Below are 53,392 nucleotides of genomic sequence, written 5' to 3' on the forward strand. Positions count from 1 at the left end.
CGCCAGCCTGCGCGCCGATGCCTTTGCCGGGCTGACCGGCGCGACGCTGGTGCTGCCGCAGGGGGTGGCCTTTGCCGCCATCGCGGGCCTGCCGCCGGAATACGGGTTCTATACCGCCATGATCACCCCTGTCGTCGCCGCGCTGACCGGGTCCAGCTGGCACGCGGTCTCCGGCCCCACCACCGCCATCTCGGCGCTGGTCTTCGGGGCGCTGGCGGGCAGCCTGGCGCCGGGATCGCCGCAGTTCATCTCGGCCGCCATCGCGCTGGCGCTGATGGTCGGCGTGATCCAGCTGGCCCTGGGGCTGGCGCGGATGGGCGTTCTGGTCGATTTCGTCTCGCATTCGGTGATGACCGGCTTTGTCACCGGGGCCGCGATCCTGATTGCGCTCAGCCAGCTCGACAAGGCGCTGGGGATCGACCTGCCCCGCCCCGAAGCGCTGGGGGAATTCACCCTGGCCCTGGCCGAACGCCTGCCCGAGACCGACTGGCGCGCGCTGCTGGTCGCGGGCACAGCACTTGGCATCGGGCTGGGCGTGCGGAAACTGAACCCGGCGCTGCCGAACTACCTGATCGCGCTCTTTGCCGGCACGATCCTCGGTCTCCTGCTGGGCGGAGAGGCGGCGGGCCTCGCCACCATCGGCACCATCGAGGGTGTCCTGCCCGGCTTCGCCCTGCCCGACGTCACCTTGCAGACCCTCCGCGACCACGGCTCCGCCGCCTTCGCCATCGCGCTTGTCGGCTTGTTGGAGGCGATGTCCGTATCGCGCGCCATCGCGCTGAAATCCGGCCAGGCCATCGACGGCAACCGCGAGTTCGTGGCGCAGGGCCTGTCCAACATCGCCGGCAGCCTGTTTCGCTGCTACCCCGGCTCGGCCTCCTTCACCCGCTCGGGCGTCAACTATGACAGCGGCGCGCAGACGCCTCTGTCGGCAATCTTCGCCGCGCTCTTCCTGTTCCTGATCCTGCTGCTGGTGGCGCCGTGGTTCGCCTATGTGCCCATCCCCGCGATGGCGGGTGTGATCCTGCTGGTCGCCATCCGGCTGGTGAACCTGGCCGAGATCCGCCACATCCTGACCACCTCGCCCGAGGAAACCGCCATCGCCGCCGTCACCTTCGGCGCGGCACTGCTCATCGACCTCGAATTCGCCATCTATGCCGGGGTGCTGCTGTCGCTGGCCCTGTTCCTGAAAAAGACCTCGCAGCCCTTTGTCGGCGTCGGCGCCCCCGATCCCGACACCCCCACCCGCATGTTCAAGAACGCCGCCGAGAACAACCTTGCGGAATGCCCGCAACTGCTGATCTCGCGGCTCGACGGGCCGCTCTACTTCGGCTCGGTCGAACATGTCCGCCGCGCCTTTCGCCGGTTCGAGATCGACCGCCCGGGCCAGAAACACATGATCTTCATCGTCAAGGGCATCGGAGAGATCGACATGCCCGGCGCCGACCTGCTGATCGAGGAGGCCGCCCGCCGCCACCGCAACGGCGGCTCGTTCCACCTGCAGACCAAGACCCCGCGCACGATCTCGAAACTGGCGCGGTTCAAGGTGATGAAGGCACTGACCCGCGAACGCATCCACCTGTCGAAACGCGATGCCATCGCCGAGGTCTTTCCCCTGCTCGACCCGCAGGTCTGCGCCACCTGCCCCGTCCGGATCTTTGCCGAATGCCCGCGCGCGCCGGACGTGGCGGAATAGCCCCGCAAGACGCGTTTTCCATGCCGGCACGATCTTGACCGCCCGCGCGGGATCGCATACCAAGGCCCCCGCCGAGCGGGCGTTGTGTAATGGTAAGACCTCAGCCTTCCAAGCTGATGATACGGGTTCGATTCCCGTCGCCCGCTCCAATTCTTCCCCTTTCGCAGCCCGCCCCGCGTCAAGACGGCGCTTGACGCGCGCGCCCCGCATGGCAAAACGCCCCCTGCGCGACACGGAAGGAGACCTCATGGCGGCCAAGACCAAGCCGGGCACCGGCGAGCAGGAGCGCGAGAAGTCTCGCAAGCTGGGGTCTCTCCGCGCGCTCTGGCCCTTCATGCGGCCCTATCGGGTGCTGATGCTGGCCGCGCTGGCGGCGCTGGTCGCCACCGCGACCATCTCGCTGATCCTGCCGCTGGCCGTGCGCCGCGTGGTGGACAATTTCAACACCCAGGACGGCGCCCTGCTGGACAAGTATTTCGGCGCCGCACTGGGGATCGCCGCGGCCCTCGCCGTCGGCACGGCGCTGCGCTACGCGCTGGTTACGCGGCTGGGCGAACGGGTGGTGGCCGACATCCGCAAAGCGGTCTTCGACAAGGTGATCGGCCTCTCGCCCGCCTTCTACGAAAAGATCATGACCGGAGAGGTCCTGTCACGGATCACCACCGACACCACGCTGATCCTTTCCGTGATCGGCTCGTCCATTTCCATCGCCCTGCGCAACACGCTGCTGTTCCTGGGCGGGCTGGTGCTGATGCTGTTCACCTCGGCCAAGCTGACCGGGCTAGTCCTGCTGATCGTGCCGGTGATCGTGGTGCCGATCCTGGTGCTGGGCCGTCGCGTGCGCAAGCTGAGCCGCGAAAACCAGGACTGGATCGCCGCCTCCTCCGGCAATGCCTCGGAATCGCTGGGCGCGGTGCAGACAGTGCAGGCCTATACCCACGAGGTCCAGTCGCGCGGCGCCTTTGCCGACGTGACAGAGAAAAGCTTTGACGCCGCGCGCAAGCGCATCACCACCCGCGCCGCGATGACGATGATCGTCATCTTCCTCGTCTTCACCGGCATCGTCGGCGTGCTCTGGATCGGCGCCTGGGACGTACGCGCCGGGGGCATGAGCGCGGGCACGCTGATCCAGTTCGTGATCTACTCGGTCATGGTGGCCGGCGCCGTCGGCGCCCTGTCCGAGGTCTTCGGAGAACTCCAGCGCGCCGCCGGCGCCACCGAACGCCTTGTCGAACTGCTGCAGGCAGAGGACACGGTCAGCGATCCCGTCACCCCCCTGCCCGCACCCGATCCCGCACGCGGAGAGATCACCTTCGATCACGTCAGTTTCGCCTATCCCGCGCGCCCCGGCGTCTCGGCGCTGGACGCGGTCGACCTGAGCATTGCGCCGGGCGAAACCGTGGCGCTTGTCGGCCCCTCGGGCGCGGGCAAGACCACCATCATTCAGCTCTTGCAGCGGTTCTACGACCCGGCAGAGGGGCGCATCCTGCTGGACGGCGTGGCGCTGACCGACATGGCCCGCCACGATTTCCGCCGCCAGCTGGCGCTGGTGCCGCAGGACCCGGTGATCTTTGCCGCCTCGGCCAAGGACAACATCCGATTTGGCCGCCCCGATGCCAGCGATGCCGAGGTCGTCGCCGCAGCCAAGGCGGCGGCGGCGCATGAGTTCCTCTCCGCCCTGCCGGACGGTTACAATACCTGGCTGGGCGAACGCGGCGTGATGCTTTCGGGCGGCCAGAAACAGCGCGTCGCCATCGCCCGCGCCATCCTGCGCGACGCGCCGGTGCTGCTGCTGGACGAGGCGACCAGCGCGCTGGATGCCGAAAGCGAACGCGCGGTGCAGCAGGCGGTGGACCTGCTGGCCGAGGGGCGCACGACGATCATCGTCGCGCACCGTCTGGCCACCGTGAAAAAGGCCGACCGAATCGTCGTCATGGACCAGGGTCGCATCGTTGCCACCGGCACCCATGATGCGCTGGTCTCGGAAGGCGGGCTATACGCGCGCCTCGCCCGGCTGCAATTCACCGACGGCCTGGCGGCGGAATAGGGCTCACCCCGCCGCCTCCTCTGCCACCCACTCGCGGAACAGCCGCACCTTTGGCAGGTCCCATTTGTCCGCCATGCCCAGCAGGCAGATCCCGCCCAGCGGCGACCCGCTGACCATCTCGGGAAAAGGCAGCACCAGCGTCCCGGCCTCCAGCTCGTCGCGGCACAACACCATGTCCGCCATGACCACACCGGCCCCCATCACCGCCGCCCGGGTGGCGAGGTCGAGGTTGGCAAAATCATGCCCCTGCGCCGGATCGACGCCTGCCACGGGATAGGTTGCCAGCCAGTCGGTCCAGTCCCCGTGCCGCGGTGTCTCGTGCAGCAGATCTGCCCGCGCAAGGTCCTCGGGCCTTTCCAGCGGATGGTTGGCCAGGTAGGCAGGTGAACAGGCCGGGGACATGCGCACATCGAACAGGTTCTGGACGGCGATGTTCGGCGCCCGGGTGGGCTGGTTCTCGATCGAGAACCCAAGGTCATACTCCAGCCCGTCGAACTTCATGTCACAGTGAAAATCCGTGGTCAGCCGCACCCGGATCTCCGGGTGACACTGGCGGAACCCGTCCAGACGCGGCAGCAGCCAGCGGATCGAGGTGGCGGGCGGACAGATGATATGCAGGTCCGAGGCATCCGAGGCGATCCGCTCTGCCTCGGCGGCGATACGGGCAAAGCTCTCGGTCAGCACCGGCAAGAACCGCCGCCCCGCCTCGGACAGGCTGACCCCCTGCGCATGGCGCCGGAACAGCGGCACGCCCAGATGATCCTCCAGCAGCTTGACATGCCGGCTGACGGCCCCCCGCGTGACATGCAGTTCCTCCGCCGCGCCGATGAACCCCTCGTGACGGGCGGCGGCCTCAAAGGCGCGCAGGGCGTTGAGCGGGGGCAGTTTCGGCATGGGCGGGACCAAGGATCAGATAACCTGACCCATGATAGGAGAAAGCCTGGTTTGCGCACAAGCAGGCAAAACACCAGACTGGGATCAAGTATACAGGCCACGAAGCAGGCTCCATCATGCAGACCACGACCAGCCTCCGCCCCGTTTCCCTGCCCGCAGGGGACTCCCACTGGATCAGAAAAACAGCACGTTTCCTGACCCAATGGCGCCGGGATCGCCAGATGCGCCGCGACCTTGCCCGCATCGCGGAAACCGCCCCGCACCTTCTGGCGGACGCGGGATTTGCCCCCGGCAGGACCCCCAAAAGCTGGCACAGGGACGGCCTGCACATCACGATCCGCCAGGCACCGGGGCAGCCCCCGCAGGTCACCGTCACCACGGACACGCCCAAGTGACGAAAAAGGCCGCCCCCGGACGGGGACGGCCCTGCACGTGGCGCGAGGCGCCGCTTACTTCATGGTGATGCGGCCATCGGTATAGGGCTGGTACGGCCCTTCCTTGGCCAGGTACTCGGCGGTCACATCGGCCAGGTCGGGGCCGAAGTCATAGGCGTTCTGCGCGTCCTTGAACATCGCGTAGCCGTCGCCGCCATTGCGGACGTAGTTGTTCGACACCGCGCCATAGAGCTTGTCCATCTCGACCGGCGCACCGCCGACCATGACATCGGAAATCCGGCTGCCCGGCTCTGCCGAGGGATCGACGGTAAAGGTCATGCCCGCCACCTGCGGGAAGCGGCCCGCGCCTTCCTCGATCTGGCTGACACCGTTTTCCAGCGCCTCGACCAGGGTCGCGCCGGTGATCTGGAAGGTCGACAGCGTGTTCTGGAACGGCAGCACGGTCAGCACCTCGCCCATCGTCACCTCACCCGCGTCGATCGAGGCGCGCAACCCGCCGCTGTTGGCGATGGCCACGTCGATGCCCTGGTCCTTGACCCGGTCCAGCATGGCATCCGCCACCAGGTTGCCCATCGAACATTCCATCGCCCGGCAGACGTCTCGGTTGCCCTCGATGGCCTCGGCAGCCTCGGCCACCACCTTGTTGCGGATCTCGTCCAGCGGCTTGGCCGCCTCGGCGATGCGCGCCTTGACGTCACCATCCTCGGCCACGGCGGCGTCGATCAACAGCGGCCCGCCCGAGGCAGAGATCACCTCGCCCGCGTCGTTGAAGGTCACGTTCAGCTCGCCCAGGTACTTGCCGTAGGCATAGGCCTGCACGATCTGCACGCCGTTCACCACGGTCGGATAGGCCCCCGCCGCGCCGTCCATCTCGCCCAGCAGGGTGTTGGAATGGCCGCCCACGATCACGTCGACGCCGGTGGTGTTCGCGGCGACCGTCTGGTCGACGCCATAGCCCGAATGCGACAGGACGATGATCTTGTTCACGCCCATCTCGGTCAGCTTGTCGACCTCACCCTGCACCGCGTCCGACGGATCGGTAAAGATGATGTTGTCGCCGGGGCTGGCCAGCTCATCCGTATCCTGCGGCGTCAGCCCGATCAGGCCCAGCTTTTCGCCGCCGCGCTCGATCACGGTGGATTTCATCAGCGCGTCCGCCAGCAGCGGCTCGCCCGAGACATCGGCGTTCGACATCAGCACCGGGAACTCGACCGCATCCATGAAGCCGCGCAGCACCTCGGGGCCGTCGTCGAATTCGTGGTTGCCCACGGTCATCGCGTCGTAGCCCATCAGGTTCATCATCTCGGCGGCCAGCTTGCCCTTGTAGTAGGTGTAGAACAGCGTGCCCTGGAACTGGTCGCCACCGTCCACCAGGATATGGTTGTTGGTGCGTGCCTTGGCCTCGTTGATCGCGGTGATCAGCCGGGCCGAGCCACCAAAGCACTTGCCCTCGTCGTTGTCCTCGGACGAACAGCCCGAATCGTACTTGCTGATCGGCTCGAACCGGGCGTGGAAATCGTTGGTGTGCAGGATGGTCAGGGAATAGTCGGCCTGCGCGGCACTTGCCATCAGGGCAAGCGCGGCAGCACCGCTCATCAGTGTACGCGTCATGGGAAACCTCTCCGTCAGGTTTTTTTGTTGAATGCCCAAAGCCTGCCCCGGCGCGAGGCCGGAGTCAAAGCCTGACGTATGGGTAGCCCGCGCCCGGTGACAGGGGCATGACGCCCCTGCATTGAATTGCCGCGCGGCCCTTGCCGACTGGCCGCTTGACCCTTGCCGGGGGGCGCGGCATCACTGCCTCCATGCTGATATACAAGATCCTCCGGGCCGACGAATGGGCGGCGCTGCGGGCACAGGGCGAAACCGCCGGTGCGCCCATCGACGTGGCCGACGGCTATGTGCATTTTTCCACCGCCGACCAGGCGCGCGGCACCGCGGCCAAGCATTTTGCGGGCGAAGAGGGGCTGGTCCTGCTGGCGCTCGAGGCCGACGCCCTCGGCGAGGCCCTGAAATGGGAGGTCTCGCGCGGCGACGCGCTGTTCCCGCATCTCTACGCGCCCCTGCGCCTTGCGGACGTGCAATGGCACAAACCGCTGCCGCTGGGCCCCGACGGCCACGTCTTTCCGGCGGAGATGCACTGATGACCCCGCTGGAACGGCTCGGCCTCGCCGCCCTGCACCGGATCGACCCGGAAACCGCCCACGGGCTTGCGCTCAAGGCGCTGCAGGCCGGGGCCGCTCATGCGCCGGGCGTGGTCACCTCCGACCGGCTGCGCTGTTCGCTGGCCGGGCTCGACCTGCCCAACCCGGTCGGCCTGGCCGCCGGGTTCGACAAGAACGCCACCGCGTTGCGGGGTCTCTCCCGCGCGGGCTTCGGCTTTATCGAGGTCGGCGCCGCCACGCCCCGGCCCCAGCCCGGCAACCCGCGCCCGCGCCTCTTTCGCCTGACCGAGGACCGCGCCGCGATCAACCGTTTCGGCTTCAACAACGAGGGGATGGAGGCGATCGGCGCCCGGCTGAAATCCCGCCCGCGCGACCTGGTGCTGGGCCTCAACCTGGGCGCCAACAAGGACAGCGAGGACCGCGCCGGCGATTTCGCCCGCGTCCTGACCCATTGCGGCGCCGACGTGGATTTCGCCACAGTCAACGTCAGCTCTCCCAACACCGAGAAACTGCGCGACCTGCAAGGCAAGGCGGCGCTTTCCGCCCTGCTCGCGGGCGTGATGCAGGCCCGGGACGAGCTGGCCCGCCCGGTGCCGGTCTTTCTCAAGATCGCGCCGGATCTGGACGACGCCGAACTGGCCGACGTGGCCGAGGTCGCGCTTTCCTCGGGTGTCGCAGGGATCATCGCCACCAACACCACCCTGTCGCGCGCCGGGCTGCGCTCCCGCCACGCGTCAGAGACCGGCGGCCTCTCCGGCCAGCCGCTCTTTGATCGCTCCACCCGCGTGCTGGCCCGGCTTTCACAACTGACCGAGGGCAAGCTGCCACTGGTGGGTGTCGGCGGCATCGGCTCTGCCGGACAGGCCTATGAAAAGATCCGCGCCGGCGCCAGTGCCGTGCAGCTCTACACCGCGCTTGTCTACGGCGGTCTCAGCCTGGTGCAGGAGATCGCCTTGGGACTGGACGCATTGCTGCAACGGGACGGCTTCACCTCCGTGGCCGAGGCGGTCGGAACGGGGCGTGCGGCCTGGCTGTGACACCTGCGGTTAACGCGGCCTTAGCGCTTTGTACAAAATGCTGGAATCGACGTACAAAACGTACGTTTTGTACAAACCTGCGGGCTAGAGGCGCGGCGCCGCCTCTGCCCCTTTGGCGGCCTCGACAAAGGCGCGGACCTTGCCCGCATCCTTGATCCCCGGCGCGTTTTCGACCCCCGAAGAGACATCCACCTGCGCCGTGCCGGTCATCGCCACGGCCAGGCCCACGTTCTCTGGCGTCAGCCCGCCCGCCAGCATCCAGGGCCGCGACCAGCGCCGCCCGGCAATCAGTTTCCAGTCAAAGGCCAGCCCGTTTCCACCCGGCAGATCCGCCCCCTTGGGCGGCTTGGCATCCACCAGGATCTGATCGGCAACCTGCTGATAAACGGCCAGTTTTTCCAGGTCCTCGGCTGTGCCCACGCCCACCGCCTTCATCACCGGCAGCCCCCAGCGCGCGCGCACCTCCGCCACCCGCTCCGGCGTCTCGGCGCCGTGCAACTGCACCATGTCCAGCGGCACCAGCCGCATGACCTCGTCCAGAAACTCATCCGTCGGGTTCACCATGAGGCCGACCTTGGCCAGCCCCACCGGCGCCTCCAGCGCCAGGTCCCGCGCCACCTCGGGCGTCACGTTGCGCGGGCTCTTGCCAAAGAACACGAGGCCCGCATAGCTCGCCCCTGCCCCGGCGACCATCTCCATGTCCCCGGGCCGCGTCAGGCCACAGATCTTTACCCGGACGTCCGCCATCCAAGCCCCTGTTTCTTCTTGGTAAAAATACACCCTGGGGTGAATTGGCCGTCAGGCCAAGAGGGGGCAGCGCCCCCTCCCCCACGCGACACCAGCGCTCAGCTGGCCTGGTCGAGAATCGCCAGGACCTCGTCCTTGTCCTTGTCGCGCTCGGCCTGGGTCTTCTTCAGCTGGCGTTCCAGCTTGCGCACCTCGGTCTTCTTGGCCGAAGCCTCGGCACGGTACTTGTACTCGCGCAGCCATTCAAAGACTTCGCCCAGCACCCAGCCCAGCACGAGGAAGCCCAGCGCCACCGCGAACAACGGCACGTCGACCGAATAGGCCAGCCAGCCCAGTTGCGGGATGCGCGCCAGCCCCTCGGGCAGGGTGTTCAGTGTCACCCATTGCAGGTTCGCCACGCAGATGACCGTCAGGACAATGAGCACAGCGGCATAAATGGCATAGCGGATGTAGCGCATGGATTACTTTCCGTTCAGGCGGTCGCGCAGGAGCTTGCCGGTCTTGAAGAAGGGAACGTGCTTTTCCTCGACCTGGACCGACTCTCCCGTTCGGGGGTTCCGCCCGACGCGCGCGTCCCGCTTCTTGACCGAAAAGGCCCCGAAGCCCCGCAGCTCGACCCGGTCGCCCCGGGACATGGCATTGGTGATCTCGTCGAAGATCGTGTTCACGATCCTCTCCACATCACGCTGATACAGATGCGGGTTTTCGTCTGCAATCTTCTGGATCAATTCGGATCTGATCATCCCCCACGCCCCCCGGTGGAATCGGCCTTGGCCTTGTTATTTCAGCCAAACTATACGCGGGGCAGGATCAAACGGGAACCGTGCATTTTCGGGGAAAACCCATGTTTTTCCGCGCTTTGCGCTGATTTCCGCCCGTTTCGGCAGCGAACGGTGCCGTGTTCAGCGCCGCGCGGCGCCGTATCGACCGAATGCAATTCACGCGATTCGGGGCGCCCGGGACCTACTGGCACACCGCCGCGAATTGCGTGCGCCCCTTGGAATCCCTGTTTCCGGGCTGGAAATAGACCAGCCGCATACCCGCCTCCGCACAGACCTGCGCCGCCCGGGCACGGACCTCGTCGGGCTGCCACTTGTCGCCGAAGGCGCCGCGCAGCTGGTTCTGATCCTTGACCGTCACCGCGCGCATGGTCAGGCCGGTTCCGCCGCCGGTGGGGGCCTCCTGGATGAAACGCGTGTCCTCATCCGGGATCACGATTTGATCCTGGGCCAGCACCGGCCCGCACAGGATCGCCAGCATACAGAAGGCCACAACCCGCCCCGTCATCCTGCGCATCGCATCACCTCCAGCACCGACTCGCCGTCCGAGCAAAGCAAACCCGCGACAGGAAGGCGAGCCTTTCCTGCATCGCGTTCAAAAGACCTCGACCGTTTCTCCCGCACGGGCGCCAAGACGAGCGCGGGCCGCGGTGCCCTTGATACGGTTCATCACGAAGGGCCCGGACAGGAACAGGCCCAGAGCGCGGATTGTCCAGTTGCCCTCGATCCGGTTGCCGTCAGCCGCGACATGGCCGGTGTAATGCACTGGCTCCTGTCCGTTTACGGGGCGGCCAAGGTAGGCCTTGCGGAAATGCACCTCGTGACCGCTGCGGCTGCCGCTGATCTCGGCCTCCAGCTCGGCGCCCGCGTCCGGGGCGAATGTATTGGGTTCCAGCGTCGTGCCCCAGATCACCCCGCCCACGTCAAAGAGCGTCGCGGCAAAGGGGACCGATCCGTCCCCGTCCTGGCCGTAGTCATAGACGCCGGTCCAGTCGCCGCTCAGATCCAGTCCACCTGCCCGCATGGATACCCCCTGTTGCCCGGCCCGAGCCTAACGTCCGTCCCGGAGCGTGCAAGCCGCAACAAAAAAGGCCCCCGCGATTGCGGGGGCCCTGAGCTTTTCAGCCCGAAGGCCGTGCGACGATCACTCGTCGCCGGACTTGAGCGCGGCGCCCAGGATGTCGCCCAGCGATGCACCGGAGTCGGAGGAACCGTACTGTTCGACGGCCTCTTTCTCTTCGGCGATCTCGCGTGCCTTGATCGACAGGCCCAGACGACGGGTCTTGTTGTCGATGTTGGTCACGCGGACGTCGACCTTGTCGCCGACCGAGAAACGCTCGGGGCGCTGCTCGGCACGGTCACGCGACAGGTCGGAGCGGCGGATGAAGGACTTCATGCCTTCGTATTCCACCTCGATGCCGCCGTCTTCGATCGCGGTGACTTCGACGGTCACGATCGAGCCGCGCTTCACGCCGCCAACCGCATCGGCGAACTTGTCGCCGCCCAGGGCCTTGATCGAGAGCGAGATACGCTCTTTCTCGACGTCCACTTCGGAGACGACGGCCTGAACCACGTCACCCTTGCGGTATTCCTGGATGGCTTCCTCGCCGCGCTGATCCCAGCTGAGGTCCGAAAGGTGGACCATGCCGTCGATCTCGCCTTCGAGGCCGATGAACAGACCGAATTCGGTGATGTTCTTGACTTCGCCCTCGACCTGCGTGCCTTCCGGGTGGGTCTCGGAGAATACTTCCCACGGGTTGCGCATGGTCTGCTTGAGACCCAGCGAAACGCGGCGCTTGGCGCTGTCGATTTCCAGGACCATGACGTCGACCTCTTGCGAGGTGGAGACGATCTTGCCCGGGTGGACGTTCTTCTTGGTCCAGGACATTTCCGAAACGTGCACCAGACCTTCGACACCCGGCTCCAGCTCGACGAAGGCGCCGTAATCGGTGATGTTGGTGACGCGGCCCTTGTGGACAGAGGCCAGCGGGTACTTGACGCCCACCAGGTCCCACGGATCTTCCTGCAGCTGCTTCATGCCCAGGCTGATACGGTGGGTTTCCTTGTTGATCTTGATGACCTGGACCTTGACGGTCTCGCCGATCGACAGGATCTCGGAGGGGTGGTTCACACGGCGCCATGCCATGTCGGTGACGTGCAGCAGGCCGTCCACACCGCCCAGGTCGACGAAGGCGCCGTACTCGGTGATGTTCTTGACCACGCCGTCAACCGCGTCGCCCTCTTGCAGCTTGCCGATGACCTCGGCGCGCTGTTCGGCGCGGCTCTCTTCGAGGATCGCGCGGCGCGAGACAACGATGTTGCCACGGCGACGGTCCATCTTGAGGATCTGGAACGGCTGCTTGAGACCCATCAGCGGGCCGGCGTCGCGCACGGGGCGCACATCGACCTGCGAACCGGGGAGGAAGGCCACGGCGCCGCCGAGATCGACGGTGAAGCCACCCTTGACGCGGCCGAAGATGGCACCTTCGACGCGGGCGTCGTCGGCATAGGCCTTCTCCAGGCGGTCCCAGGCTTCTTCGCGGCGGGCCATCTCGCGCGAGATGACGGCTTCGCCACGGGCGTTTTCTGCGGCACGCAGGTAAACCTCGACCTCGTCGCCGACGTTCACGTCGGGCTGTTCACCGGGTTCCGCGAATTCCTTGAGCTCGACACGGCCTTCCATCTTGTAGCCGACGTCGATGATGGCTTGTCCCGCTTCGATCGCGATGACCTTGCCTTTGACGACAGTGCCCTCATCGGGCGTGTCCATTTCGAGGCTTTCATTAAGGAGGGCCTCGAATTCCTCCATCGATGCGCTGGGCATATGTGTGTTTGGTCCTTTACAACGGTTTTTTCTGGCCGAGCGGTTGTCTCCGCCGGTCTTGGATTGGTCTCTTTAGCTGCCGCAAAACAAAGAGGGCCGGAGATGTCCGACCCTGCTCGATCTCTTTTGCCGCGGCGTTTGCTGCCTTGTCGACGCGCGCGGTATAGAGCAAGGATGCCGCAGGATCAAGCCCCGGACCCGAGCAAGCGCCAGGAACCGGTCCCGAAGGCGGCGCAAGCGTCCAGCCGTGACCCGTGAGGACCTGCCAAGGGCGCGGCGTCGACTCAAACCCCATTTTGCCGTATCCTTCGGCCACGATTTTCCCGCGTGACGTATGTTTTTTTCACACCTACATTTTTCGGAGGCACCCATGAAACTCCTGACTGCAACGACAGCCGCGCTTGCGTTCTCGATCACACTGGCGGGCGGCGCAGCAGCCCAGAACTGTGACAGCAGAGGCTCGAACTGGCAGGGCCGGATAGACATTGGCAGCACGATCTACGGCTTTGAACTGCGTCGCCTCACCTGTGCGGCGGACAGCATGTGGAACTATTATGTCTGGACCACGACCGCCCGTTGGGAAGGCACCGCGACGGTCGGCATGACCGGTCGGAGCCTCAGCGTGGTCACGGCGACGGGCGGACTCGCGGGGTGCTCTCTGTCCGGCACCTGGTATCCACGCGACGTCACGAACGGACTGCCCTACAGGGGCAACGGATCGGCCAGTTGCGGCGGTGGCGGCACCTGGAGCGCGAACATCCGCTAGGTCGCGGCCAATCGCCGTTCTGCACCGACCGCCGGGGAATGCGCATCCCACGCGCCGTACAGTACAGCGTCGATCCGCCCAGCCGCCCCCTTGCCGACACCCGGATTTGCCTGGCTTCGTGATTTGTGCTGGAATTTACACAGCCGTTTTGGGCGGGAACAGTCGCCCGCCCTCTGTTCGCCCCCTGCCCCTTGCAACCCGGCGGCACGACTGCACGCTTCAGGCACTTGGCCGGCATGGAGGGTGCCGGCACTGCCGAGACGTCCGCCACGAGGCCCGCATGACCCCCCATCGGAGCGCGTTCAGAAAGCGGAACCTCCGGCACCAGCCCCGGCGTCCCGGATCAGCCCGGGACGGTGCCTCGCAGCAGGGTTTGCGCCCCGAAACCACTTGCACCAAATTCGACAAAGGAGTCTCCCATGACCATACTTTCATCCGGCAGCGGCACCGTCGTGACCGCTCCTGGCGACATCACTTTCCTGCTGCCCAACAGCGTGCGCAGCACCACCGGCGCCAGCACCAATACGATCGAGGCAGGCGCCGGGGGCACCTTCGATTTCTACAACGACGGCATCATCATCTCGGCGGATGACGACGCGTTCAGCATCGGAACCGGGAACGGCTTCGACTTCGATGCGTCGATCTATAACGGCCCCACCGGGATCATCCGGGCCTTCGACAGCGCCATACTCATCTTTGCAAGTGCCAGCGGAACCGACTTCTACGTCGAGAACCACGGCGAGATCAGTGGCGGCGACGAGGGATTTTTCATTTCCGGCGCTGTTGCCGGGGATACTGCGACCATCGTCAACACGGGCCACATCAGCGGCGTCACCCATGCCATCGAGACCGACCGCGCAACAACCGTGATCAATTCCGGTACGATTTCCAGCAACAGCGAAGCGATCGATTTCCGCAACAACGACGAATACAAACTGGTGAACTCCGGCCTCGTGACCGGGCAATTCCGCGCTGTCGGGGCCGCCGGGCCAACCGGCGTGGTGATCATCGACAACTCCGGCACCATCCAGGGTGGGTTCGAGGCCATCCGCACCAACGATGGCAATGACATCCTGCGCAACTCGGGCCTGATCGAAGGCGACGTCGGCATGCTCGACGGTAACGATACCGTCCGCAACGACGGTGTCGTCTCCGGCAATCTGGACCTTGGCTTTGACAACGATACCTTCATCGGCTTCGGCGGCACCGTGACAGGCGTCGTCGATGGCGGGTCCGGCAACGACACCATCATGATCGATCAGAACGACGCCCAGGTCGACGGCGGCCTGGGCATAGATCTCCTGCTGGCGCGGGGGGATGTCCTTGATGCAGTCAATTTCGAGGAAATCCGCCTGCTGGGCGGCGACGATCTCGAAGTGCGGGGGTCAAACTTGTCCGAGACGATCAACGGCAATCGCGGCGACAACCTCTTGCTGGGGGAAGGCGCGTCCGACACGATCAACGGCGGTGCGGGCAATGACGATATCCAGGGCGGCGACGGAGACGACGAGTTGGCCGGCAGCATCGGTGACGACCTGGTCAACGGCGGCGCGGACAACGACATCATCACCGGCGGTCCTGGCCACGACACCCTGCTGGGCGGCGCGGGCACGGATGACCTGAACGGCGGAGCGGGCGACGACTCTCTCGACGGCGGATCGTTCAACGATACGCTGGGCGGGTTTTCCGGCAATGACACCCTGAACGGCGGGTCCGGCAATGACGTGCTGGCGGGCCACGAAGGCAATGATCTGCTGGACGGCGGCGAGAACGACGACACGCTCGACGGTGGATCGGGTGACGACGTGTTGCGCGGGGGTGACGGGACTGACGTGCTGCGCGGACGCGACGGCGCCGACACGATCTCGGGCGGCACCGGGCTTGACTTTATGACAGGGGGGCAGGATTCCGACACCTTCCGATTTGCCTCTGCCGCCGAGGCGGGAACCGGCGCCAGCCGCGACCAGATCCTTGACTTTGACCAGGGCGCGGACGTGATCGACCTCGCCGGGATCATCGACGGGTCGCTGGCATTTGTCGGCACCGGACCGTTCACAGCCGCGAACCAGGTCCGCCTGATCGAGACGGGCAGCGGCTCGACCATCGTTCAGATCAACCTGGACGCCAACCTCGCCACGGTCGAGGGGGAGATCCGCGTGGCCGATGTGATCGGCCTGACGGCGGATGATTTCGCGCTCTGAGCGCACCGTTCGGGGGCCGGGCTTTGCCCCGGCCCTCCCTCCCCCGGGGCTCCAGGCCCTTTCATTCCTGGCCGCAGACCCCATGTTAATCGCAGAAACATTGCAGCAAACGCCCTGGGACCCTTGAATGAACTACGTCCTCGCCCTTTTCCTGCCGCCGCTCTCGGTCCTTCTGACCGGGCGCATCTTCCTTGCGATCATCGTCCTGCTGATCTGGATTCCGGCGATCATCTTCTCGGGCGGGCTGACCCACCCGATGTTCATCCTGCTGGCCTGGATCCTGATCTACCAATCCGGAGAGGAACGCCGCACGCGCCGGATCGAACGCAGCGGGCGTTCCGACTGACTGGCCGGTTCAGCCCGCGCTCCCCCATTCCAGCCAGCGCCGGTCCTCTGGTGACAAGGCCCTCGTCATCACGGCATCATAGGCCGCGAGGTCATGCTCGGTCAGACGTCCTTCCCACTTGTTGGACGTGGCACTGTCGAAGAACCCCGCATCGCTGGTCCAGAACCCCTGCCCTGCCGAGGGGGTAAAGCGATCCGCGTTGGCCTTCATGTTGTCGAATGTCGCCGCCTCGACGCAGGCCGCCATCACCTCGGGCGGATGGTCGATGCCCACATGCCCGGCGATCTGCGCCACGGCGCTCGGCAGATCGCGCAGCATGTCGGCGTAGTGCAGCCGGATCAGGTTTTCGCGCGACTCGCGCGCCCGCGTGCATTGGAAATGGTCGAGGATCGCCGGCAGGCTTGCGTGGTCCTCGCCTGAGAGGAACTCCCGGAAACTCTCGGACGAGTCCTCGGGCAGCGGTGGCAGGCCAATGTGCGAGCCCATGTTGCGCCGGTGCTTGCGCATCGAGAAATGCACGTCGATCGGGTGCCGGTAGACGGTGACATAGCGCAGTTCGGCCCAGACCGGGATGCAGTCGAACGGCGAATGCGTCTTGACCTGCCGCCGGTGTTCCTGCGCCTCCAGCCGCGCCATGACCTCGCCCACGTCGCGGACATTGATGTCGATCCAGGGCGATTTCATCGAGGTCTGCGCATCCACCTCCGGATCACCCGCGATCAGCATGGCAAGAATACCCTGCGTCCAGGTCGTGCCGGATTTCGGCGGGGTCGAGACGACGATGTCGCCCGCCCGCGGAACGAAGTGGGACCACCGCGACGAGTCCGTCAGGGGATCGGTAAAGACGCGGCGGGGCGCCTCGGCGGCGGTCAACATATGCGCGGATCCCTTGTCTGCCGCCCGGCAAATTCCGAACAGGTCCAGACTACGTCAGGATCCGCGCATCGCGCAGCGGTTTTTCCCGGGCCTCAGGCCACCTGTTTCCCCCTGCTCCAGACGCCCCGCAACAGGGGCACATGTTCGGCGACGCGGAAACGCATCAGATCCGCCCGGCGGCCTTCTTTCAGAACGCCCCGGTCATCCAGCCCCACCGCTTCGGCGGGCGCCTTCGTCACCGTCGCGATCCCGCGCGCCATGTCGCCCCAGATCTCCCCCAGGCGGACGGCGGCCAGCAGCAGCGCCGCCGGAACATAGTCGGACGACACGATGTCCAGCAGTCCTTCGCGCGCCAGCTCCTCTGCCGCGACGTTGCCGGAGTGAGAGCCGCCCCGGATCAGGTTCGGCGCCCCCATCATCACCGCGATGGCGTGGTCGTGGCAGGCCTGTGCCGCCTCGATAGTGGTCGGGAACTCGGCCAGCCGAATGCCATAGCCCGCAGAGACGGCGACCTGGTCGGCTGTGGTATCGTCATGGCTGGCCAGCACCGCGCCAAAGCGCGCCGCCTCCCTGACGGATACCGCCTCGTGCGCGGCGCCGTTACGGGCGCGCAGCTCTTTCAGGTGGGCGATATGTTCGATGAACTCGGCATCCGACATGCCGCGTTTCGATTTGACGTATTGTTCCAGCTTCGAGATGTCCCGGAACTGCCGTTGGCCGGGCGTGTGGTCCATGATGCTGACAAGGCCCACACGGTCCTCGCGCCCGAATTCTGCCAGCTCTTCGGCCAGCGTCTCGGAACAGACCTCGGCCCGCAGGTGCAGGAAATGGCTGATCTTGAGCATGTCGGCGGCGCGCAGGTCCAGCATCTCGCTGGCCAGCGACCTGGCGTATTTCCTGTACCGCCCCTTGCCCGTCGGGATCGACCCCACCCGCATCGCGTCGAAGACCGTGGTGATACCGGTCGAGGCCAGCTCGGCGTCATGGGCGACGATGGCCGCCGCATGGGGCCAGTCGACGCCGGGGCGCGGTTCGATATGGCGTTCCAGGTTGTCGGTGTGTAGCTCGATCAGCCCCGGCGCCAGGAAATCCCCGCCGCAATCGACCGCACCGGCAGGCACCCTTGCCCCCTCGCCCATCCCGACGATGACGCCATTTTCGACCTGCAGCCAGCCGCGGGCCACACGATCCGGCAGCACCAGTGTCGCATTGGCAAATGCCAGGCTCTCTGTCACGCCGCCGTCACGCGCATCGGGCATAGGCTCGGCAAGAGTGGAGGTCGTCATGCATTTCTCCCGTTACGCTGTCTATGTAACCCTGCCGCAGGGTCCCTTGTCCGATTTCGGCGCCGCCTGGCTGGGCTGGAACGCCGCGACGGGCGAACGGCCCGACGCGCCTGTGGTTCACGGCCTGCCGCTGCCCGCCCATGAGATCACCGCCACCCCGCGCAAGTACGGGCTGCACGGCACGATCAAGCCGCCCTTCCGACTGGTCGGGGGCATGGATTTCGACGCGCTGCACGATGGCTTTGCCCGCTTTTGCGCGACCCAGGCGCCGGTGACGCTGGACGGGCTGGCGCTGACCCGGCTGGGCCGCTTCCTGGCCCTGACGCCCGTCGGCGAAACCGGCGCCCTGTCCACGCTGGCCGCCCGGACGGTCGAGGCGCTGGACCCGTTCCGTGCGCCCCTGACCGAGGCAGAGCTGGACAATCGCCGCAAGTCCGGCCTGAACGACCGACAAGAGGCACTGCTGACCCGCTGGGGCTATCCCTACGTGATGGACCAGTTCCGCTTTCACATCACGCTGAGCGGCAAGCTGGACCGTGACACGGCCGAACAGGTGCGCAGCGCCCTGCTGCCCCACATCGAACCGCACCTGCCAAGCCCCTTCACGGTGGAGGCGCTGACGCTGTGCGGCGAGGATTCCACCGGCTATTTCCACGAACTGCACCGCTACGCCCTTTCCGGCTGAAGCCGGGCCAGGATGGTCTCGACGGTGCGCTCCAGCGGGCCGGAATTGTCGATCTCGATCACCGGCAGCCCGGCAGGCAGGGCATCCCCCTTGCGGGAGAGGCGCGCGGCGATCTCCTCGGCGCTTTCGCGGCCTCGTCCGGCCAGACGGCGCGCCAGCACCTCGGCGGGGGCCGTCAGGGACAGGACGACGAACCGCGGGAACCGCGCCTGTGCCTGCATCAGGACAGCCCGCGACAGGTTCACCAGCACGTCACTGCCCTGGGCAAGTTGCTGATCCACCGCGACCGGGATGCCATAGGCCAGACCGTGCGCGCGCCACGACAGGGCAAAGCCGCCCGCGCGTTCCACCTGCTCGAACTCGGCCCCGGTGATGGCAAAGTGATCCTCGCCCCCCGCCTCCTGCGGGCGGGTGATCCTGCGTTGCAGCAGGACAAACCGGGGATCGCGTTCCGCCAGCGCCGCCATGACGCTGTCCTTGCCAACACCCGACGGCCCCACCACCGCGATGAACCGTCCCGACATCAGGCCGCCGCCTGCGGGGAAAAGCCGGTCACATCCACCACGCGATCACAGACCGCGTCGCGCGCCTCGGCGTCGTGAAAGATGCCCACGATGGCCGCGCCGCGCGCCTTGGCCTCATGGATCAGGTCTAGCACCGTGTCGCGGTTCGCCGCATCCAGCGAGGCGGTTGGTTCGTCCAGCAAGAGCGCCGGATAGGCGTGGGCAAAACCCCGCGCGATATTCACCCGCTGCTGTTCGCCGCCGGAAAAGGTGGTGGGCGAGAGGCTCCACAGACGTTCGGGGATGCGCAGGCGGGTCAGCAGGTCGCGCGCCCGGTCCATGGCCGCCGCGCGGTCCACGCCCACCGCCAGAAGCGGTTCCGCCACCACGTCCAGCGTCGGCACCCGGGGCACCACGCGCAGGAACTGGCTGACATAGCCCAGCGCCTCGCGCCGCAGGCGGATGATCTCGCGCGGTTGGGCCCGCACCACGTCGACACCGCCGATCAGGATCTCTCCGGACGCGGCCAGGTAGTTGCCGTAGATCATGCGCATCAGCGTGGATTTCCCGGCGCCCGAGGCGCCGGTCAGGGCCACGCATTCGCCCGCCGCGACGGAAAGCGAGGCGCCCTCCATCACCCGGATGACCGCGCTGCCCTGGTTGTGCAGGGTAAAGGTCTTGGACACATCCCGAATTTCGATCATGGCATTAACCTATTGTTAAAATTATATGTTTCGCGCGCGAAACACTCAGACCTGCAGCACCGAACTGACCAGGAGCTGGGTATAGGCGTGCTGTGGATCGTCCAGCACCTGGTCGGTCAGCCCTGCCTCGACCACATGCCCGTCCTTCATCACCATCAGCCGGTCCGCCAACAGCCGCACGACGGCAAGGTCATGGGTTACGATGATCGCCGACAGCCCCATCTCGCGGACAAGTCCGCGCAGCAGGTCCAGCAGGCGCGCCTGCACGCTGACATCCAGCCCGCCGGTGGGTTCGTCCATGAAGACAAGGCGCGGTCCGGTCACCAGGTTGCGCGCGATCTGCAACCGTTGCTGCATCCCGCCGGAAAAGGCCGTGGGCCGGTCGTCGATCCGGCTGGCGTCGATTTCCACCCGGCCCAGCCAGTCCTCGGCGCTGTCGCGGATCTCGCCGTAGTGGCGCGCGCCCACGGCCATAAGCCGTTCGCCCACGTTGCCGCCCGCGCTGACGTTCATGCGCAGCCCATCGCGGGCGTGCTGGTGGACAAAGGCCCAGTCGGTCCGGCCCAGCATCCGCCGTTCCGGTTCGGACATGGTGATGGTGTCCTGCAGCCCCTCGGTGCGGGTGTCGAACATCACGCGGCCCGCGTCGGGGGCCAGGTGGCCAGCCATGCAGTTCAGCAGGGTCGACTTGCCCGAGCCGCTTTCCCCCACGATCCCCATGACCTCGCCCGGCCAGAGATCGAAGGACACATCGGAACAGCCGATCCGGGCGCCGTAACGTTTGGTCAGGCCCTCGACCTTCAACAGCGGTGTCATGCGGCATCCTCCGTCTTGCCCTGCGCGCCCACATGACCTGCCGCGCGGCGGGCCCGGCAATAATCGGTGTCGGAACAGACAAACATCCGCCCGCCCGCGTCGTCCACGATGACCTCGTCCAGGTAACTGTCCTCTGCCCCGCAAAGATCGCAGGGCGCATCGGCCTTGGAAGCCTCGAAAGGGTAGTCCCGGAAATCGAGGCTAACGACCTGAGTGTAGGGAGGCAGTGCGTAGATCCTCTGTTCACGGCCCGCGCCGAACAGCTGGATCGCCGCCATGCCGGACATCTTGGGATTGTCGAACTTGGGGATCGGGCTGGGATCCATGACGTAGCGCCCCTCGACCTTGACCGGATAGGCATAGGCGGTGGCGATCTGGCCGTGCCGGGCGATGTCCTCGTAGAGCTTGACGTGCATCAGGCCGTAGTCCTCCAGCGCGTGCATCTTGCGGGTCTCGATCTCGGACGGCTCCAGGAACCGCAGCGGTTCCGGGATCGGCACCTGGTAGACCAGCACCTGATCCTCGGTCAGCGGCTCTTCGGGGATGCGGTGGCGGGTCTGGATGACGCTGGCCTGCGCGGTCTCCTCGGTGGTCTCGACCCCGGCAGTGCGTTCAAAGAACTTGCGGATGGACACGGCGTTGGTGGTGTCATCGGCGCCCTGATCGATGACCTTGAGCCGGTCCTCCGGCGTCAGCGTCGCGGCCGATACCTGCACGCCGCCGGTGCCCCAGCCATAGGGCATGGGCATCTCGCGCGACGCAAACGGCACCTGGTAGCCGGGGATGGCCAGCCCCTTGAGGATGGCCCGGCGGATCATCCGCTTGGTCTGTTCGTCAAGGTAGGCGAAATTGTAGTCGCTCATGATCTTGGCCCCGAAATTTCCTGCAAATTGCGCCCGAATTGTCCGTTTCGGTCACGGGAATGCCCAAGTTCAGGCGCAACCATTGGGCGACACACCGACAAAGGAGAGGACATATGTCGGATCAATTGACCATCATCCTGATCACGCTGGCCGGCGTGCTGACAATCGGCATCCGCTACGCGCTGTCGGTCTGGTTGCCCGAGGACTCCAAGCTGAACACGCTTTTCAGCGAAAAGCGCCTGACCGTTTCCAACAGCAAGGAAGCCTGGTGGCTGAAGAACAGCCCCGCCGCCCGGATCGACTGACCGGATCATTCTGCCGCCTCCTGCTGCGCGCCCTCGGCTTCGCGGCGCAGGCGCCGGACCAGCTCCAGCTCGGACTGAAAATCGACGTAATGCGGCAGCTTGATATGCTCAAGGAACCCCGTCGCCTGGATATTGTCCGAGTGATACAGCACGAATTCCTCGTCCTGTGCGGGGGCGCCCATGTCATCCTCGCCCAGTTCACGCCACCTCAGCGCCCGGTCGACCAATGCCATTGAAATCGCCTTGCGCTCGGTCTGTCCGAAGACAAGACCGTACCCACGGGTAAACTGCGGCGGTTCCGTCTTTGACCCGGTGAACTGGTTGACCGTTTCGCATTCGGTCACCTCGATCTCTCCGATCTCGATGGCAAAGCCCAATTCCGGAATATCCATCTCGACCGCGACGGTGCCGATGCGCAACTCGCCGACGAAGGCGTGGTTGCGCGCATAGCCACGCTGCGTGGAATAGGCCATGCCAAGGACAAACCCCTCATCCCCCCGCGTCAACGCCTGAAGACGCAGGGCGCGGCTGCCGGGCAGCTCCATCGGTTCGCGCGTCAGGTCCGGCGGGTTCTCATCACTGGCCGCCTCGGTCTGGATCAGCCCCTCGCGGTTGAGGAAACCGGTGATATGCGGTGTCGGCTCCTGGCGCGGCGCGGCCTGCGGCGCGGGCGGCACCTCGCCGTCGGCGGCCAGTTTGAAATCCAGCAGGCGGTGCGTGTAGTCGAAGGTCGGCCCCAAGACCTGCCCGCCCGGCGCGTCCTTGAACGTGGCCGAGATACGGCGGATGCAGGCCATGTCACCCGTGTCGATGGCCCGCGTCGCGCCAAAGCGCGGCAGCGTCGTGCGATAGGCGCGGATCAGGAAGATCGCCTCGATCAGGTCGCCCCGCGCCTGCTTGATCGCCAGCGCGGCCAGGTCGGGATCGTAGAGCGAGCCCTCTGCCATGACCCGGTTGACCGCCAGTTTCATCTGCTCGCGGATCTGGTCGATGGTCAATTCTGCGACGGCGGTATCGCCCCGGCGTTCCTCGGCCAGCCAGCTGTGCGCATTCTCGATGGCGTGTTCGCCCCCCTTGACGGCAACATACATCGCTCAGCCCTCCACTTGCGTGCTGCGCGGCAGGGCCGCGAGGCGGTTTCCGGCACAGAAATAGGCGTCCCACCCCAGCGGGAATCGCGCGGCATTGGTCCGGAACGCCGCGACCTCCGGCAAGGACATGCGGGCCGTTTCGCGGATACCGGGGCCGGTCAGGGTCGCGCCCTCGGCCTTCAGCTCTGACCGTTCAACGATCAGCGTGGCAGAGCGATCCGGGTATTGCGCCGTGCCGATGCGGAACCGATCCAGCGGTTGCAGGGCCTCCCATGTGCCCAGGGCGAAGTCGCAGTCTTCGGCACCGACCATCGGCGCGCCGGCGTGAAAGGTGATCCAGTCGCGGACCTCGGCACAGTCATGTGCGCCGGCCAGGTGCACAGCCGTTTCCGGATCGCAGAGTGTCAGGATCAGGACCCCGGCCGCTTGTGACAGAGGCGCGGGCGGTTCGGCACCCGCGACGTCGTGGATCGTGCCGGGCCGGGCCATCGCCTGCATCGCGGCGCGAAAGGCGCGGGCGGCATCGACCGGCGCATCGGAAAAACCGCCCTTGAGAACCCCAGCGTCCATCAGTCTTCTCCTCGGACCAGCGTGAAGAACTCCACCTTGGTGGCGGCCGCCTTTGCCGCGCGCGCCTTGGCCCGTCCGGTCATGTCCGCCGACAGGGGCTCCAGCACTTCGGCCCGGACCCGCTCCGCCGCATCGGTCTGCATCAGCGCATCGACCAGCGCGGCGCGTTCCGCATGCGCCTTGTCGCGGCCCTGCACATAGGCATGGCCCACGGCCCCGCCGTCCAGTTGCAGCGAACAGCGCGTCACCGTCATCTCGCCCATGTTGAAAGGCGCCCCGGTGCCGCCCATGCGCCCGCGCACCATCGCGGCGCCGATTTCCGGCGCGCGCAGCCAGGTGAAATCGGGCGCGTCCTGCCCCTCCCAAAGCACGGCCAGGGCCTTGGGTGGCGCCTTGGCCAGCAGGCTCATCCAGTCTTTGCGGGCGGTCATCTCGGTCATCTAGACACCTTGCGGAGTTGTCGGAGTATTTATACAACTAGACAAATTCCTACTCCCTGTCCGCGAGTCGGGCAAGGTCAACAGCGTGAAAGTTTCGTGACATGCCCCGCCCTGCGCTCTGGACCGCGATTTCAGACAGCCTGACCGGCGACATCGCCACCGGGCGCTATGGCCCTGGGGACAAGCTGCCGACAGAGGCCGAACTGTCGGCCCGGTTCGGGGTCAATCGCCACACGGTGCGCCGCGCCCTGCAGCACATGGCAGAAAAGGGGCTGGTGCATGCGCGGCGTGGCGCCGGGGTCTTTGTCGCCGCCTGCCCGACCGAATACCCGATCGGCCAGCGTGTGCGCTTTCACCGCAACCTGCGCGCCGCCGGGCGGGTCCCGGGACGCGAACTGCTGATGTCGGACACCCGATCAGCCGACAGGGAAGAGGCACAGGCCCTGCGGATCGCCCCAGGCGACCCGGTGCTGGCCTACGAGACCATCGCAACGGCCGATGGCGAACCGATCGCCCTGGGCGAGGGTGTCTTTCCCGCCGCGCGGCTGCCCGGAATGCCGGAGGCCCTGCAGGCCCACAGCTCTGTCACCGCCGCCCTGGCGGCCTGCGGCGTGGCCGACTACACCCGCGCCTCGACCCGGGTGACGGCTCACCTTGCCACCCCCACGCAGGCCCGGCGCCTGCGCCTGCCCGATGGCGCCCCCCTGCTGCGGACCACCGGCGTCAACGTCGATCCCTCGGGTCAGCCGATCGAGTACGGCATCACCTGGTTCGCGGGCGACAGGGTGACGTTGACGCTGGAACAATGACGCCGACCCCCTTTGTTTCATGGAAAAAACCGCCATTTGTCACCCTGTTGATACATTGAACGCCTAAAAATGCCGGACATTTCGAGTCCAGAGCGGTTCCATGCCAATTGCCCCTTCTTCCCTGCGCCTGACCGGCGCCACTGTCCTGCGCGACGGCGTGCTGCAGTCTCGGTCCGTCGCCATCGAGGACGGGCGCATTTCCAAGGGCCCCCTGCCCGAGGTCGACCTGAACGGCTACTACATCCTGCCCGGGATCATCGACCTGCACGGCGACGCCTTTGAACGCCACCTGGCGCCCCGCCCCTCGGCCCCCTTTCCGATCCGCACCGCCCTGCGCGCCACGGATCGCGACGCGGCGGCCAACGGGATCACCACCGCCTGGATGGCCCACAGCTGGAGCTGGGAAGGCGGCGCGCGCGGGCCCGACCACGCCGAGGCCTTTCTGAAGGCGCTGGATGACTATGCCGACGAGGCGCTGACCGATCTGCGGGTCCAGATCCGCTGCGAGACCCATACCGTCGACACCGCCGACCGTCTGCTGGCCGCCGTGCGCCGCCACCGCATCGACTATGTCGTCTTCAACAACCACCTCGACGAGGCGATCCAGCTGGCCGAGATCGACCCGGCGCGGCTTGCGCTCTGGGCGCGGCAGGCCGGTCGGTCGATCGAGGAACACCTGGCCGTCGTCCATGCCGCCCGCGGCCAGAAACGCGACGTGCCACGCTATCTCTGCCGCCTGGCCGAGGCCTTTGACACGCTGGGTGTCAGCTATGGCAGCCATGACGACGAGGACGGCGAAACGCGTGAATATTTCTCGCAGATCGGGGCCAAGATCTGCGAGTTTCCGACCCGACGCGCCGCAGCCGCCCTGGCCCGGGCCGTGGGCGACCCGATCCTGATGGGGGCACCCAACGTCGTGCGTGGCGGCTCGCAGTCGGGCAACATCGCGGCACAGGACCTGGTGCGGGAACGACTCTGCGATGCGCTGGTGTCGGACTACTACTATCCGGCGCTGCTGCAGGCCGCCTTTCACCTCGTCGACGAAGAGATGATGGACCTGCCGCAGGCCTGGGCGATGATCTCGACCCGGCCGGCAGAGATCCTGCGCCTGCCCGACCGGGGCGTGATCGACTATGGCCGACGCGCCGACCTGGCCGTGGTCAATGCCGAGACACGCGTGGTCGAGGCAACGATTTGCGAAGGCCGGATCGCCCACCTTGCCGGCGAGGCCGCACAGCGGTTCCTGAGCGCGGGCAACGAAGAGATCCGGCTGGCCGCCGAGTGAGCCCGCGTTAACCAGCAGGACAGAAACCGGCTGTCGGTGCGGAAACTCTGAGTTGCCCGACATGCCCCTGCATTTTCGACAATTTGCTGATAGTTTCACGTAAGCGTCACGGCACCCGGCTAGGAAGGCGCAGGTGAGTGAGACCAAGATCCGGGACGGTTTCGTTTCAGTGTCCCGGGACACATAGTGAGTGGGTTACGAGGAATTTCGAGGATCAATCGGGCGGCCAGAAGGCCGCCCATATTGTCTTCAGCCGCGCCTTGCCCAGACGCCCCTCAACCGGCGTATTTCTCCAGGAACTCGGGTACGCCCAACTGACGGAAATCCACCAGCGCAGCGCGCAGCGCCGCGTGATCCCAGTCCCACCACCCCAGCGCCTCGACCCGCTCGGCAAGCTCCCGGGGCAACCGTTCGCGCACCGGCTGGGCCGGAACGCCCGCCACGATAGTATAGGCCGGCACGTCACGGGTGACGATGGCGCCAGAGGCGACCACCGCGCCATTGCCCACCCGCACCTCGGGTTTGACCTGCGCGTTGTGGCCGATCCAGGTGTCATGCCCGATCACGGCCTTGCGGCTGGCGCGCATGGTGAACCAGTCGGCATCATCCTCTGCATCCTCCCAGTAGGAGGCAGAGCGATACATGAAATGATGCAGGCTGGCCCGGTCCAGCGGGTGATCCGTCGCGCCGATGCGCACGAAACTGGCGATATTGGCAAATTTTCCGATCTCGGCGTTGGCGATGTCGCAGAAACGGTCGCAATAGCTGTAGGCGCCAAAGCGGCTGTTGGCGACGCGGCTGCCATGCCCCACCTCGGTGTAGGCGCCAAAGTCACTCTCCGAGATAGCGCAGTCCGAATGGAAAACCGCCCCTTCGGCGGAGAGCCGTGACATGGGTCAGTGCCCCCCGCCCTTGATCAGGCGGCGGCGCAGGATACCGGACAGCCAGTCCATGAAGATCACCATCAGGACGATCAGCACGATGTAATAGCTGACCTCTTCCCAGTCCTTCTGGGTGATGATCGCCTGCGTCAGCATCAGGCCGATGCCGCCGCCGGTGATCGCGCCGATGATCGTGGCGGAACGGGTGTTGGATTCGAGGAAATACAGAACCTGGCTCAGCAGAACCGGGGTGATCTGCGGGATCACGCCAAAGCGGTAGCGCTGCAGCGGCTTGGCCCCGGTCGAGGAGACCCCTTCGATCTGTTTCTGATCGACGTTTTCCAGCGCCTCGGAGAACAGCTTGCCCAGCGAGCCCGTGTCGGTCAGCAGGATCGCCAGCGCGCCGGTCAGCGGGCCGGGCCCGAAGGCGCGGCTGAGCAGGATGGTGAAGATCAGCGCATCGACCCCACGGACAAAGTCGAACACCCGGCGCACCAACTGCCGCACCACGACGACCGGGGTAAAGTTCCGGGCCGCGAGAAAGGCCAGCGGCAGGGCGACCAGGGCCGCGCCCATCGTACCCAGAAAGGCCATCAGGATCGTTTCGCCAATCGCCCAGGCCACCTTGCCGTGGTGCCACAGCGGGTTGGCCCAGAAATCTTGCCAGGCCCCGGCGATGTTGGATCGGTCGGCGTCGATCTGCGGACCGAATAGCAGCGTCCAGACCGGCGTGCCGTGATAGGGGCTGTCCAGCGTGAACCAGAACAGCTCCCAGCCAAAGAAATAGCGAAAGACCTCTGTCTTGGCGCGGGTCATGGTCAGGCGCCCGGCCTCCGTCCGGATGTCCAGCCGCGTCCGCGAATAGCTGATCCACTCGGGCAGCGCGTCCTCGGGGATGTTGATGGAAACGGAGGGATCGAGTTTCGCGGTGATGTCCCCGAACTCCGGGTGACGATAGACCGCCGTCTGGTCCGGCAGGAACAGGACGCTATGCCCCCTGGGCAGGTCGATGGTCACGGTCTCACCGTCGATGGCGACCCAGTCGGGGCTTTGCCCTTCGGGCCACGTCGCGGGCCGTTCGCCCTCCTTGGCAATCGTGACCTCGCCCGAGCGATTGGCGCGGGTGACATGGGTCTTGTAGCTGTAGGTATCGCGGATCAGCGTCATGGCATTGTCCAGCCGCGCACGCTCGGCCAGGCCCATGACGTCGAAGGCAAAGAAGATATAGGCCAGGTACAGCAGGATCACCGCGGGCACCGCGACCGAGACCAGGCGCTTGCGCTTGAACAGGGCCTGTGCCGCCTCTTGGCGGTCGATCATCGAAAGGCTGGCGTCGGTCATTGTTTCGCCCCTTCGCTCAGACGGTTGCGCAGGCTGGACGACAGTTGGTCGACCACGACAATGGTGACAAAGAGCAGGATGAAGATCGCCGCCGCCTCGTCAAAGCGGCCCGGCCCCCAGGCCATCGAGTTGCGCAGCTCGTAGCCGATGCCGCCCGCGCCGACAAAGCCCAGGATGGCCGAGGCGCGGATGTTGATCTCGAACCGCAGCAGGCCGTAGCTGAGATAGTTGGGCGCCACCTGAGGCATGACCCCCAGCAGCATCTTCTGGCTCCAGGTGGCGCCGACAGATGTCAGCCCGTCCACGGGTTTCAGGTCTGCGTTCTCGTTCACCTCGGAATAGAGCTTTCCCAGGGCGCCCGCAGTGTGCAGCGCGATGGCGATCATTGCCGGGATCGGGCCGCCGCCCAGCATGTAGATCAGCACCAGCGCCACCACGATTTCGGGCAGCGCGCGGGTCACGTCCATGATGCGGCGGAACAGCGGGATCAGCACCGGCCAGCGCGCCATGCCGCGCGTGGACAAGAGCGACAGCACCAGCCCCAGCGCGGCGCCCAGCAGCGTTGCCACAGCAGCGATGTTCAGCGTCTCGATCAGGTCGGGCAGGTATTTCCACAGCAGGCCCGCCAAGTCGGCGCGCTTTTCCCAGGCCTCGCCCACCACGTCGGCGGGAAAGTCGAAGATCCGGTGGATACCGTCGAAGAACCCCCCGGCATTGCGGTCGTTCGCGACACGAAAGCCAGAAACCAGCAGGACAACGAAGACCAATATGGCAATCCCGCTGTACAGCCGTTTCTGGCGCACCATTGCCATGTAACTGTCCTGCGTCGCGGCAAGCGGCGCACCGCCCTGCGTCATGTCTGTCATCTGCCCTGCCTTCATGTGGGAACCCCGCCCGGGAAAGGGGGCGGGGTCCTGTGCCTTTGTCAGATCGAAAGGGCGATCAGCCGTCGATCTTCTTCTTGCGGACCTCGATGATGGTCTCATAGGCCTCGTGGGTGATCGGGAAGAAACCGGCGGTTTCACCGAAAGCCACGTTGTAGGCGCATTCCTGGTCTTTCTCGTAGAGACCCAGGACCAGGGCGGTGACCTTTTCCTTGACCTCGGCGGGCAGGGCTTCGCGGATGGTCACGGGGCCTTCCGGGATCGGCTTGGACTGCCAGATCTGGACCAGCTCGTTCATGTCGACCAGGCCGTTGTCCACGGCGCGGCGCAGCGCGCCCGAGTTGTAGCCGTCTTCCCAGTTGCCCAGGCCGTCGGCCCAGGTCACGCCGGCGTCGATGTCGCCGTTGTAGACCGCGACGATGGTCTGCTCGTGGCCGCCGGTGAATTTGACCTCGCCGAAGAAGTCACCCGACTCCATCGTGACGTCGTACTGGGCGGGGATTTCGACGGAGGGGATCAGGTAGCCCGAGGTCGAGTTCGGGTCGCCAAAGCCGAAGACCTTGCCTTCGAGATCCTCGACCGAGGTGATGCCGCTGTCCTTGCGGGCAAAACCGATCGAGTGGTAGCTGTACGACCCGTCCAGGTTGGTCTTGACGGCGATCGGCTCACCCGCCGACGGGTCCTGCAGGTGCAGGGCGGCGTAGGAGGAGGCGCCGAACCACGCCAGGTCCAGGGTGCCGCCCAGGAAGCCCTGGATCACGCCGTTGTAGTCGGCGGGCGTGAACAGCTTGACCTCGACGTTCAGCTCTTCGGCGATGTAGTCGGCGAAGCACTGGTAGTTGTTCAGACGGCTCTGGACGTTGTCGCCGCCCAGAATGCCGATGCGGAATTCAGTGATTTCCTGTGCCATTGCCGGTGCGGCCAGGGCGGTGGTTGCTGCAAGAGCTGCAAGGAGCTTTTTCATCGTCTTCCTCTTTTGTTGAATGGCCCCTGCCAACCACTGACCGGGGGGATGAAAACCTGTGGGGGCTCAGGCGGTGACGGCGTGTCGCGCTTCCGCCAGAGCATTGATGTCGGTAGAGGTCGCCGCCTCGGAAAACTCGGCCCCGGCGCCGTAGATGTCGCGCGCGACACCCGTGGTCAGCTGATCAGGCGTGCCGTCAAAGACGACGCGGCCCCGGCGCATGCCGATCACCCGGTCGCAATAGCGCCGCGCGGTATCCAGCGTGTGCAGGTTGGCGATGACCATGCGGCCGTCTTCCTCGTGGATGCGGCGCAGCGCATCCATGACGATCTGGGCATTCATCGGGTCGAGCGAGGCGATGGGTTCGTCCGCCAGGATGATTTGCGGGTCCTGCATCAGGGCCCGGGCGATGGCGACGCGCTGTTGCTGGCCGCCGGACAGGGCCTCGGCCCGTTTCGGCGCGTGATCGGCGATGCCCAGACGGTCGAGGATCTCGATCGCCGTGTGGATGTCTTCGATCGGGTAGAGGTTGAACAGCGTCGAAAATGTCGACCGCCGGTTCAGCGTCCCGTGCAGCACGTTCGACACCACGTCCATGCGCGGCACCAGGTTGAACTGCTGAAAGATCATGGCGCATTCGGATTGCCACTTGCGCCGGGCACTGCCGGTCAGCCGGGTCACGTCTCGGCCCTGAAAGGCGATTGTGCCCTCGCTTGCATCGGCAAGGCGGTTGATCATCCGCAGCAATGTCGACTTGCCGGCGCCCGAGGCCCCGATGACGCCGATCATCGCGGATTTGTCGATGGTAAAGCTGACGTTGTCCACGGCAGCATTGGCGCCAAAGCGCTTGGTCAACTGTTCGATGCGTAGCACGCAGCACCCCCTCGTGTCTGAGGGGGCGTGCTAAGGCGATGCCTTGTCCGTTCCGTGACGAACGCACAAAACTTTTGTGACGCCACCCGGATTATGCAGCGGCAGCATCGCGGCAGGGCATGTTAACCCGCCATTGACCAGCCATGCATTTGTTTACAGGCGGCTATGCATGCAAATCTCTGGCGCTGCAGCGCAGCAAAACCTAGGTTGATGGCCAAGGGGGGAACCCGATCACTGCAACGAAGGGTCCTGATATGGCACATGTGCAAACCACCACCGCCCACGGCGGCAATTTCTTCACCGGCTTTTTCGAAGGCATCTTCAACTTCCTGGTCCGCATCTCCGAGGCCAACAGCCGCGTCAAGGAAATCGAACGCCTGAACAGCATGTCCGACGCACAGCTGGAAAAACTGGGTATCGAACGCACCGACATCGTGCGTCACGTCTTCCGCGACAGCTTTTACATCTGATCGCACAGACCGCAGGCAATCACCCGCCTGGTTTCTGATGACCGCCGCGCCCCGACCCGGGCGCGGCGTCATTATTTTGGGTCGTTCAGTTCCCCGCCCGGCGCATCATCATCTCGTGCACTGCCGCCATGCCACGGTCGGCCATGTCCGAAACCTCGGCCGCATGCACCTGCAGCGCCGTGACGATCTCCGGCGCATGTGAGGTCTGGACCACGACAATCCCTTCTTGCGTGACCTCGATCTCGGTTTCGATCTCGTCCCGGCGCGCAAAGAAGATGTCCAGCGTCGGGCTCTGGATGAAGACCTGCGGATCGCGCCCTTCTTCGACCCGGGCAATCATCCCGGCGACATGGCTGACCAGCACCTGCATCACCTCAGGATCGTCCGAAAAGGTCACGGTGCGAATCCCGTCGGGCAGGTTGTCCACCCGGCGCTCGATCTTGTCGAAATTGCGGAACATCACCGCCAGTTCGGCGCTTTCCTCCGGCGTTGCATCCAGCCCGCGCAGGCCCGGCATGTTGACCTCATCGTGTCCGGCGCCGCCCGCACCGTGATGCAGCCCCATACCGTGCCCCGCCATCTGCGCCGCGCCCTGCAGCGGCCAGGCCAGCAAGAGCAGCGCCAGCATCCATCCCGTCCGTATCATCCTCGGCATCCTCCGCAATCGGCCACCGGGCCGTCCTGTGTCCATCCCAGCCCATTTTCCGCGCGCAGCCAAGCCCGACCGGTTCCACAAAGCAGAAAAGGCCGCCCATAAGGGCGGCCTTTCGCGATCTTGCATGGCGGCGGACCCGGGGTCCGCGCGCACTCAGTTCTGAGCGTAGTATTCGATGACCAGGTTCGGTTCCATCACCACGGCGTAGGGCACGTCGCCCAGCTGCGGGGTGCGGACGAAAGTCGCGGTCATCTTCGAGTGGTCGGCCTCGATATAGTCGGGCACGTCACGCTCGGGCAGTTGGGTCGCTTCCAGAAGCGCGGCCATCTGCTTGGATTTCTCGCGAACCTCGATCACGTCGCCTTCCTGGACGCGGTACGAGGGGATGTTCACGCGCTTGCCGTTCACCAGGACGTGGCCGTGGTTGACGAACTGGCGGGCAGCAAAGACGGTCGGCACGAACTTGGCGCGGTAGACGACGGCGTCCAGGCGACGCTCGAGCAGGCCGATGAGGTTTTCACCGGTGTCGCCCTTCACACGCTCGGCTTCGGCGTAGATGCGGCGGAACTGCTTTTCGGTCAGGTCGCCGTAATAGCCTTTGAGCTTCTGCTTGGCGCGAAGCTGCAGGCCGAAGTCGGACATTTTCTGCTTGCGGCGCTGACCGTGCTGGCCGGGGCCGTATTCGCGGCGGTTCACCGGCGACTTGGGGCGGCCCCAGATGTTTTCGCCCATGCGGCGGTCGATCTTGTACTTGGCAGTCGTGCGTTTGGTCACGGCTGATCTCCTTCGTCAGGTTTTCGAAGGGCGTTGTCCTCTCCCCGGATTTGGCCGGAGTGACAGGGATCCCCTTGCGAGGGCCACCAACACCAATGAGCGCGCGCTTATACAGGCTCCGGGGGCCGAGTCAAGCGCGCTGCTTGCCGGGTTCGGACAATTTGAACCAAAGGGGAACATTAACAATTGCTTTACACCTCGGGAGTCAAATGGGGCAAGACCACGGCACGGAGGCGGAAGTGGCGAAACCGGCAGCAGATGAACACGCGGCGCGCAACGCGCTGGACCACGCGGTAAAGACCCGCGATGCATCCGTGATGGACATGGTCCGGCGGTCGATCCAGCATCGTCAGGTCATGCTGGCCTTCCAGCCCGTGATGCAGGCCCAGACACAGGGGCGCGTCGCCTTTTACGAGGGGCTGATCCGCGTTCTCGACGAAACCGGGCGGATCATTCCGGCAACCGACTTCATCGACACGGTCGAGGATACCGAATACGGGCGCATGCTGGACTGTATCGCGCTGGAAAAGGGATTGGCCGAACTCGGCCGCGTGCCCGGCCTGCGCCTTTCCATCAACATGTCCGCACGCTCCATCGGCTACAAGAAATGGATGCGCACGCTCCATCGCGGCCTCGACCAGGATCCGACCATTGCCGAACGGCTGATCCTGGAGATCACCGAAAGCTCTGCAATGCTGGTCCCGGAACTGGTGGTCAGCTTCATGGATGACCTGCAGCGCCGCGGCATCTCCTTTGCCATCGACGATTTCGGTGCCGGCTACACCGCCCTGCGCCACTTCAAGGACTTCCGCTTTGACGTCCTCAAGATCGACGGCCAGTTCTGCCAGGGCATCGCCACGGATCCGGACAACCAGGTGCTTGTCGGTGCGATGGTGAAGATCGCCGAGCAGTTCGACATGTTCACCGTCGCCGAAATGGTCGAATCGCATGAAGATGCCGATTGCCTGGCCGCGCTGGGGATCGACTGCCTTCAGGGATATCTCTTTGCCGCGCCCAGCGTGCGCCCGCCCTGGCGCCGCGAAGACGCCGCGCGCCGTGTCGGCTGACGCAACGGCACCTTCTCCCACTGACGTTGCGGCACATAAGGCATGGACAACCGGCATCTCCGCCATGCATCTTCGGGCTGAGACACCCTGTCCGGTTCTTATGGTCCGCCACTTCGGCTATCTCCCTAGCCGACAAGCGAGGAAGAGAAGGACCCGCAACCGGTGGGGCCGCGTCTTGACCTGATGCACCCGCTTGCCTGGAGGACTACATATGACCAACGTCGTTATCGCAAGCGCTGCCCGGACGGCCGTCGGCAGCTTTGGCGGTTCCTTTGCCAACACCCCGGCACATGACCTGGGCGCAGCCGTCCTGGAAGCGCTGGTCGATCGCGCCGGCATCGCCAAGGAGGATGTTTCCGAAACGATCCTCGGCCAGGTGCTGACCGCGGCGCAGGGCCAGAACCCTGCCCGCCAGGCACATATCAACGCCGGCCTGCCCAAGGAATCGGCGGCCTGGGGCATCAACCAGGTCTGCGGCTCGGGCCTGCGTGCGGTTGCGCTTGGTGCACAGCACATCATGCTGGGCGACGCCTCGATCGTCTGCGCCGGTGGCCAGGAAAACATGACGCTGTCGCCCCATGCCGCGCACCTGCGTGCCGGTCACAAGATGGGCGACATGAAATACATCGACACGATGATCCGCGACGGCCTCTGGGATGCCTTCAACGGCTACCACATGGGCCAGACCGCCGAGAACGTGGCCGACCAGTGGCAGATCACCCGCGACATGCAGGATGAATTCGCCGTCGCCTCGCAGAACAAGGCAGAGGCCGCCCAGAAGGCCGGCAAGTTCGACGACGAGGTCGTGGCCTTCACCGTCAAGACCCGCAAGGGCGACATCGTGGTCGACAAGGACGAGTACATCCGCCACGGCGCCACAATCGAGGCCATGCAGAAGCTGCGCCCGGCCTTCACCAAGGACGGCTCGGTCACTGCGGCCAACGCAAGCGGCCTGAACGACGGCGCCGCCGGTGCCCTTCTGATGTCCGCCGACGAGGCCGAAAAGCGCGGCATCGAACCGCTGGCCCGCATCGCCTCCTATTCGACCGCCGGGCTCGACCCGTCGATCATGGGCGTGGGTCCGATTCACGCCTCGCGCAAGGCGCTGGAAAAGGCCGGCTGGAAGGTCGAGGACCTGGACCTGGTCGAAGCCAACGAAGCCTTTGCCGCACAGGCCTGCGCGGTCAACAAGGATATGGGCTGGGATCCGGCCATCGTGAACGTGAACGGCGGCGCCATCGCGATCGGTCACCCGATTGGTGCCTCCGGCGCGCGCGTTCTGAACACGCTGCTGTTCGAGATGAAGCGCCGCAACGCCAAGAAGGGTCTCGCCACGCTCTGCATCGGCGGTGGCATGGGCGTCGCGCTCTGCGTGGAGCGTCCGTAACCCAGCGGTACACGGCATATCGGGGGCGCCAATGGCGCCCCCTTTTTTGTGGGGAGGGTTCGGGCACATCCCGGGCCGGACAAGAGGTCGCGCCAAACGACCCCAAAAGCCGGGCAACATTGTTGCTCATTGAAAAATCTCACGGTAACAAAGTTACCAGACACGGACAGAGAACTGGAGGAACCCCAATGGCACGTGTAGCACTCGTCACCGGCGGCAGCCGCGGCATCGGCGAAGCCATTTCCAAGGCCCTGAAGGCCGAAGGCTATGAGGTCGCAGCGACCTATGCCGGCAACGACGAGAAGGCCGCCGCCTTCACCGAAGCCACCGGCATCAAGACCTACAAGTGGAACGTGGCCGACTACGAGGCCTCGAAAGCCGGGCTGGCACAGGTCGAGGCCGATCTTGGCCCCATCGACGTGGTCGTGGCCAATGCCGGCATCACCCGCGACGCGGCCTTCCACAAGATGACCCCCGAGATGTGGAACGAGGTGATCGACACCAACCTCACCGGCGTCTTCAACACCGTGCACCCGATCTGGCCGGGCATGCGCGACCGCGGCTTTGGCCGGATCATCGTGATCTCCTCGATCAACGGCCAGAAGGGCCAGATGGGCCAGGTCAACTATGCCGCCACCAAGGCGGGCGACCTCGGCATCATCAAGTCGCTGGCCCAGGAAGGCGCGCGCAAGGGCATCACCGCCAACGCGATCTGCCCGGGCTACATCGCGACCGAAATGGTCATGGCCGTGCCGGAGAAGGTGCGTGAAAGCATCATCGCGCAGATCCCCGCCGGCCGCCTGGGCGAGCCCGAGGAAATCGCGCGCTGCGTGACCTTCCTGGCCTCCGACGACGCGGGTTTCATCAACGGCTCGACCATCTCGGCCAACGGCGCCCAGTTCTTCGTCTGAGCGCACCGCCAAGGGACGGCGGGTGGGGCGAGGTTCCGTCCAAAGGACGGGACAAGCGTCACCCACCGGCCCGTACGCACAGGAAAAGCGCCCGCATCGGGCGCTTTTTTCATTGGGGCGATGTTTTCGGTGCTAGCATCGGTCATTGATTTCGAAAGCGACACCGATGACCTCTCCCTGGGCCGCGCTCGCGGTATTGTTCACCGCTCGGCTGGCGATGGCCTTTCAGTACCAGGTCGTCGGATCGCTGGGCCCGATGTTGATGGAACGCCACGGAACCGACCTCGCGGACCTCGGCATCCTGATTTCCCTCTATCTCCTGCCCGGCCTCGTTTTCGCCCTCCCCGGCGGCGGCATCGCCCAGCGCCTGGGCGACCGGCGCGTGGTCGCCGGCGGACTGGTCGTGATGGTCCTTGGCGGGCTGATCATGTGGCAGGGCCAAAGCTGGTCACACCAGATCCTCGGGCGTCTCCTCGCAGGGACCGGAGGCGTCCTGCTGAACGTCATCATGACCAAGATGGTGGCGGACTGGTTTGCGGGCCGCAATCTCGCCACCGCGATGGGCATTTTCGTCAACTCCTGGCCCGCGGGGATCGCGCTGGCCCTGCTGGTGCTGCCCCTGATCGCCCAGGCCGGTGGCCTGAACACGGCTCTTGCCACCTCGATGGCCTTCTGCATCGGGGGCTTGGTTCTGATGACGGTTGTCTATCGCGACCCGCCTGCACCCCTTGCCGGAAGCGCGCCTACCGGACGCTGGCCCCGGAACGGCGCCTTGACCGGCATCGTGATCGCGGGCTGTGTCTGGGGCCTCTACAATGGCGCGCTGGCGATGGTCTTTGCCTTTGGTCCCGCGTTGCTGGTGGAACGCGGCGTCGCCCTGACAGTGGCCAGCGGAACCAGCTCGCTGGTCCTCTGGCTGGCCGTGCTCTCGGTCCCGGCCGGCGGCCTCATCGGCGACCGGATAGGACGCCCCAACGCCGTTCTCCTTGTCGGACTGGCCGGATTCGCAGCGACCTTTGCCCTTGCTCTCGCCGCACCTTCGCTGCCTGTCTTCATCCTCATGGGGCTGGCCTGCGGTTTGCCGGCCGGACCCATCATGGCCCTCCCCGGCCGCGTCCTGCAGCCCGAAAGCCGCGCACTGGGCATGGGGATCTTCTTTACGCTGTACTATTTCTGGATGGCGGTCATGCCGGCCCTGTCCGGCGCCCTGTCGGAACAGGTCGGCAGTGCGGCGGCGGCATTCTGGCTGGGCATTCTCCTGCTGGCCCTCGCGGCTCTGGGCACGTTGGGGCTCATGCGGTCCAGCGCGCGGATCGAATAACGCGGGCCAAGACAAAACGCCCCCGGAGCCTTGCGGTTCGGGGGCGTTTCTTTTCGCGCGTCCAGACCGGCGGGAGCGGGGAGACTCACGACCTGCGGTCAGCGGCGACGGGCGAAAACACTTTTCCAGAGGCGGGACACAAGCCGACCCCGTGCGGCATGGGCAGCGCGGATCGCGTCACGATGGCGGGCATCACTGGCGGCTTCGAGCATGACGGACCTCTTTGAACAAGCATTCCTTGATGATCCCAACCTAGGTAGTCGCAAGAAAAGCGGCAAACGAGACTTCTCAGGCACTCAGTCAAGATATACTTGTGTGATCATGTCTGACCGCCTGCCTCCTCTCACCGCTCTGCGCGCCTTCGACGCCGCCGCCCGTCACATGTCCTTTGCCAAGGCAGCCGAGGAACTGAACGTCACGCCCGCCGCGCTGTCCTTCCAGATCAAGAACCTCGAGGAGCATCTGGGCGCGCCGGTGTTTCGCCGCCTCAACCGCGCTGTTGAGTTGACCGAAGCCGGGCGCCTCCTGGCACCAGGAGCCTCCGAGGGGTTTGAGCGGCTGATCACCGCCTGGCGGGCGACGCGGCGCCTGCAGGACACAGGCAAGCTGACGGTCACCGCCGGCCCCGCCTTCACCGCCAAATGCCTGGCCCCGCGGCTCTACGATTTTGCCCAGGCCCACCCGGACATCGAACTGCGCTTTGTCGCCGGCTTGCGCATGATGGATTTCGACCGGGATGAGATCGACGTGGCCATCCGCTACGGCTATGGCACGGACGAGGGCCTGTTCAGCGAACACCTCCTGGACGAAGGCGTGACGCCACTGATGCGCCCCGACCTAGCGGCGCTCTACCCCACGCCGGACAGCCTGCTGGATGCCCCTCTGCTGCAGGATGCCTCGCATGACTTCATGGACCCGCCCGCCGGTTGGACCGAATGGTTCAACGCTTGCGGCATGACGGACTGTCCCACCCCGACCGCACGATTCTCGCAGGCCGATCACGCGTTGGACGCGACCCTGGCGGGCGGTGGCGTTGTCCTGTCACGCACATCGCTGGCACAGAGGTTGCTGGCTTCGGGACAGTTGGTCGCGCCGTTCGACATCGCCCTGACAACAGCCGCGCGATTCCGGTTTCTCTGCGCCAAGGGTACGGAGACACGTCCACAGATCGCCGCGTTCCGCGAGTGGCTGTTTGCGGAGATCAGGGCATTGCCCACGGGACTCGAGGGCAAGACGCTGGTCTCTGTCGACGACCTGACCCGGGCCTGAGCAAGACACCGGGACAGGTCTGAAACGAACCGTGTTACATCACGTTCTGCGGCGACAGCCGCGCTATTTCTTCCTTGATCCTCAGCTTCTGCTTTTTCAGGTCCGCGATGCGCAGGTCATCGGTCCCGGGGGCGCGCTGCGCCTCCTCCACGGCTTCCGACAAGGCGTAATGCTTCCTTTTCAGTTCCTGCAAGTGCGAACTCAAGCTCATGGGATCCTCCTTTCAGATGATTGGACTCTCAGTGCAGCACAGAATTTCCCGCAAGTCACGCTGCGGCTGCAAAATGGCTTCGCAAAAATGTAACATGGATACAGGTCAAATTCGGCCTGCCGGGAATTCCAGCGGCGCTGCCTGCATCATGATCGCCTCGAAACGGGCGGTATAGCGGTTCCCTGGCTCCTCGTGGCGGTCGCCGGCGTGAATCACCGTACCGGCGTGAAAACGGAAAGGCGCGCGCCCTTCCTTGCGTCCGCGTAGCAGGATCAGGCGCGGCGGACGCCCTTTGCGCGGCAGCAAGGGCAAGAGTTCCAGCGCCCCCAGCCGGCCCTGCATGGCCTCGATCAGGTCCGGCAGGCGTTCGGCGCGCTGGATGAAGGTTGCATAGCCGCGCGGTTTCAATCGCCGGGCGGCACAGGCGACCCAATCGGCCAGTGGCGTCTCCCCCGCAAGGGCGATTTCCCGCCCGCTTTCATCGGCGCTGATCCGCTTGCCGGCCTCGAAATAGGGCGGATTGGCAAAAACGTGATCAAAGCTCTGCGCCTTCAGCTCTGGCGGCGGATCGGACAGGTTGCCGGTCCAGATCTCCCCGTTCAGCCCGTTGTGCGCCAGGTTGCGGCGGGCCAGCGCGGCGTATCCGGGCTGTGCAGCTCCAGGCCACTCAGCCGCAGCCCCGGCACGCGCGCGCCAAGGCAGCACAGCCCCGGTCCGGCACCGCACCCCAGTTCCAGAACGCTCTGCCCCGGCTGGGCCGCGACGGCGGCTGCCAACACCACCGGATCGGTTCCGGCACGGTATCCATCCTTTGGTTGCAGCAGGCGCACCCTGCCGCCCAGCATCGCGTCCTCGGTCAGCGCGTCGGGGGCAAAGGGCTCAGCCCTCAAAGTTCACCCCGGCCTCGCGCAGCAAGCGCCGGGCCTGCTCGATCTGGTCCGCGCGCACCATCAATCGCCGCGGCAGAATGCCTATGGATCCCTCGAGAACGCTCATGTTTACGTCCAGTTCAAAGCTGTCTATACCCTCCCCGTTCAGAAGGGTCCGGACCAGCGGGATCAATGTGATGTCGTTTGTGCGCAAGAGCTCTTCCATGTCGGGGATGTAAGGACAAGGCGCACGATTTGTCGAGCCTTGCACGGGAGTTTGATGAGCTTGGACGACGCCATTCAAAAGCCGCATGAACGTCTCGCCGCGATGCTGGCCGGGGATCTTGACGAGGTCAACGCCCTGATCCGTGCGCGCATGGCGTCGAAACATGCGCCACGCATCCCCGAGGTGACGGCCCACCTGGTCGAGGCCGGGGGCAAGCGGCTGCGCCCGCTGCTGACGCTGGCAACGGCACGGATGTGCGGCTATGACGGCCCCTACCACGTCTACCTGGCCGCGACGGTGGAGTTCATCCATACCGCGACGCTGCTGCATGACGACGTGGTGGACGAAAGCAAGAAACGACGCGGGCGCCCCACGGCAAACCTGCTTTGGGACAACAAGTCCAGCGTGCTGGTCGGCGACTATCTGTTTGCCCGCTCGTTCCAGTTGATGACGGAAACCGGCAACCTGCGGGTGCTGCGCATCCTGAGCGACGCGGCGGCGACCATCGCCGAGGGCGAGGTGCTGCAGCTGACGGCCGCGCAGGATCTGTCGACGTCAGAGGCGATTTACCTGCAGGTGGTGCGCGGCAAGACGGCAGCGCTGTTCTCGGCCGCGACCGAGGTCGGCGGCGTGATCGCCGGGCGGCCAGAGGAAGAGGTCAAGGCGCTGTTCGACTATGGCGACGCGCTTGGGATCGCCTTTCAGATCGTGGATGACCTGCTGGACTACTGGGGCTCGGACGCGACGGGCAAGAACGTCGGCGACGACTTCCGCGAGCGCAAGCTGACGCTGCCGCTGATCAAGGCCTTTGCCGCGGCGGATGACGAGGAAAAAGCGTTCTGGAAGCGGGTGATCGAGAAGGGTGACCAGCGTGACGGCGACCTGGAACATGCCATCGCCCTGCTGAACAAGCACGGCGCGCTGGAGGCGACACGGCAAGAGGCGCTGGCCTGGGCCGCACGCGCCAAGGCCGCTATGGAAAGCCTGCCGCAAAGCGAGCTGCGCGACCTGCTGATCGACCTCAACGACTACGTGGTGAGCCGCGTGAGCTGAGGAGGATGGGTGACATCACCCATCCTACACTGCCCCTCCAACGGAACACTCAGCGCAATGTCGCGGGCCGCACCCACCACTCTGGATGGGCGGAAGAGAGGGTTATGGCAGCACCGTCCGCCGCGGCGCGCGTGTCGAACAGCGCAAAGCAGGTCGCGCCAGAGCCGGACATGCGGGCGAGGCGAGCGCCCTTCAGCGCCGCCAGCGCGTCCAGAACCTCGGCGATGACGGGTTTCACCATGATTGCAGGTGGCTGCAGGTCGTTGCGCTGGCTGGCAAGCCAGTTCAGCGCCGCCAATGGCATGCCAGTCTCTGCCATAGGCGTCATCGGCGCGTTGTCCTTGCAACCCAGAACGCGAAAGACCGCCGGCGTGGAAACCTCGACCCCGGGGTTCACCAAGACCGCGTGAAAAGGCGCCATGTCGAGCGGCAGCACCTCTTCGCCAATGCCCTGCATGCGCGCCGCATGGGCCAGCATGCAAACCGGCACATCCGCCCCCAGATCCGGCAGATGTACGCCGGAGGGGCGACCGAAAAGCTGTTCCATGCCCCGCAGGACCGCCGCCGCATCCGAGGACCCGCCACCGATGCCCGCAGCGGCGGGCAGGTGCTTGTCCAGGGTGATGGCCACGGGTTCGCCGAACGCCTCTGCCGCCTTCCAGCAGAGGTTGCGCGCATCGTCAGGCACGCCCGCCGCCATCGGCCCGGTCACGCGCAGGGACATCTCACTTGCCCGCGCAACGGTCACGCGATCCCCGACATCCGCGAACATCACCAAACTGTCGAGCAGGTGATAACCGTCCGCGCGCTGGCCGGTGACGTGCAGGGTCAGGTTGATCTTGGCGGGGGCAAAGACCTCAATTGCCTGCGCTGTCATCGGCAAGTGTCAGCGGCGGCGCGCCTTCTTCTTCAAGCACCTGGTCCAGCCCGACCTCGATCTTGCGCTTGATGCGTTCGGGGTCGGCCTCGGCGGCGGCATCTTCCCAGTCGACGAAGGAGAGCGCGCGTTTCCACATGAACTCTGCCTCGCGCTGACGCCCCACCGCCCAGTAGACATCGCCAAGGTGGTCGTTCACCACCGGGTCGATCGGCATCAGTTCGGCGGCGCGCTCCATGTGCGGCACGGCCTCTTCGTAGCGGCCCAGCCGGTACAGCACCCAGCCCAGGCTGTCGACGATGTAGCCCGCGTTGGGCCGCGCCTCGACCGCGCGTTCGATCATGTCGAGCGCCTCGTCCAGCTTGACCTGTTTTTCCACCAGCGAATAGCCGAGGTAGTTCAGCACCTGCGGCTGTTCCGGGTTCAGGTCCAGCGCCTTGCGGAAATCGGCCTCGGCCTCGGCCCACTTGTCCTGGCGCTCGTAGGAAATGGCACGGGCGTAGAACAGGAACCAGTGTCGTTCGCCAACCTCGGCGACCTTGGACAATCCCTCGGTATAGGCGCTGACCGCCTCGTCATAGCGTTCATCCTGGCGCAGGTAGTCGCCCAGCGTGGAATGCACCACTGCCATCGACCCGTGGGACTGTGCCAGGTCTTCCAGCACGCCGATAGCCGCATCCATGTCGCCGCTTGCGCGCAGCGCCTCGGCGCGGCCCAGTTCGGCGGCATGATAGGCGTCGTTGTCCTGCGGCACCTTGGCATAGGTGTCGATGGCCTGGTCGTACTGGCCGATCTTGGACAACACCTCTGCCGACAGCAGGATCGCGTCGACATGATCGTTGCGCAGGTATTCAGCCATCTGCGCATAGAGCAACGTCAGGTCCTCGTTGTTCTCGGAGGCCAGCGCGCCGGCCACGGTGTAGAACACTTCGGCGATGCCATCGCGCGGCGACCGCACATGGGTGAAGGGCACGGTTTCACCGCCCTCAAGGCGGGTGCGCAGATCCTCAAGCCCCGGATCCAGGCTGCTGCCGAAGGAGTCGTTCAGCAGCTGGACGGCGTCTGCATTCCGGTCAAGCTGGCTGAGGATCTCGGCATGGGCCATGACGCCGCGGCGGGTCGACCCCATGCCCGAGCTCTGGTTGCCCCCAAGGATCAACTCGGCGCCCTCGTAGTCCCCCACGGAAGCCAGGGCAAAAGCCTTGTGATAGGCGGCGAAGGGCGCCAGCCCCTGGATGCCCGCGACCTCGTCGAACGTGACAAGGGCGCTGGTCATGTCGCCTTCGCCCAGCTGGGACCAGGCCTTGACCAGGCCGTCGGCCAGCGGGCCAAGGCCGCGCTTGTCGTCGATGGCCTTGATGATCGCGCCATAGGCCTCGCCCCGCGCATCACGGGCCACAAGCGCCATCTGGGCGATCTGGCTGGAATACCCATCCTGCGCAAGACGTTCCGCATAGCTTCCGGCGCGGTCGACCTCGCCCAGCGAGATATTGGCCAGAACCGCGCGTTCCAGCAGCTCGGGACGGCCCGGATCGCGGGCCAGCGCCTTGCCGTAGTAATGCGCGGCGGCCTTGAAGTCGCCCAGGAAACTGGCCTGGCGCGCGGCCAAATAATCGCCCGCAAACCCCTGCGCCGTTGCGAGCGAAGGCAGCACAAGCGCCGTCGCCAACAAGGCCGCGCGCACCGTCTGTGTCCAAGCTGTCAAGATGCCGGTCTCCTCAGTCGCCATTTCGCCAAAGCCTAGAGCGGTTGAGCAGGCAAGGCAATCGCGACAGGCCGCAGAAGCGGGCCTGTGCTTCACCTCATTGTGAGTCCGCGCTCAACAAGCAGGCAGCGCGCCGGGAATTGCTTGTGGTTGAAAACTTCTCACTTTGGTGAAAATTTGGGCGCAACTGGAATTGGGGCGCTCATGATGCACAAACTGCGATCACTCGGACCCGCCGTCGCAAGCGTCTCGCCGGTCGAGGCCCTGCGCGCCGGGGTCGGGGCCATTGTCGGGCTTGGACTGGCGGGGGTGTTCCTGCTGTCACCTGCGATGGACCCGGACCTGGGCCTCTATCTGATCGCGCCGTTCGGGGCGACATCGGTGCTGCTTTTCGCGGTGCCCAACAGCCCCCTAGCACAGCCCTGGTCGGCGGTGGTCGGCAATACCGTCGCGGCGCTGGTGGGGGTCGCCGTCTGCATGACCGTGGCCGACCCGACACTGCGGGTCGCGCTGGCCGTGGGCTTGGCGATCACGGCGACGATCCTGTGCCGCGCCGTGCATCCACCTGCAGGCGCCGTGGCGATGACGGCCGCAATGAGCCCCGCCGCGATCCAGGAACTCGGGTTCCGGTTTGCGCTGACCCCGGTCGCCGCCGGCACCATCGTGCTGGTGGCTCTGGCCGCGATCTATGCCCGGCTGACCGGTCGCCACTACCCGTTTCGGCAATTCGAAACCGGTGGCGAGGCGGCGCCCGGATCGCGCATGCGGCTGGATCTCAGCGAGGACGAACTGGTCGAACTGCTCGGCCGCTATCGCCAGTCGTTCAACATGGGGGTCGAAGACCTGGCGCAGTTGATCGGTGCGGCGGAACTGCAGGCGGCCTCGCATACCGCCAGTGCCGAGACCGCCGCGGACATCATGTCGGACAAACTGATCACCGTCCGGTCCGACACCGGCCTGGGCGAGGTGGCGGATCTGTTTCGCAAGCACCGCTTCACCTCGCTGCCGGTGGTCACGGATGAGGGCAGATTCCTGGGCGTGATCTTTCAAATGCACCTGATCGACCGGACGATGCAGGACGCGCTGCGCCTGGATCGCGGGTTCGCAGTCGCCTTTCGGCGGCTGGTGGACCGCGAGCGGGGCATGCCGGTACGGGCCGAGGAGATCATGGAGGTGGCCGGCCCCCGCGCCACGACAGGCACCCCCATCGCCGCCTTGCTGCCGATGATGGCGGATGGCGCGGTCGATGCGGTGCCCGTGCTGGAATACGACCGTCTCGTCGGGATCGTGACCCGCACAGACTTGATCGCCACCCTTGCGCACAGGGCCCTGCGCAGCGCCTGACATCCCCCTGAATGCAAAACGGCCGGGGTCATCCAACCCCGGCCGCCGCAACGCATCATCGTGCCCCGTCACATGTTGGGATAGTTCGGTCCTTCGCCGCCCTGCGGCACCGTCCAGTTGATGTTCTGGCTGGGGTCCTTGATGTCGCAGGTCTTGCAGTGGACGCAGTTCTGGAAGTTGATGACGAAACGCGGGCCGCTTTCGTCCTCGACCACCTCGTAGACCCCAGCCGGGCAGTAGCGTTGTGCCGGTTCGGCGTATTTCGGCAGGTTGATCGAGGTCGGCACATGCGGGTCTTTCAGCTGCAGGTGCGCGGGCTGGCTTTCCTCGTGGTTGGTAAAGCTGAACGAGACGTTGGTCAGCCGGTCAAAGCTGAGCTTGCCGTCGGGCTTGGGATAGTCGATCGGTTCGAACTTGGCCGATATGCCAGTGGCCTCGGCGTCGGTCTTGCCGTGGCCCAGCGTGCCGAAGAAGGAAAAGCCCAGCGTGTTGTTCGTCCACATGTCCAGCCCCCCCAGCGTGAGGCTGGCCGTGAGACCGTATTTCGACCACATCGGCTTGACGTTGCGAACCATCTTAAGGTCCTTGCCGATGGCGCCCTCGCGGACCTCGGTCTCGTAGTCCGACAGCTCGTCGCTGGACCGGCCATCCTGCAGCGCGGCAAAGGCCGCCTCTGCCGCCGCCTTGCCCGAGAGCATGGCGTTGTGGTTGCCCTTGATGCGCGGCACGTTGACCATGCCAACCGAACAGCCCAGCAGCGCCACCCCCGGCGCCACCATCTTGGGCATCGACTGGTAGCCGCCTTCGCTGATCGCACGGGCACCGTAGGCGACGCGCTTGCCGCCCTCCAGCAGCTCGGCCACCATCGGGTGGTGCTTGAAGCGCTGGAATTCCATGTAGGGGTACAGGTAGGGGTTCTCGTAGTTCAGGTGCACGACGAAGCCGACGTAGACCTGGTTGTTCTCAAGGTGGTAGATGAACGACCCGCCCCCGGCGTTCGAGCCCAGCGGCCAGCCCATCGTGTGCGTCACGCGTCCCTCGTGGTGCTTGGCCGGGTCGATCTCCCAGATCTCCTTCATGCCAAGGCCGAATTTCTGCGGCTCCTTGCCGGCAGAAAGGTCGAATTTCTCGATCACTTCCTTGGAAAGCGAGCCGCGCACGCCCTCACCCAGGAAGACGTATTTGCCCAAAAGTTCCATGCCCGGCTCATAGCTGGGACCCGGCGTGCCGTCGGGATTCTTGCCGAATTCACCGGCCACGACGCCGCGCACCTCGCCGTTTTCGCCGTAGACCAGTTCGGAACAGGCCATGCCCGGGAAGATCTCGACGCCCATCTCCTCGGCATGTTCGGCCATCCAGCGGCAGACATTGCCCATCGAAACGATGTAGTTGCCGTGGTTGTTCATCAGCGGCGGCATCGGCCAGTTGGGGATGCGCAGCTTGCCCGCCTCGCCCAGCATGTAGAAGTTGTCCTCGGTCACCGGCACGTTCAGCGGGGCGCCCTTGTCCTTCCAGTCGGGGATCAGCGCGTCCAGGCCGCAGGGGTCCAGCACCGCCCCCGAAAGGATATGCGCCCCGACCTCCGATCCCTTTTCCAGCAGAACGACCTGCAGATCGGCGTCAAGCTGTTTCAGCCGGATCGCGGCAGAGAGGCCTGCGGGGCCGCCGCCAACGATGACGACATCGTATTCCATGGATTCGCGCTGAAAGTCGGACATTCCGGCTCCTTCCCTTCGGGGGGCATTGAAATTTTCTTTCGCGACTGAGTAGCGCGGCAGTGCAGCACAGGTCAATCACGACACGGCGTTGCAAGGTCCTATAGCGACACTGCCGCGCGTTCCCCTGCCCCGTCCCGCAAGAAAAAAGCCGCCCGAAGGCGGCTTTTCCATCTGTCCGGTGCTGTCCTAGGCTCAGAAAACCGGCACGATCTCGATCTTGCCGCGATCCGGGCCGACCTTGAGCAACCGATAGGCATTGGTGCCGAAATACAGCGTGCCGTCCGGCGCCTCTGCCATCGCGGTGATCCATTCCGCGGGCCCGCCACGCAGCCGCTCACCCTTGAGCAGCCCCTCGGGGCCGTCCTGGGCCACGGGCACGAACCGCAGGTCCACGCCTTTGGTCAGGATGTAGGTTTCTCCCTTGGCGTCGATGCCCGCGTAGTTGAAATAATCCTCGCCCAGGTCGATCAATGCGCCGGTCCCGTCCGGGGCCAGCATCATCGAATCCATGTTGGTGCGCAGGACCATCATCTTGTCCCCGGCCATCCGCACCGCCTTGGGGTAAGAAACGCGATAGGGCGTTTCGGACATCTCGAAAGCGCCGGTGCCGAAATCCACCGTCACCACGTTGCTGACATAGCCGTCGTGCAACTGCTTGAAGTCCGCCTTCTGCAGCTTGCTCAGGTCGTCCGGCTCGTCCGCCTTCTCCTCGGCGTCGGTCTTGGTGTAGTTGGTCAGAATCAGCGCCTTGTCCGCCCCCGGCGCCAGGGCGATCAGGTTGGACTTGATCTTGCCCATCGCCACCCGCGCCATCTGCTCTCCGGTGGCGGCGAACAGCAGGCTGACCGAATCGTCCTTGTAGTGCTGGTCGAGCACGGCAATGGCACCGGCGCGCGGATCATAAGCCATGTCGTCCACGTCCGAGGCCTTCCAGGCAAAGGACATGTCGGCGGTCTTGTAGGCGGTCAGCGTGTCCGCATCGTCGCGAAAGAAGACCAGCTCGCCATCGACGCCATGCACGATCTGGCGCACCAGTTCGGACACATAGCGCCGGTCCGTCACCTCCAGCGTCTCGGCGGACAGGGCATAGACCGTCCGGTTGGTGCCGCCCACGAGGACGGTCTGACCATCGGGGGACACGCTGATCGTTTCGATGGACTGGGCCGGTGCGGATGTGGCAGCAATACCGGAAACCGCGGCAGCCGCGGCAAGGGAAATAAGGGAACGCATATCAAAATCTCGTTGCTAATAAGGTGCAGTCCACAGTACCCGCGCCGGTTCGAAAGTCAAACCCGCAGGCAGACCGGAAAAATCCCGCTGGTCTGACGGCCTGCTTGGCTTTACATCGGCGCAACGGGCGACGACACTCCTGAAACACTCGCTGAAGAGGCAGAGACGATCCGAAAATGGACAAGATCCTGATGACCCGCGCGGGTTACACCGCGCTCGAAACCGAATTGAAAAAGCTCAAGTCCGAGGAGCGGCCCGCCATCATCCAGGCGATCGCCGAGGCACGCGAACTGGGCGACCTCAAGGAAAACGCCGAGTACCACTCGGCGCGCGAGAAGCAGGGATTCATCGAGGGCCGCATCAAGGAACTGGAAGGTGCCCTTGGCCTGGCCGAGGTGATCGACCCCAAGTCGCTCTCCGGCCCGATCAAGTTCGGCGCCACCGTGACCGTCGTCGACGAGGACACCGACGAGGAAAAGACCTGGCAGATCGTGGGAGAACACGAGGCCAGCGTCGAAAAGGGCCTGCTGAACATCAAGTCGCCCATCGCCCGTGCCATGATCGGCAAGGAAGAGGGCGACAGCGTCGAGGTTCGCACCCCGGGCGGCGCCAAGTCCTATGAAATCCTGAGCATCGCCTACAAGTAGGGCTGACACGCCATGAGCGACCCAAAGGACGCCCGCCCCACGCTGCCCGGCCTCTATGCCCGCGGCGCGGCCGAGGGCGTCACCGGAATCGAGATCGCCGCGGCGGTGATCTCGGTCATCTGGGTCGTGATCTCGGGCTGGTATTTCCTTGGCCTGCCCGAAAGCGAAGGCGGGCCACTGCGGTTCCTGCTGGCGCTCATGGTAATCGTCATGCCGGTGGCCCTGATCTGGGTGGCGGCACTGGCGATCCGCGCCGCCCGTATCATGCGCAGCGAAAGCGCCCGCCTGCAGGCCGCCATCGACGCGATCCGGCAGGCCTATGTCGCCCAGGCGCAAAGCGGCAAGGGCCAGCCACCGCACCCTATGCTGGTCAAGCGGCTGGACGATATCGCCGGCGCACAGAAGAACCTGGAATCAACGCTGGCGATGTTGGGCGGCATCCGCCAGGGCGGCCAGCCCGGCGCCCTGCCCGCCCCTGACGGCACCGAGGGCGACGACCAGCCTGCCCTGTCGCTCGGCACCCCGGCAGAGGCGCTTCAACCGCCCTTGCCCAACGCCGACTACATCCGTGCGCTGCACTTCCCGGAAACCGCCGAGGATGAGGAGGGCTTTGCCGCCCTGCGTCGGGCGCTCAAGGATCGCGGCACAGCCAAGCTGATCCAGGCGGCCCAGGACGTCCTGACCCTGATGAGCCAGGACGGCATCTATATGGACGACCTGCGCCCCGATCTTGCCCGCCCGGAAACCTGGCGCGCCTTTGCCCAGGGCGAACGCGGCCGCCCCATCGCCTCGCTGGGTGGCGTGCGCGACCGGTCCTCGCTGGCATTGGCAGCCGGACGAATGAAACAGGATCCGATCTTCCGCGATGCGGCGCATCACTTCCTGCGCCGCTTCGACACCAGCTTTTCCAGTTTCGAGCCCGGTGCCTCGGACGAGGAAATCTCGGCCTTCGCCATGACGCGCACGGCGCGCGCCTTCATGCTGCTGGGCCGGGTGGCGGGCACCTTCGACTAGAGGCCCGCCACCCAGGCTTCTTCTCTGTCAAAATACTCCGGGGGGGCGACCGCAGGGAGACGGGGGCAGCGCCCCCGCCACGGGTCACAACCCGAAACTGCCGAAGGGGATGTAGCGCACCGGGTCACCCGACGCGATCTCTGCCGCCGCATCCGGCAGTTCCACCAGCCCCTCGGCCCAGCTCAACCCCGATATCCGACCCGAGCCTTCGGACTTGAACACCTCCACCCGGCCATCGCGCAGGCGGGCGCGCAGGTATTCGCGCCGTCCGGGTTTCTTTTTCTTGGCAAATGCCGCCGGCACCATGTAGCCCGCCGGGTCGTCCCAACCGGCCCCGGCCAGCAGGCGCAACGCCGGGCGGGCAAAGACCAGGGAACAGACAAAAGCCGCCACCGGGTTGCCCGGCAGACCGAAGACCGGCTTGCACTGCCACAGCCCCAGCGCCAGGGGGCGCCCCGGTTTCAGCGCGATGCGCCAGGCGGTCAGCGCCCCGGTCTCACGCAGCAGCGCCGAAACATGGTCCTCATCCCCCGCCGAGGCTCCACCGGATGTCAGGATCGCATCCACCTCTGCCCCGTCAAGCCGCGCGCGCAACGCCTCGCGGTCGTCCGGCACATGGCCAAGATCGACAGGGTCATGGCCGAAATGCGCGATGAGCGACAGCAACATGGGCCGGTTTGCATCGTAGATCTGACCCGCCGCAGCTGCCTGTCCGGCGGGCACGACCTCGTCCCCGGTCGACAGAACACCGACGCGCAGGGGCGTGTAGACGGGCAGATCGGCAAGTCCCGTGGCGGCGGCGAGGGCAAGGTCCGCCGGGGTCAGCATCCGCCCCCGGGGCAGGATCTCGTCGCCCTCGCCCACGTCCTCGCCCGCGCGGCGGGTGTTGGAACCGGGTTTGACCGGGCCGCGAAAGGCCACCGCCGCGCCATCGGTCGCGCAATCCTCATCCAGCACCACCGTGTCCACGCCTTCGGGCAGGGCCGCGCCGGTCAGCACGCGGATGGCATGGCCGGGCGGCACCGCGCCGGCATAGGCAAGGCCGGCCGCGGCGCGTCCCTCGACCAGTGGCAGGGTGAACTCGGCCGCATCGCCGATGGTGGCGGCGGCGAAGCCATAGCCGTCCACGGCGGTGTTTGGCAGCGGCGGGTTGGCGCGCCGGGCCACTAGCGGCGCGGCCAGCACCCGACCTGCCGCCGACATTACGGGCACATCTTCGCGGGCGACGACCGGGTGCAGCCGGTCGCGCAACATGTCCAGCGCCTCGTCCACAGGGGTCCAGTCGACACCGGGCGGCAGGGCGAAACAATCGTTGTTCAGGGGGGGCGGTTTCAAACTCATGCGGCCAGGCTCCCCATCAATTCACCCTCGGCGCCAAGCCCCAGGATCCAGCCCTCTTCGGGGGCTTCCACCGACAACATGGCCTGCAGGCGCTGCGGCGGCAGATCCGACAGCGCGCGGGCCAGCAAGTGGACCTGTACCGCGTCGCGGATGTCATCGGGGCCAGTTGCCCGACGCACGGCGTCATTGATCAGACCCGGCCATATCTCGACAAAGGCGACAGGCCGGTCGAGCGGCTCGAAGGGCCAGACGGATACCTGCCCGGCAAACCGCTGTCGCAGTCGCTCCAGCACCGGCAGCCCCATGATCACCTGCGACCCCACGGCTCCCGCGCCTGCCAGTTGCCAGCAGGTAAAGGTGCCCGTGCTCCGCTGTTCACAGGCCCGGCGGTCGGGAAAGGGATTGTCGTATCCGGCCTTGTTGCGCGGCAGGCCCGGAATGTCCCGTTTCAGCGCGTTGCCCCAGAACGGCCCCCGCCCCTGCAATAGTCGGCTGTTGATCTCGCCGGCGAGGTCGAAACGGTTGTTTTCGGTCGGCGCATCCTCGACCCGCGCGGCCAGCCAGCGCCAGACCGATAAAGCATCGGCCTGTCCCGTCAGCGCCTCGGCGTAACCCGCCGGGTAGCCAAAGGGAAAATCGAACCCGATGCACAGGCGTTCTCCCCGGGTCAGGGAGGTCTCGATGACATCCGCAAGCGTCTCTTCGGCCACTTGCCGGTTGCGTTGGTACACTGGCTCCGCCTCGCCCGCCGGGCCGGTCGCACCGATCCAGATCGCGTCCTTGCGGGGCCGTGGCCCGGCGTCGTTGCCGCCCGACCAGTCCACCATCAGAAAGCGGTCGAACCCCGTCATTCCGCCGCCCTTGCCAGGCCAACCTCCGCGAGGATGAAGTCCGCCACAGCCACGGTATCGTTCAGGTCAAAGACGGGTCTGTCCAGCGTCAGGGGTGTATCCGAGGCCACGGCGCGCACCGTGGAATCGTCATGGGCAATCAGCGGGTTGCCGGTCTCTGCCCGGTAGGCCTCGATCTTGGGATGGCGGTCGCGCTTGTAGCCCTCGACCAGCACCAGGTCCACCGGCGCCAGCCGCGACAGCAGGTCGTCCAGCGTGGGCTCCCCGGCGCCGCGCAGCTCTATCATGTGCGCGACGCGGTTGCGCGAGGACAGGATCACCTCAGATGCGCCCGCGTGTCGGTGGCGATAACTGTCCTTGCCCGGGTGATCCACGTCGAACGTGTGATGCGCGTGTTTGACCGTGCTGACAGTCAGCCCGCGCTTGGTGATTTCCGTCACCAGCCGTTCCATCAACCCGGTTTTCCCCGCGTTCTTCCAGCCTGTCACCCCGTAGAGCCTCATAGCAGCGCCTCCGCCTGTGCCAGATCCTCCGGCGTGTTCACGTTGAAGAATGGATCGAAGGGCGTGGAGGGAAAGAGCGCCTCGCGCCCGCCGTGTTTCTCTGTCCAGAGCACGACCTTTTTCAGCCCGCCCTCCAGCGCCGCGCGCAGGTCGTCGCGCAGCGCCACCGGCCAGAGGCCAAAGGTCGGATGCCGGATCAGGCCCGAGCGCGACTTGCTGCGGGTTTCGGCCTCGCCCTTTGTCGCGGCGAGGACCAGCGGATGATCCTGCCCCTCGCTGGCCAGCAAGAGGCACGGGACCAGGTCGCAGGGAAAGAAAGGCGTGTCGGCGGCAACGCTGACCAGCGTGTCAGCGCCCTGTTCTGCTGCCCAGTCGAGACCGGCCAGAACCCCGGCCAGCGGGCCCGGAAAACCGTCGATGGAATCCGCCACCACCGGCAGGCCAGTCTCGGCATAGCGCGCCGGATCGCCATTGGCATTCAGCGCCAGCGCTGCCACCTGCGGTGCAAGCCGGTCGATCACGCGGGACAACAGCGTCTGTCCACCGAGCGACAGCAGCGCCTTGTCCCCGCCGCCCATGCGCGAGGCCAGGCCGCCTGCAAGGATCACGCCAACGGGCTGTTTCATACCTGCCCCGCGCTCTTGCGGCGATGCTTGCTGCTTTCCTCGGGCACCGCGTCCGGGTCCATGTCGCGCACCAGCCGATCGGCACCGGACAAGCAGGTGAACCGTTTGCCGCGCATCCGCCCGATGCAGGTCAGCCCCACCTGGCGCGCGATCTCTACCCCCCAGGCGGTAAAGCCGGACCGGGACGCCAGCACCGGGATACCCATCAGCGCCGTCTTGATCACCATTTCCGAGGTCAGCCGCCCGGTCGTGT

The 53,392-nt window shown here is 65.7% G+C and carries 57 protein-coding genes, 1 tRNA gene and 1 pseudogene (2 of these 59 running past the window's edge); 23 read left to right on the plus strand and 36 right to left on the minus strand.

The features are described 5' to 3' along the window. The 3 genes from G9Q80_RS22505 to G9Q80_RS22515 all read left to right on the plus strand — a co-directional run. Window positions 1-1,696: the 3' portion of a SulP family inorganic anion transporter gene (locus G9Q80_RS22505; protein WP_088715669.1), read on the plus strand. It extends 77 nt beyond the left edge of the window; the window shows 1,696 of its 1,773 coding nt (coding positions 78-1,773); the start codon falls outside the window, past its left edge; the stop codon is at window positions 1,694-1,696. 75 nt (window positions 1,697-1,771) lie between these two features. Beyond that, a tRNA-Gly gene (locus G9Q80_RS22510) sits at window positions 1,772-1,845 on the plus strand. 98 nt (window positions 1,846-1,943) lie between these two features. After that, window positions 1,944-3,743, plus strand: a complete 1,800-nt coding sequence (locus tag G9Q80_RS22515; RefSeq protein ID WP_043141756.1) for an ABC transporter transmembrane domain-containing protein — start codon at window positions 1,944-1,946, stop codon at window positions 3,741-3,743. 3 nt (window positions 3,744-3,746) lie between these two features. Here the strand turns inward: G9Q80_RS22515 and G9Q80_RS22520 are convergent, their stop codons facing one another. Continuing rightward, on the minus strand, window positions 3,747-4,637 hold the full coding sequence (locus G9Q80_RS22520) for a LysR substrate-binding domain-containing protein (RefSeq protein WP_088715668.1): 891 nt from the start codon (window positions 4,635-4,637) through the stop codon (window positions 3,747-3,749). A gap of 221 nt (window positions 4,638-4,858) precedes the next feature. On the opposite strand from G9Q80_RS22520, the gene G9Q80_RS22525 reads away from it, so the two are divergent. Further along, window positions 4,859-5,032, plus strand: a complete 174-nt coding sequence (locus G9Q80_RS22525; protein WP_157903846.1) for a hypothetical protein — start codon at window positions 4,859-4,861, stop codon at window positions 5,030-5,032. A 54-nt stretch (window positions 5,033-5,086) separates the two neighbouring features. Here the strand turns inward: G9Q80_RS22525 and G9Q80_RS22530 are convergent, their stop codons facing one another. Further along, window positions 5,087-6,643, minus strand: coding sequence for a bifunctional metallophosphatase/5'-nucleotidase (locus G9Q80_RS22530; RefSeq protein ID WP_043141747.1), 1,557 nt, complete (start codon window positions 6,641-6,643; stop codon window positions 5,087-5,089). A gap of 191 nt (window positions 6,644-6,834) precedes the next feature. Here G9Q80_RS22530 and G9Q80_RS22535 point away from each other — a divergent pair, with 191 nt between their 5' ends. Both G9Q80_RS22535 and G9Q80_RS22540 read left to right on the plus strand, forming a co-directional pair. Continuing rightward, window positions 6,835-7,173 carry a DUF952 domain-containing protein gene (locus G9Q80_RS22535; RefSeq protein WP_088715724.1) on the plus strand — a complete coding sequence of 113 codons (339 nt, stop codon included), beginning with the start codon at window positions 6,835-6,837 and terminating at the stop codon, window positions 7,171-7,173. Next, window positions 7,173-8,231 carry a quinone-dependent dihydroorotate dehydrogenase gene (locus G9Q80_RS22540; protein ID WP_088715667.1) on the plus strand — a complete coding sequence of 353 codons (1,059 nt, stop codon included), beginning with the start codon at window positions 7,173-7,175 and terminating at the stop codon, window positions 8,229-8,231. The genes G9Q80_RS22535 and G9Q80_RS22540 overlap by 1 nt, the downstream gene beginning before the upstream one ends. 84 nt (window positions 8,232-8,315) lie before the next feature. Here the strand turns inward: G9Q80_RS22540 and G9Q80_RS22545 are convergent, their stop codons facing one another. From G9Q80_RS22545 to rpsA, 6 genes are all read right to left on the minus strand, one after another. Further along, a complete protein-coding gene (locus G9Q80_RS22545) occupies window positions 8,316-8,978 on the minus strand; it encodes a phosphoribosylanthranilate isomerase (RefSeq protein WP_088715666.1) in 663 nt (220 codons plus the stop codon). Between the two features lie 98 nt (window positions 8,979-9,076). Beyond that, on the minus strand, window positions 9,077-9,436 hold the full coding sequence (locus G9Q80_RS22550; protein ID WP_043141738.1) for a lipopolysaccharide assembly protein LapA domain-containing protein: 360 nt from the start codon (window positions 9,434-9,436) through the stop codon (window positions 9,077-9,079). A gap of 3 nt (window positions 9,437-9,439) precedes the next feature. Continuing rightward, entirely contained in the window at window positions 9,440-9,721 is a 282-nt protein-coding gene (gene ihfB / locus G9Q80_RS22555) for an integration host factor subunit beta (protein WP_043141735.1), read from the minus strand. Between the two features lie 220 nt (window positions 9,722-9,941). Further along, window positions 9,942-10,274 carry a hypothetical protein gene (locus G9Q80_RS22560; RefSeq protein ID WP_133065685.1) on the minus strand — a complete coding sequence of 111 codons (333 nt, stop codon included), beginning with the start codon at window positions 10,272-10,274 and terminating at the stop codon, window positions 9,942-9,944. 78 nt (window positions 10,275-10,352) lie between these two features. After that, window positions 10,353-10,781, minus strand: a complete 429-nt coding sequence (locus G9Q80_RS22565; RefSeq protein WP_088715665.1) for a hypothetical protein — start codon at window positions 10,779-10,781, stop codon at window positions 10,353-10,355. Between the two features lie 120 nt (window positions 10,782-10,901). After that, window positions 10,902-12,566, minus strand: coding sequence for a 30S ribosomal protein S1 (gene rpsA, locus G9Q80_RS22570; RefSeq protein ID WP_172431497.1), 1,665 nt, complete (start codon window positions 12,564-12,566; stop codon window positions 10,902-10,904). Between the two features lie 385 nt (window positions 12,567-12,951). Between rpsA and G9Q80_RS22575 the strand changes: the two genes are divergently transcribed. The 3 genes from G9Q80_RS22575 to G9Q80_RS22585 all read left to right on the plus strand — a co-directional run bounded on the left by G9Q80_RS22575 (window position 12,952) and on the right by G9Q80_RS22585 (window position 15,894). Further along, window positions 12,952-13,347 (plus strand): hypothetical protein, encoded by a 396-nt coding sequence (locus G9Q80_RS22575; RefSeq protein ID WP_043141727.1) that lies wholly within the window; start codon window positions 12,952-12,954, stop codon window positions 13,345-13,347. 419 nt (window positions 13,348-13,766) lie between these two features. Next, window positions 13,767-15,548, plus strand: coding sequence for a calcium-binding protein (locus G9Q80_RS22580; protein WP_088715664.1), 1,782 nt, complete (start codon window positions 13,767-13,769; stop codon window positions 15,546-15,548). A gap of 127 nt (window positions 15,549-15,675) precedes the next feature. Then, on the plus strand, window positions 15,676-15,894 hold the full coding sequence (locus tag G9Q80_RS22585; RefSeq protein ID WP_043141724.1) for a hypothetical protein: 219 nt from the start codon (window positions 15,676-15,678) through the stop codon (window positions 15,892-15,894). A 9-nt stretch (window positions 15,895-15,903) separates the two neighbouring features. Here the strand turns inward: G9Q80_RS22585 and G9Q80_RS22590 are convergent, their stop codons facing one another. Both G9Q80_RS22590 and G9Q80_RS22595 read right to left on the minus strand, forming a co-directional pair. Beyond that, window positions 15,904-16,770, minus strand: coding sequence for a sulfotransferase domain-containing protein (locus G9Q80_RS22590; RefSeq protein ID WP_088715663.1), 867 nt, complete (start codon window positions 16,768-16,770; stop codon window positions 15,904-15,906). A 92-nt stretch (window positions 16,771-16,862) separates the two neighbouring features. Then, window positions 16,863-18,029, minus strand: coding sequence for an alpha-D-ribose 1-methylphosphonate 5-triphosphate diphosphatase (locus G9Q80_RS22595; RefSeq protein ID WP_210426239.1), 1,167 nt, complete (start codon window positions 18,027-18,029; stop codon window positions 16,863-16,865). A gap of 25 nt (window positions 18,030-18,054) precedes the next feature. Between G9Q80_RS22595 and G9Q80_RS22600 the strand changes: the two genes are divergently transcribed. Further along, a complete protein-coding gene (locus G9Q80_RS22600; protein ID WP_088715662.1) occupies window positions 18,055-18,741 on the plus strand; it encodes a DUF1045 domain-containing protein in 687 nt (228 codons plus the stop codon). On the opposite strand, the gene phnN is transcribed toward G9Q80_RS22600, so the two are convergent. Genes phnN through G9Q80_RS22620 form a run of 4 tightly spaced genes read right to left on the minus strand, consistent with a single transcriptional unit; the run spans window position 18,723 to window position 21,627 of the window. After that, window positions 18,723-19,265, minus strand: a complete 543-nt coding sequence (gene phnN, locus G9Q80_RS22605; protein WP_088715661.1) for a phosphonate metabolism protein/1,5-bisphosphokinase (PRPP-forming) PhnN — start codon at window positions 19,263-19,265, stop codon at window positions 18,723-18,725. The two genes, G9Q80_RS22600 and phnN, sit on opposite strands and share 19 nt — an antisense overlap. Continuing rightward, window positions 19,265-19,948, minus strand: a complete 684-nt coding sequence (phnL, locus tag G9Q80_RS22610) for a phosphonate C-P lyase system protein PhnL (protein WP_043141715.1) — start codon at window positions 19,946-19,948, stop codon at window positions 19,265-19,267. Before phnL ends, phnN begins: the two co-directional genes overlap by 1 nt. Window positions 19,949-19,993: 45 nt before the next feature. Beyond that, window positions 19,994-20,764 (minus strand): phosphonate C-P lyase system protein PhnK, encoded by a 771-nt coding sequence (gene phnK, locus G9Q80_RS22615; protein WP_088670154.1) that lies wholly within the window; start codon window positions 20,762-20,764, stop codon window positions 19,994-19,996. Next, on the minus strand, window positions 20,761-21,627 hold the full coding sequence (locus G9Q80_RS22620; RefSeq protein ID WP_074622666.1) for an alpha-D-ribose 1-methylphosphonate 5-phosphate C-P-lyase PhnJ: 867 nt from the start codon (window positions 21,625-21,627) through the stop codon (window positions 20,761-20,763). The genes phnK and G9Q80_RS22620 overlap by 4 nt, the downstream gene beginning before the upstream one ends. A 113-nt stretch (window positions 21,628-21,740) precedes the next feature. Between G9Q80_RS22620 and G9Q80_RS22625 the strand changes: the two genes are divergently transcribed. Then, window positions 21,741-21,932, plus strand: coding sequence for a hypothetical protein (locus G9Q80_RS22625; RefSeq protein ID WP_043141707.1), 192 nt, complete (start codon window positions 21,741-21,743; stop codon window positions 21,930-21,932). Between the two features lie 5 nt (window positions 21,933-21,937). On the opposite strand, the gene G9Q80_RS22630 is transcribed toward G9Q80_RS22625, so the two are convergent. Genes G9Q80_RS22630 through phnG form a run of 3 tightly spaced genes read right to left on the minus strand, consistent with a single transcriptional unit; the run spans window position 21,938 to window position 24,033 of the window. Then, the gene (locus G9Q80_RS22630) at window positions 21,938-23,023 is read right to left on the minus strand and encodes a carbon-phosphorus lyase complex subunit (RefSeq protein ID WP_088715660.1); all 1,086 of its coding nucleotides are present in this window, start codon (window positions 23,021-23,023) and stop codon (window positions 21,938-21,940) included. A gap of 3 nt (window positions 23,024-23,026) precedes the next feature. Continuing rightward, the gene (phnH, locus tag G9Q80_RS22635; protein ID WP_088715659.1) at window positions 23,027-23,593 is read right to left on the minus strand and encodes a phosphonate C-P lyase system protein PhnH; all 567 of its coding nucleotides are present in this window, start codon (window positions 23,591-23,593) and stop codon (window positions 23,027-23,029) included. Then, complete coding sequence (gene phnG, locus G9Q80_RS22640; RefSeq protein ID WP_088715658.1) at window positions 23,593-24,033, minus strand: phosphonate C-P lyase system protein PhnG; 441 nt, start codon at window positions 24,031-24,033, stop codon at window positions 23,593-23,595. The genes phnH and phnG overlap by 1 nt, the downstream gene beginning before the upstream one ends. Before the next feature lie 101 nt (window positions 24,034-24,134). On the opposite strand from phnG, the gene phnF reads away from it, so the two are divergent. Then, the gene (gene phnF, locus G9Q80_RS22645) at window positions 24,135-24,842 is read left to right on the plus strand and encodes a phosphonate metabolism transcriptional regulator PhnF (protein WP_088715657.1); all 708 of its coding nucleotides are present in this window, start codon (window positions 24,135-24,137) and stop codon (window positions 24,840-24,842) included. Between the two features lie 100 nt (window positions 24,843-24,942). Continuing rightward, entirely contained in the window at window positions 24,943-26,127 is a 1,185-nt protein-coding gene (locus G9Q80_RS22650) for an alpha-D-ribose 1-methylphosphonate 5-triphosphate diphosphatase (protein ID WP_043141692.1), read from the plus strand. Window positions 26,128-26,402: 275 nt separating this feature from the next. Here G9Q80_RS22650 and G9Q80_RS22655 read toward each other — a convergent pair whose 3' ends face one another. From G9Q80_RS22655 to phnC, 5 genes are all read right to left on the minus strand, one after another. Continuing rightward, window positions 26,403-27,020, minus strand: coding sequence for an LbetaH domain-containing protein (locus G9Q80_RS22655; RefSeq protein WP_088715656.1), 618 nt, complete (start codon window positions 27,018-27,020; stop codon window positions 26,403-26,405). 3 nt (window positions 27,021-27,023) lie between these two features. Further along, window positions 27,024-28,349, minus strand: a complete 1,326-nt coding sequence (gene phnE, locus G9Q80_RS22660; RefSeq protein ID WP_088715655.1) for a phosphonate ABC transporter, permease protein PhnE — start codon at window positions 28,347-28,349, stop codon at window positions 27,024-27,026. Continuing rightward, window positions 28,346-29,215 (minus strand): phosphonate ABC transporter, permease protein PhnE, encoded by an 870-nt coding sequence (gene phnE, locus G9Q80_RS22665; RefSeq protein ID WP_043141991.1) that lies wholly within the window; start codon window positions 29,213-29,215, stop codon window positions 28,346-28,348. The genes phnE (G9Q80_RS22660) and phnE (G9Q80_RS22665) overlap by 4 nt, the downstream gene beginning before the upstream one ends. A gap of 76 nt (window positions 29,216-29,291) precedes the next feature. Then, the gene (phnD, locus tag G9Q80_RS22670; protein ID WP_088670162.1) at window positions 29,292-30,197 is read right to left on the minus strand and encodes a phosphonate ABC transporter substrate-binding protein; all 906 of its coding nucleotides are present in this window, start codon (window positions 30,195-30,197) and stop codon (window positions 29,292-29,294) included. Window positions 30,198-30,263: 66 nt separating this feature from the next. After that, complete coding sequence (gene phnC, locus G9Q80_RS22675) at window positions 30,264-31,070, minus strand: phosphonate ABC transporter ATP-binding protein (protein WP_088670163.1); 807 nt, start codon at window positions 31,068-31,070, stop codon at window positions 30,264-30,266. Between the two features lie 254 nt (window positions 31,071-31,324). Between phnC and G9Q80_RS22680 the strand changes: the two genes are divergently transcribed. Beyond that, window positions 31,325-31,540 (plus strand): DUF1127 domain-containing protein, encoded by a 216-nt coding sequence (locus G9Q80_RS22680; protein WP_043141685.1) that lies wholly within the window; start codon window positions 31,325-31,327, stop codon window positions 31,538-31,540. An 85-nt stretch (window positions 31,541-31,625) separates the two neighbouring features. On the opposite strand, the gene G9Q80_RS22685 is transcribed toward G9Q80_RS22680, so the two are convergent. Further along, window positions 31,626-32,186 (minus strand): hypothetical protein, encoded by a 561-nt coding sequence (locus G9Q80_RS22685; protein WP_232786290.1) that lies wholly within the window; start codon window positions 32,184-32,186, stop codon window positions 31,626-31,628. Between the two features lie 162 nt (window positions 32,187-32,348). Beyond that, window positions 32,349-32,969 carry a 30S ribosomal protein S4 gene (rpsD, locus tag G9Q80_RS22690; RefSeq protein ID WP_043141684.1) on the minus strand — a complete coding sequence of 207 codons (621 nt, stop codon included), beginning with the start codon at window positions 32,967-32,969 and terminating at the stop codon, window positions 32,349-32,351. Between the two features lie 317 nt (window positions 32,970-33,286). Between rpsD and G9Q80_RS22695 the strand changes: the two genes are divergently transcribed. From G9Q80_RS22695 to G9Q80_RS22715, 5 genes are all read left to right on the plus strand, one after another. Next, window positions 33,287-34,036, plus strand: coding sequence for an EAL domain-containing protein (locus G9Q80_RS22695; protein ID WP_232786294.1), 750 nt, complete (start codon window positions 33,287-33,289; stop codon window positions 34,034-34,036). 211 nt (window positions 34,037-34,247) lie between these two features. Further along, on the plus strand, window positions 34,248-35,423 hold the full coding sequence (locus G9Q80_RS22700) for an acetyl-CoA C-acetyltransferase (RefSeq protein WP_088715654.1): 1,176 nt from the start codon (window positions 34,248-34,250) through the stop codon (window positions 35,421-35,423). Window positions 35,424-35,611: 188 nt separating this feature from the next. Further along, window positions 35,612-36,334: an acetoacetyl-CoA reductase gene (phbB, locus tag G9Q80_RS22705; protein WP_043141679.1), complete on the plus strand. Its 723-nt coding sequence runs from the start codon at window positions 35,612-35,614 to the stop codon at window positions 36,332-36,334. A gap of 166 nt (window positions 36,335-36,500) precedes the next feature. Beyond that, window positions 36,501-37,655: an MFS transporter gene (locus G9Q80_RS22710; RefSeq protein WP_088715653.1), complete on the plus strand. Its 1,155-nt coding sequence runs from the start codon at window positions 36,501-36,503 to the stop codon at window positions 37,653-37,655. Between the two features lie 321 nt (window positions 37,656-37,976). Beyond that, on the plus strand, window positions 37,977-38,924 hold the full coding sequence (locus G9Q80_RS22715; RefSeq protein WP_088715722.1) for a transcriptional regulator GcvA: 948 nt from the start codon (window positions 37,977-37,979) through the stop codon (window positions 38,922-38,924). A gap of 34 nt (window positions 38,925-38,958) precedes the next feature. Here the strand turns inward: G9Q80_RS22715 and G9Q80_RS22720 are convergent, their stop codons facing one another. The 3 genes and pseudogenes from G9Q80_RS22720 to G9Q80_RS22730 all read right to left on the minus strand — a co-directional run bounded on the left by G9Q80_RS22720 (window position 38,959) and on the right by G9Q80_RS22730 (window position 40,230). After that, the gene (locus G9Q80_RS22720) at window positions 38,959-39,135 is read right to left on the minus strand and encodes a YdcH family protein (protein WP_168246583.1); all 177 of its coding nucleotides are present in this window, start codon (window positions 39,133-39,135) and stop codon (window positions 38,959-38,961) included. 105 nt (window positions 39,136-39,240) lie between these two features. Continuing rightward, window positions 39,241-39,980 (minus strand): annotated as a pseudogene (locus tag G9Q80_RS22725) (tRNA1(Val) (adenine(37)-N6)-methyltransferase). Between the two features lie 34 nt (window positions 39,981-40,014). Further along, window positions 40,015-40,230, minus strand: a complete 216-nt coding sequence (locus G9Q80_RS22730; RefSeq protein ID WP_088670166.1) for a putative signal transducing protein — start codon at window positions 40,228-40,230, stop codon at window positions 40,015-40,017. 54 nt (window positions 40,231-40,284) lie between these two features. On the opposite strand from G9Q80_RS22730, the gene G9Q80_RS22735 reads away from it, so the two are divergent. Next, entirely contained in the window at window positions 40,285-41,283 is a 999-nt protein-coding gene (locus G9Q80_RS22735; RefSeq protein ID WP_088715651.1) for a polyprenyl synthetase family protein, read from the plus strand. 49 nt (window positions 41,284-41,332) lie between these two features. Here G9Q80_RS22735 and G9Q80_RS22740 read toward each other — a convergent pair whose 3' ends face one another. After that, window positions 41,333-42,160, minus strand: coding sequence for a 4-(cytidine 5'-diphospho)-2-C-methyl-D-erythritol kinase (locus G9Q80_RS22740; RefSeq protein WP_088715650.1), 828 nt, complete (start codon window positions 42,158-42,160; stop codon window positions 41,333-41,335). Continuing rightward, the gene (locus tag G9Q80_RS22745) at window positions 42,141-43,865 is read right to left on the minus strand and encodes a tetratricopeptide repeat protein (RefSeq protein ID WP_416045628.1); all 1,725 of its coding nucleotides are present in this window, start codon (window positions 43,863-43,865) and stop codon (window positions 42,141-42,143) included. The genes G9Q80_RS22740 and G9Q80_RS22745 overlap by 20 nt, the downstream gene beginning before the upstream one ends. Window positions 43,866-44,072: 207 nt before the next feature. Here G9Q80_RS22745 and G9Q80_RS22750 point away from each other — a divergent pair, with 207 nt between their 5' ends. Beyond that, window positions 44,073-45,209, plus strand: coding sequence for an HPP family protein (locus G9Q80_RS22750; RefSeq protein WP_088715721.1), 1,137 nt, complete (start codon window positions 44,073-44,075; stop codon window positions 45,207-45,209). 68 nt (window positions 45,210-45,277) lie between these two features. Here G9Q80_RS22750 and G9Q80_RS22755 read toward each other — a convergent pair whose 3' ends face one another. Next, window positions 45,278-46,927: an electron transfer flavoprotein-ubiquinone oxidoreductase gene (locus G9Q80_RS22755; protein WP_074622650.1), complete on the minus strand. Its 1,650-nt coding sequence runs from the start codon at window positions 46,925-46,927 to the stop codon at window positions 45,278-45,280. Between the two features lie 192 nt (window positions 46,928-47,119). After that, window positions 47,120-48,157 carry a PQQ-binding-like beta-propeller repeat protein gene (locus G9Q80_RS22760; RefSeq protein ID WP_088715649.1) on the minus strand — a complete coding sequence of 346 codons (1,038 nt, stop codon included), beginning with the start codon at window positions 48,155-48,157 and terminating at the stop codon, window positions 47,120-47,122. Window positions 48,158-48,333: 176 nt separating this feature from the next. On the opposite strand from G9Q80_RS22760, the gene greA reads away from it, so the two are divergent. Beyond that, window positions 48,334-48,804: a transcription elongation factor GreA gene (gene greA, locus G9Q80_RS22765; RefSeq protein WP_043141653.1), complete on the plus strand. Its 471-nt coding sequence runs from the start codon at window positions 48,334-48,336 to the stop codon at window positions 48,802-48,804. Between the two features lie 12 nt (window positions 48,805-48,816). After that, window positions 48,817-49,818 (plus strand): hypothetical protein, encoded by a 1,002-nt coding sequence (locus G9Q80_RS22770; RefSeq protein WP_074622648.1) that lies wholly within the window; start codon window positions 48,817-48,819, stop codon window positions 49,816-49,818. Window positions 49,819-49,902: 84 nt separating this feature from the next. Here G9Q80_RS22770 and G9Q80_RS22775 read toward each other — a convergent pair whose 3' ends face one another. The 5 genes in view from G9Q80_RS22775 to G9Q80_RS22795 are tightly spaced (each overlapping or abutting the next) and all read right to left on the minus strand, a layout consistent with a single transcriptional unit that may run on beyond the window. After that, on the minus strand, window positions 49,903-51,159 hold the full coding sequence (locus tag G9Q80_RS22775; protein ID WP_088715648.1) for a molybdopterin-binding protein: 1,257 nt from the start codon (window positions 51,157-51,159) through the stop codon (window positions 49,903-49,905). Next, the gene (locus G9Q80_RS22780; protein ID WP_088715647.1) at window positions 51,156-52,010 is read right to left on the minus strand and encodes a molybdopterin guanine dinucleotide synthesis; all 855 of its coding nucleotides are present in this window, start codon (window positions 52,008-52,010) and stop codon (window positions 51,156-51,158) included. Before G9Q80_RS22780 ends, G9Q80_RS22775 begins: the two co-directional genes overlap by 4 nt. Beyond that, window positions 52,007-52,513: a molybdopterin-guanine dinucleotide biosynthesis protein B gene (gene mobB, locus G9Q80_RS22785; RefSeq protein WP_088715646.1), complete on the minus strand. Its 507-nt coding sequence runs from the start codon at window positions 52,511-52,513 to the stop codon at window positions 52,007-52,009. Before mobB ends, G9Q80_RS22780 begins: the two co-directional genes overlap by 4 nt. After that, a complete protein-coding gene (gene mobA / locus G9Q80_RS22790) occupies window positions 52,510-53,139 on the minus strand; it encodes a molybdenum cofactor guanylyltransferase MobA (protein WP_088715645.1) in 630 nt (209 codons plus the stop codon). The genes mobB and mobA overlap by 4 nt, the downstream gene beginning before the upstream one ends. Then, window positions 53,136-53,392, minus strand: partial view of a formate dehydrogenase accessory sulfurtransferase FdhD gene (locus G9Q80_RS22795; protein ID WP_088715644.1) — the final stretch only. Its footprint extends 649 nt past the window's final position; only the last 257 of its 906 coding nucleotides appear in the window; its start codon lies off the right edge, out of view — the gene reads right to left on this strand; the stop codon is at window positions 53,136-53,138. Before G9Q80_RS22795 ends, mobA begins: the two co-directional genes overlap by 4 nt.

Origin of the sequence: Mameliella sp. LZ-28 (assembly GCF_012274245.1) — a bacterium.
Classification (GTDB): domain Bacteria; phylum Pseudomonadota; class Alphaproteobacteria; order Rhodobacterales; family Rhodobacteraceae; genus Antarctobacter; species Antarctobacter albus.

What these genes read in the sequence shown, in the direction of transcription:
- G9Q80_RS22515 (WP_043141756.1), top strand. Translation starts at nt 1,944, where the DNA reads ATGGCGGCCAAGACCAAGCCGGGCACCGGCGAGCAGGAGCGCGAGAAG.
- G9Q80_RS22520 (WP_088715668.1), bottom strand. Translation starts at nt 4,637, where the DNA reads ATGCCGAAACTGCCCCCGCTCAACGCCCTGCGCGCCTTTGAGGCCGCC.
- G9Q80_RS22525 (WP_157903846.1), top strand. Translation starts at nt 4,859, where the DNA reads ATGCGCCGCGACCTTGCCCGCATCGCGGAAACCGCCCCGCACCTTCTG.
- G9Q80_RS22530 (WP_043141747.1), bottom strand. Translation starts at nt 6,643, where the DNA reads ATGACGCGTACACTGATGAGCGGTGCTGCCGCGCTTGCCCTGATGGCA.
- G9Q80_RS22535 (WP_088715724.1), top strand. Translation starts at nt 6,835, where the DNA reads ATGCTGATATACAAGATCCTCCGGGCCGACGAATGGGCGGCGCTGCGG.
- G9Q80_RS22540 (WP_088715667.1), top strand. Translation starts at nt 7,173, where the DNA reads ATGACCCCGCTGGAACGGCTCGGCCTCGCCGCCCTGCACCGGATCGAC.
- G9Q80_RS22545 (WP_088715666.1), bottom strand. Translation starts at nt 8,978, where the DNA reads ATGGCGGACGTCCGGGTAAAGATCTGTGGCCTGACGCGGCCCGGGGAC.
- G9Q80_RS22550 (WP_043141738.1), bottom strand. Translation starts at nt 9,436, where the DNA reads ATGCGCTACATCCGCTATGCCATTTATGCCGCTGTGCTCATTGTCCTG.
- ihfB (WP_043141735.1), bottom strand. Translation starts at nt 9,721, where the DNA reads ATGATCAGATCCGAATTGATCCAGAAGATTGCAGACGAAAACCCGCAT.
- G9Q80_RS22560 (WP_133065685.1), bottom strand. Translation starts at nt 10,274, where the DNA reads ATGCGCAGGATGACGGGGCGGGTTGTGGCCTTCTGTATGCTGGCGATC.
- G9Q80_RS22565 (WP_088715665.1), bottom strand. Translation starts at nt 10,781, where the DNA reads ATGCGGGCAGGTGGACTGGATCTGAGCGGCGACTGGACCGGCGTCTAT.
- rpsA (WP_172431497.1), bottom strand. Translation starts at nt 12,566, where the DNA reads ATGGAGGAATTCGAGGCCCTCCTTAATGAAAGCCTCGAAATGGACACG.
- G9Q80_RS22575 (WP_043141727.1), top strand. Translation starts at nt 12,952, where the DNA reads ATGAAACTCCTGACTGCAACGACAGCCGCGCTTGCGTTCTCGATCACA.
- G9Q80_RS22580 (WP_088715664.1), top strand. Translation starts at nt 13,767, where the DNA reads ATGACCATACTTTCATCCGGCAGCGGCACCGTCGTGACCGCTCCTGGC.
- G9Q80_RS22585 (WP_043141724.1), top strand. Translation starts at nt 15,676, where the DNA reads ATGAACTACGTCCTCGCCCTTTTCCTGCCGCCGCTCTCGGTCCTTCTG.
- G9Q80_RS22590 (WP_088715663.1), bottom strand. Translation starts at nt 16,770, where the DNA reads ATGTTGACCGCCGCCGAGGCGCCCCGCCGCGTCTTTACCGATCCCCTG.
- G9Q80_RS22595 (WP_210426239.1), bottom strand. Translation starts at nt 18,029, where the DNA reads ATGCCCGATGCGCGTGACGGCGGCGTGACAGAGAGCCTGGCATTTGCC.
- G9Q80_RS22600 (WP_088715662.1), top strand. Translation starts at nt 18,055, where the DNA reads ATGCATTTCTCCCGTTACGCTGTCTATGTAACCCTGCCGCAGGGTCCC.
- phnN (WP_088715661.1), bottom strand. Translation starts at nt 19,265, where the DNA reads ATGTCGGGACGGTTCATCGCGGTGGTGGGGCCGTCGGGTGTTGGCAAG.
- phnL (WP_043141715.1), bottom strand. Translation starts at nt 19,948, where the DNA reads ATGATCGAAATTCGGGATGTGTCCAAGACCTTTACCCTGCACAACCAG.
- phnK (WP_088670154.1), bottom strand. Translation starts at nt 20,764, where the DNA reads ATGACACCGCTGTTGAAGGTCGAGGGCCTGACCAAACGTTACGGCGCC.
- G9Q80_RS22620 (WP_074622666.1), bottom strand. Translation starts at nt 21,627, where the DNA reads ATGAGCGACTACAATTTCGCCTACCTTGACGAACAGACCAAGCGGATG.
- G9Q80_RS22625 (WP_043141707.1), top strand. Translation starts at nt 21,741, where the DNA reads ATGTCGGATCAATTGACCATCATCCTGATCACGCTGGCCGGCGTGCTG.
- G9Q80_RS22630 (WP_088715660.1), bottom strand. Translation starts at nt 23,023, where the DNA reads ATGTATGTTGCCGTCAAGGGGGGCGAACACGCCATCGAGAATGCGCAC.
- phnH (WP_088715659.1), bottom strand. Translation starts at nt 23,593, where the DNA reads ATGGACGCTGGGGTTCTCAAGGGCGGTTTTTCCGATGCGCCGGTCGAT.
- phnG (WP_088715658.1), bottom strand. Translation starts at nt 24,033, where the DNA reads ATGACCGAGATGACCGCCCGCAAAGACTGGATGAGCCTGCTGGCCAAG.
- phnF (WP_088715657.1), top strand. Translation starts at nt 24,135, where the DNA reads ATGCCCCGCCCTGCGCTCTGGACCGCGATTTCAGACAGCCTGACCGGC.
- G9Q80_RS22650 (WP_043141692.1), top strand. Translation starts at nt 24,943, where the DNA reads ATGCCAATTGCCCCTTCTTCCCTGCGCCTGACCGGCGCCACTGTCCTG.
- G9Q80_RS22655 (WP_088715656.1), bottom strand. Translation starts at nt 27,020, where the DNA reads ATGTCACGGCTCTCCGCCGAAGGGGCGGTTTTCCATTCGGACTGCGCT.
- phnE (WP_088715655.1), bottom strand. Translation starts at nt 28,349, where the DNA reads ATGACCGACGCCAGCCTTTCGATGATCGACCGCCAAGAGGCGGCACAG.
- phnE (WP_043141991.1), bottom strand. Translation starts at nt 29,215, where the DNA reads ATGACAGACATGACGCAGGGCGGTGCGCCGCTTGCCGCGACGCAGGAC.
- phnD (WP_088670162.1), bottom strand. Translation starts at nt 30,197, where the DNA reads ATGAAAAAGCTCCTTGCAGCTCTTGCAGCAACCACCGCCCTGGCCGCA.
- G9Q80_RS22680 (WP_043141685.1), top strand. Translation starts at nt 31,325, where the DNA reads ATGGCACATGTGCAAACCACCACCGCCCACGGCGGCAATTTCTTCACC.
- G9Q80_RS22685 (WP_232786290.1), bottom strand. Translation starts at nt 32,186, where the DNA reads ATGATACGGACGGGATGGATGCTGGCGCTGCTCTTGCTGGCCTGGCCG.
- G9Q80_RS22695 (WP_232786294.1), top strand. Translation starts at nt 33,287, where the DNA reads ATGGACATGGTCCGGCGGTCGATCCAGCATCGTCAGGTCATGCTGGCC.
- G9Q80_RS22700 (WP_088715654.1), top strand. Translation starts at nt 34,248, where the DNA reads ATGACCAACGTCGTTATCGCAAGCGCTGCCCGGACGGCCGTCGGCAGC.
- phbB (WP_043141679.1), top strand. Translation starts at nt 35,612, where the DNA reads ATGGCACGTGTAGCACTCGTCACCGGCGGCAGCCGCGGCATCGGCGAA.
- G9Q80_RS22710 (WP_088715653.1), top strand. Translation starts at nt 36,501, where the DNA reads ATGACCTCTCCCTGGGCCGCGCTCGCGGTATTGTTCACCGCTCGGCTG.
- G9Q80_RS22715 (WP_088715722.1), top strand. Translation starts at nt 37,977, where the DNA reads ATGTCTGACCGCCTGCCTCCTCTCACCGCTCTGCGCGCCTTCGACGCC.
- G9Q80_RS22720 (WP_168246583.1), bottom strand. Translation starts at nt 39,135, where the DNA reads ATGAGCTTGAGTTCGCACTTGCAGGAACTGAAAAGGAAGCATTACGCC.
- G9Q80_RS22730 (WP_088670166.1), bottom strand. Translation starts at nt 40,230, where the DNA reads ATGGAAGAGCTCTTGCGCACAAACGACATCACATTGATCCCGCTGGTC.
- G9Q80_RS22735 (WP_088715651.1), top strand. Translation starts at nt 40,285, where the DNA reads ATGAGCTTGGACGACGCCATTCAAAAGCCGCATGAACGTCTCGCCGCG.
- G9Q80_RS22740 (WP_088715650.1), bottom strand. Translation starts at nt 42,160, where the DNA reads ATGACAGCGCAGGCAATTGAGGTCTTTGCCCCCGCCAAGATCAACCTG.
- G9Q80_RS22750 (WP_088715721.1), top strand. Translation starts at nt 44,073, where the DNA reads ATGCACAAACTGCGATCACTCGGACCCGCCGTCGCAAGCGTCTCGCCG.
- G9Q80_RS22755 (WP_074622650.1), bottom strand. Translation starts at nt 46,927, where the DNA reads ATGTCCGACTTTCAGCGCGAATCCATGGAATACGATGTCGTCATCGTT.
- G9Q80_RS22760 (WP_088715649.1), bottom strand. Translation starts at nt 48,157, where the DNA reads ATGCGTTCCCTTATTTCCCTTGCCGCGGCTGCCGCGGTTTCCGGTATT.
- greA (WP_043141653.1), top strand. Translation starts at nt 48,334, where the DNA reads ATGGACAAGATCCTGATGACCCGCGCGGGTTACACCGCGCTCGAAACC.
- G9Q80_RS22770 (WP_074622648.1), top strand. Translation starts at nt 48,817, where the DNA reads ATGAGCGACCCAAAGGACGCCCGCCCCACGCTGCCCGGCCTCTATGCC.
- G9Q80_RS22775 (WP_088715648.1), bottom strand. Translation starts at nt 51,159, where the DNA reads ATGAGTTTGAAACCGCCCCCCCTGAACAACGATTGTTTCGCCCTGCCG.
- G9Q80_RS22780 (WP_088715647.1), bottom strand. Translation starts at nt 52,010, where the DNA reads ATGACGGGGTTCGACCGCTTTCTGATGGTGGACTGGTCGGGCGGCAAC.
- mobB (WP_088715646.1), bottom strand. Translation starts at nt 52,513, where the DNA reads ATGAGGCTCTACGGGGTGACAGGCTGGAAGAACGCGGGGAAAACCGGG.
- mobA (WP_088715645.1), bottom strand. Translation starts at nt 53,139, where the DNA reads ATGAAACAGCCCGTTGGCGTGATCCTTGCAGGCGGCCTGGCCTCGCGC.